Annotated in this window: 49 protein-coding genes and 1 tRNA gene; 23 read left to right on the top strand and 27 right to left on the bottom strand. The window is 62.5% G+C overall.

The window, feature by feature from the left end; all coding sequences use genetic code 11:
• Positions 1–14: 14 nt before the first annotated feature.
• Positions 15–836 carry a metallophosphoesterase gene (locus QZ269_RS02385; RefSeq protein WP_291423900.1) on the bottom strand — a complete coding sequence of 274 codons (822 nt, stop codon included), beginning with the start codon at positions 834–836 and terminating at the stop codon, positions 15–17.
• A gap of 192 nt (positions 837–1,028) precedes the next feature.
• Here QZ269_RS02385 and QZ269_RS02380 point away from each other — a divergent pair, with 192 nt between their 5' ends.
• Together QZ269_RS02380 and QZ269_RS02375 are read left to right on the top strand one after the other, a co-directional pair.
• Positions 1,029–1,631, top strand: a complete 603-nt coding sequence (locus QZ269_RS02380) for a TetR/AcrR family transcriptional regulator (protein WP_291423898.1) — start codon at positions 1,029–1,031, stop codon at positions 1,629–1,631.
• Between the two features lie 120 nt (positions 1,632–1,751).
• Entirely contained in the window at positions 1,752–3,257 is a 1,506-nt protein-coding gene (locus QZ269_RS02375; protein WP_291423896.1) for a 2-phosphoglycerate kinase, read from the top strand.
• 349 nt (positions 3,258–3,606) lie between these two features.
• Here the strand turns inward: QZ269_RS02375 and QZ269_RS02370 are convergent, their stop codons facing one another.
• Genes QZ269_RS02370 through QZ269_RS02360 form a run of 3 tightly spaced genes read right to left on the bottom strand, consistent with a single transcriptional unit; the run spans position 3,607 to position 5,127 of the window.
• A complete protein-coding gene (locus QZ269_RS02370; protein ID WP_291423894.1) occupies positions 3,607–4,023 on the bottom strand; it encodes an organic hydroperoxide resistance protein in 417 nt (138 codons plus the stop codon).
• Positions 4,024–4,078: 55 nt separating this feature from the next.
• On the bottom strand, positions 4,079–4,723 hold the full coding sequence (gene pdxH / locus QZ269_RS02365; protein WP_291423892.1) for a pyridoxamine 5'-phosphate oxidase: 645 nt from the start codon (positions 4,721–4,723) through the stop codon (positions 4,079–4,081).
• Entirely contained in the window at positions 4,720–5,127 is a 408-nt protein-coding gene (locus tag QZ269_RS02360) for a hypothetical protein (protein ID WP_291423890.1), read from the bottom strand. The genes pdxH and QZ269_RS02360 overlap by 4 nt, the downstream gene beginning before the upstream one ends.
• 113 nt (positions 5,128–5,240) lie before the next feature.
• Between QZ269_RS02360 and QZ269_RS02355 the strand changes: the two genes are divergently transcribed.
• Positions 5,241–5,690: a universal stress protein gene (locus tag QZ269_RS02355; protein WP_291423888.1), complete on the top strand. Its 450-nt coding sequence runs from the start codon at positions 5,241–5,243 to the stop codon at positions 5,688–5,690.
• 105 nt (positions 5,691–5,795) lie between these two features.
• On the opposite strand, the gene proS is transcribed toward QZ269_RS02355, so the two are convergent.
• The 3 genes from proS to QZ269_RS02340 all read right to left on the bottom strand — a co-directional run bounded on the left by proS (position 5,796) and on the right by QZ269_RS02340 (position 8,895).
• A complete protein-coding gene (gene proS / locus QZ269_RS02350) occupies positions 5,796–7,280 on the bottom strand; it encodes a proline--tRNA ligase (RefSeq protein ID WP_291423886.1) in 1,485 nt (494 codons plus the stop codon).
• Positions 7,281–7,412: 132 nt separating this feature from the next.
• Positions 7,413–8,366 carry a DUF808 domain-containing protein gene (locus QZ269_RS02345; protein WP_291423884.1) on the bottom strand — a complete coding sequence of 318 codons (954 nt, stop codon included), beginning with the start codon at positions 8,364–8,366 and terminating at the stop codon, positions 7,413–7,415.
• A 136-nt stretch (positions 8,367–8,502) separates the two neighbouring features.
• Positions 8,503–8,895: an HsmA family protein gene (locus tag QZ269_RS02340; protein WP_291423883.1), complete on the bottom strand. Its 393-nt coding sequence runs from the start codon at positions 8,893–8,895 to the stop codon at positions 8,503–8,505.
• Positions 8,896–9,088: 193 nt separating this feature from the next.
• On the opposite strand from QZ269_RS02340, the gene QZ269_RS02335 reads away from it, so the two are divergent.
• Entirely contained in the window at positions 9,089–9,346 is a 258-nt protein-coding gene (locus tag QZ269_RS02335; RefSeq protein WP_291423880.1) for a DUF2171 domain-containing protein, read from the top strand.
• Positions 9,347–9,786: 440 nt separating this feature from the next.
• Here the strand turns inward: QZ269_RS02335 and cysS are convergent, their stop codons facing one another.
• The 3 genes from cysS to QZ269_RS02320 all read right to left on the bottom strand — a co-directional run bounded on the left by cysS (position 9,787) and on the right by QZ269_RS02320 (position 12,066).
• Complete coding sequence (gene cysS, locus QZ269_RS02330) at positions 9,787–11,259, bottom strand: cysteine--tRNA ligase (RefSeq protein ID WP_291423878.1); 1,473 nt, start codon at positions 11,257–11,259, stop codon at positions 9,787–9,789.
• A gap of 160 nt (positions 11,260–11,419) precedes the next feature.
• The gene (locus QZ269_RS02325; protein WP_291423876.1) at positions 11,420–11,737 is read right to left on the bottom strand and encodes a multidrug efflux SMR transporter; all 318 of its coding nucleotides are present in this window, start codon (positions 11,735–11,737) and stop codon (positions 11,420–11,422) included.
• The gene (locus tag QZ269_RS02320; protein WP_291423874.1) at positions 11,734–12,066 is read right to left on the bottom strand and encodes a multidrug efflux SMR transporter; all 333 of its coding nucleotides are present in this window, start codon (positions 12,064–12,066) and stop codon (positions 11,734–11,736) included. Before QZ269_RS02320 ends, QZ269_RS02325 begins: the two co-directional genes overlap by 4 nt.
• A 357-nt stretch (positions 12,067–12,423) precedes the next feature.
• Here QZ269_RS02320 and QZ269_RS02315 point away from each other — a divergent pair, with 357 nt between their 5' ends.
• Complete coding sequence (locus QZ269_RS02315) at positions 12,424–13,119, top strand: amino acid ABC transporter permease (RefSeq protein WP_291423873.1); 696 nt, start codon at positions 12,424–12,426, stop codon at positions 13,117–13,119.
• A gap of 111 nt (positions 13,120–13,230) precedes the next feature.
• Here QZ269_RS02315 and QZ269_RS02310 read toward each other — a convergent pair whose 3' ends face one another.
• Entirely contained in the window at positions 13,231–14,334 is a 1,104-nt protein-coding gene (locus tag QZ269_RS02310) for an App1 family protein (RefSeq protein WP_291423871.1), read from the bottom strand.
• A 155-nt stretch (positions 14,335–14,489) separates the two neighbouring features.
• Positions 14,490–15,296, bottom strand: coding sequence for an SDR family oxidoreductase (locus QZ269_RS02305; RefSeq protein WP_291423869.1), 807 nt, complete (start codon positions 15,294–15,296; stop codon positions 14,490–14,492).
• A gap of 390 nt (positions 15,297–15,686) precedes the next feature.
• Between QZ269_RS02305 and QZ269_RS02300 the strand changes: the two genes are divergently transcribed.
• The gene (locus QZ269_RS02300; protein ID WP_291423904.1) at positions 15,687–16,931 is read left to right on the top strand and encodes a S8 family serine peptidase; all 1,245 of its coding nucleotides are present in this window, start codon (positions 15,687–15,689) and stop codon (positions 16,929–16,931) included.
• Between the two features lie 198 nt (positions 16,932–17,129).
• Here the strand turns inward: QZ269_RS02300 and QZ269_RS02295 are convergent, their stop codons facing one another.
• Positions 17,130–18,431: a transposase gene (locus QZ269_RS02295; protein ID WP_291423867.1), complete on the bottom strand. Its 1,302-nt coding sequence runs from the start codon at positions 18,429–18,431 to the stop codon at positions 17,130–17,132.
• 115 nt (positions 18,432–18,546) lie between these two features.
• On the opposite strand from QZ269_RS02295, the gene QZ269_RS02290 reads away from it, so the two are divergent.
• Entirely contained in the window at positions 18,547–18,717 is a 171-nt protein-coding gene (locus QZ269_RS02290; protein WP_291423864.1) for a hypothetical protein, read from the top strand.
• 60 nt (positions 18,718–18,777) lie between these two features.
• Here QZ269_RS02290 and QZ269_RS02285 read toward each other — a convergent pair whose 3' ends face one another.
• On the bottom strand, positions 18,778–18,990 hold the full coding sequence (locus QZ269_RS02285) for a hypothetical protein (protein WP_291423862.1): 213 nt from the start codon (positions 18,988–18,990) through the stop codon (positions 18,778–18,780).
• Between the two features lie 198 nt (positions 18,991–19,188).
• Between QZ269_RS02285 and QZ269_RS02280 the strand changes: the two genes are divergently transcribed.
• Positions 19,189–19,983, top strand: a complete 795-nt coding sequence (locus tag QZ269_RS02280; RefSeq protein WP_291423860.1) for a DUF817 domain-containing protein — start codon at positions 19,189–19,191, stop codon at positions 19,981–19,983.
• A 132-nt stretch (positions 19,984–20,115) separates the two neighbouring features.
• Here QZ269_RS02280 and QZ269_RS02275 read toward each other — a convergent pair whose 3' ends face one another.
• Positions 20,116–21,135: a sugar-binding transcriptional regulator gene (locus QZ269_RS02275; RefSeq protein ID WP_291423858.1), complete on the bottom strand. Its 1,020-nt coding sequence runs from the start codon at positions 21,133–21,135 to the stop codon at positions 20,116–20,118.
• Between the two features lie 215 nt (positions 21,136–21,350).
• Between QZ269_RS02275 and QZ269_RS02270 the strand changes: the two genes are divergently transcribed.
• Entirely contained in the window at positions 21,351–22,166 is an 816-nt protein-coding gene (locus tag QZ269_RS02270; protein ID WP_291423856.1) for an MIP/aquaporin family protein, read from the top strand.
• A gap of 202 nt (positions 22,167–22,368) precedes the next feature.
• Positions 22,369–23,871, top strand: a complete 1,503-nt coding sequence (glpK, locus tag QZ269_RS02265) for a glycerol kinase GlpK (protein ID WP_291423854.1) — start codon at positions 22,369–22,371, stop codon at positions 23,869–23,871.
• Between the two features lie 145 nt (positions 23,872–24,016).
• Here glpK and QZ269_RS02260 read toward each other — a convergent pair whose 3' ends face one another.
• Positions 24,017–25,129, bottom strand: a complete 1,113-nt coding sequence (locus QZ269_RS02260; protein WP_291423852.1) for a metallophosphoesterase — start codon at positions 25,127–25,129, stop codon at positions 24,017–24,019.
• Between the two features lie 175 nt (positions 25,130–25,304).
• On the opposite strand from QZ269_RS02260, the gene QZ269_RS02255 reads away from it, so the two are divergent.
• Positions 25,305–26,864: a glycerol-3-phosphate dehydrogenase/oxidase gene (locus QZ269_RS02255; protein ID WP_291423850.1), complete on the top strand. Its 1,560-nt coding sequence runs from the start codon at positions 25,305–25,307 to the stop codon at positions 26,862–26,864.
• 218 nt (positions 26,865–27,082) lie between these two features.
• On the opposite strand, the gene QZ269_RS02250 is transcribed toward QZ269_RS02255, so the two are convergent.
• The 3 genes from QZ269_RS02250 to QZ269_RS02240 all read right to left on the bottom strand — a co-directional run bounded on the left by QZ269_RS02250 (position 27,083) and on the right by QZ269_RS02240 (position 28,576).
• A complete protein-coding gene (locus QZ269_RS02250) occupies positions 27,083–27,364 on the bottom strand; it encodes a hypothetical protein (protein ID WP_291423848.1) in 282 nt (93 codons plus the stop codon).
• On the bottom strand, positions 27,361–28,116 hold the full coding sequence (locus QZ269_RS02245) for a sulfite exporter TauE/SafE family protein (protein WP_291423902.1): 756 nt from the start codon (positions 28,114–28,116) through the stop codon (positions 27,361–27,363). The genes QZ269_RS02250 and QZ269_RS02245 overlap by 4 nt, the downstream gene beginning before the upstream one ends.
• A 100-nt stretch (positions 28,117–28,216) precedes the next feature.
• Positions 28,217–28,576: a MerR family transcriptional regulator gene (locus QZ269_RS02240; protein ID WP_291423846.1), complete on the bottom strand. Its 360-nt coding sequence runs from the start codon at positions 28,574–28,576 to the stop codon at positions 28,217–28,219.
• Between the two features lie 55 nt (positions 28,577–28,631).
• Here QZ269_RS02240 and QZ269_RS02235 point away from each other — a divergent pair, with 55 nt between their 5' ends.
• Complete coding sequence (locus tag QZ269_RS02235) at positions 28,632–29,096, top strand: DMT family transporter (protein WP_291423843.1); 465 nt, start codon at positions 28,632–28,634, stop codon at positions 29,094–29,096.
• Positions 29,093–29,560 carry a DMT family transporter gene (locus QZ269_RS02230; RefSeq protein WP_291423841.1) on the top strand — a complete coding sequence of 156 codons (468 nt, stop codon included), beginning with the start codon at positions 29,093–29,095 and terminating at the stop codon, positions 29,558–29,560. The genes QZ269_RS02235 and QZ269_RS02230 overlap by 4 nt, the downstream gene beginning before the upstream one ends.
• On the opposite strand, the gene ruvB is transcribed toward QZ269_RS02230, so the two are convergent.
• Together ruvB and QZ269_RS02220 are read right to left on the bottom strand one after the other, a co-directional pair.
• Positions 29,546–30,550: a Holliday junction branch migration DNA helicase RuvB gene (gene ruvB, locus QZ269_RS02225; RefSeq protein WP_291423839.1), complete on the bottom strand. Its 1,005-nt coding sequence runs from the start codon at positions 30,548–30,550 to the stop codon at positions 29,546–29,548. The genes QZ269_RS02230 and ruvB overlap by 15 nt on opposite strands.
• Before the next feature lie 88 nt (positions 30,551–30,638).
• A complete protein-coding gene (locus QZ269_RS02220) occupies positions 30,639–31,328 on the bottom strand; it encodes an SCO family protein (RefSeq protein WP_291423837.1) in 690 nt (229 codons plus the stop codon).
• 133 nt (positions 31,329–31,461) lie between these two features.
• On the opposite strand from QZ269_RS02220, the gene QZ269_RS02215 reads away from it, so the two are divergent.
• Positions 31,462–31,935: a M23 family metallopeptidase gene (locus tag QZ269_RS02215; protein WP_291423835.1), complete on the top strand. Its 474-nt coding sequence runs from the start codon at positions 31,462–31,464 to the stop codon at positions 31,933–31,935.
• A gap of 11 nt (positions 31,936–31,946) precedes the next feature.
• Here the strand turns inward: QZ269_RS02215 and QZ269_RS02210 are convergent, their stop codons facing one another.
• From QZ269_RS02210 to mce, 3 genes are read right to left on the bottom strand one after another with little or no spacing between them, the layout of a single operon-like run.
• Positions 31,947–32,519, bottom strand: coding sequence for a GNAT family protein (locus tag QZ269_RS02210; protein ID WP_291423833.1), 573 nt, complete (start codon positions 32,517–32,519; stop codon positions 31,947–31,949).
• 25 nt (positions 32,520–32,544) lie between these two features.
• Complete coding sequence (locus QZ269_RS13530; protein ID WP_367272183.1) at positions 32,545–33,075, bottom strand: VanZ family protein; 531 nt, start codon at positions 33,073–33,075, stop codon at positions 32,545–32,547.
• On the bottom strand, positions 33,072–33,500 hold the full coding sequence (gene mce / locus QZ269_RS02200; protein ID WP_291423831.1) for a methylmalonyl-CoA epimerase: 429 nt from the start codon (positions 33,498–33,500) through the stop codon (positions 33,072–33,074). The genes QZ269_RS13530 and mce overlap by 4 nt, the downstream gene beginning before the upstream one ends.
• Before the next feature lie 59 nt (positions 33,501–33,559).
• Between mce and plsY the strand changes: the two genes are divergently transcribed.
• From plsY to QZ269_RS02185, 3 genes are all read left to right on the top strand, one after another.
• On the top strand, positions 33,560–34,156 hold the full coding sequence (gene plsY, locus QZ269_RS02195; protein WP_291423829.1) for a glycerol-3-phosphate 1-O-acyltransferase PlsY: 597 nt from the start codon (positions 33,560–33,562) through the stop codon (positions 34,154–34,156).
• A 530-nt stretch (positions 34,157–34,686) separates the two neighbouring features.
• Positions 34,687–35,706 carry an aspartate-semialdehyde dehydrogenase gene (locus QZ269_RS02190; RefSeq protein WP_291423827.1) on the top strand — a complete coding sequence of 340 codons (1,020 nt, stop codon included), beginning with the start codon at positions 34,687–34,689 and terminating at the stop codon, positions 35,704–35,706.
• 241 nt (positions 35,707–35,947) lie between these two features.
• Positions 35,948–36,565, top strand: coding sequence for a rhomboid family intramembrane serine protease (locus QZ269_RS02185; protein WP_291423825.1), 618 nt, complete (start codon positions 35,948–35,950; stop codon positions 36,563–36,565).
• A 66-nt stretch (positions 36,566–36,631) separates the two neighbouring features.
• Here QZ269_RS02185 and QZ269_RS02180 read toward each other — a convergent pair whose 3' ends face one another.
• Positions 36,632–38,575 carry a peptidyl-prolyl cis-trans isomerase gene (locus QZ269_RS02180; RefSeq protein ID WP_291423823.1) on the bottom strand — a complete coding sequence of 648 codons (1,944 nt, stop codon included), beginning with the start codon at positions 38,573–38,575 and terminating at the stop codon, positions 36,632–36,634.
• 40 nt (positions 38,576–38,615) lie between these two features.
• Between QZ269_RS02180 and QZ269_RS02175 the strand changes: the two genes are divergently transcribed.
• Both QZ269_RS02175 and QZ269_RS02170 read left to right on the top strand, forming a co-directional pair.
• Positions 38,616–38,692, top strand: a tRNA-Arg gene (locus QZ269_RS02175).
• A gap of 405 nt (positions 38,693–39,097) precedes the next feature.
• Positions 39,098–39,553 (top strand): hypothetical protein, encoded by a 456-nt coding sequence (locus QZ269_RS02170; protein WP_291423821.1) that lies wholly within the window; start codon positions 39,098–39,100, stop codon positions 39,551–39,553.
• A 195-nt stretch (positions 39,554–39,748) separates the two neighbouring features.
• Here QZ269_RS02170 and QZ269_RS02165 read toward each other — a convergent pair whose 3' ends face one another.
• On the bottom strand, positions 39,749–40,783 hold the full coding sequence (locus QZ269_RS02165; RefSeq protein ID WP_291423819.1) for a GGDEF domain-containing protein: 1,035 nt from the start codon (positions 40,781–40,783) through the stop codon (positions 39,749–39,751).
• Between the two features lie 641 nt (positions 40,784–41,424).
• On the bottom strand, positions 41,425–41,841 hold the full coding sequence (gene ndk / locus QZ269_RS02160) for a nucleoside-diphosphate kinase (protein WP_291423817.1): 417 nt from the start codon (positions 41,839–41,841) through the stop codon (positions 41,425–41,427).
• 149 nt (positions 41,842–41,990) lie between these two features.
• Here ndk and QZ269_RS02155 point away from each other — a divergent pair, with 149 nt between their 5' ends.
• The 4 genes from QZ269_RS02155 to QZ269_RS02140 form a co-directional block, all read left to right on the top strand.
• Complete coding sequence (locus QZ269_RS02155; RefSeq protein ID WP_291423815.1) at positions 41,991–43,271, top strand: NAD(P)/FAD-dependent oxidoreductase; 1,281 nt, start codon at positions 41,991–41,993, stop codon at positions 43,269–43,271.
• The gene (locus QZ269_RS02150; RefSeq protein WP_291423813.1) at positions 43,268–43,933 is read left to right on the top strand and encodes a VOC family protein; all 666 of its coding nucleotides are present in this window, start codon (positions 43,268–43,270) and stop codon (positions 43,931–43,933) included. Before QZ269_RS02155 ends, QZ269_RS02150 begins: the two co-directional genes overlap by 4 nt.
• Before the next feature lie 274 nt (positions 43,934–44,207).
• Positions 44,208–44,786 carry a 2Fe-2S iron-sulfur cluster-binding protein gene (locus QZ269_RS02145; RefSeq protein WP_291423811.1) on the top strand — a complete coding sequence of 193 codons (579 nt, stop codon included), beginning with the start codon at positions 44,208–44,210 and terminating at the stop codon, positions 44,784–44,786.
• Positions 44,783–45,188 (top strand): FAD binding domain-containing protein (locus QZ269_RS02140; protein ID WP_291423809.1); only part of this gene is annotated, 406 nt, incomplete at its 3' end. The genes QZ269_RS02145 and QZ269_RS02140, both read left to right, overlap by 4 nt.

Genomic DNA, 45,188 nt, shown 5'->3' with positions numbered 1-45,188 from the left:
CATCGGTGAGGTCGCTAGGGTAAGCTGCGCGTTCCACCGTTAAAGCCTAAAACATTTCCCATGGTTAGGGCCTCAGACAGCCTCTCATCACGGAAAATTTCGGCGCTCAGGCCGCTGCCCAGCAGGCCGCTGGTTTCAAAGCGCCGCAGCACACCGCTACGGTCATAGGGCACCTTGCGGAGTTCGGCGTGCCACCGCCCCGGACTGGCCTGCCCCTGACTAGCCGCCCCAGATTCGGCGCTGAGCAAAAGGTACTGCGCCCTGGGATCACCGTCGGCGGGCGAACCCACCGCCCCCGTGTTCAGCACGCGCACCCCGCTAAAGTCCGCGTCGGCCTGGCGGTGAATGTGCGAGGCCACCAGCACGCCCGCGCCGTACTGCTGCGCGATCTCGGCCACGCGTCCGGAGCAGGTGCGGTCGCTCAGGCCCTCGCGGTAATGGTCGGGCGTGCCGTGGGCCAGCATCACGTCGGGCAGACCGGCCTCACGCAGCCGCAGGGTCATGGGCCAACCAGCAGGAATGTCCAGCAGTCCGGCCCGGTCAAGCTGCTCCATGCTCCAGACGGTCGCGCCCCAGAACGGGTCGGTGTACCACTTGGCGGGCAGCACTTCGCTGCGGGCCTTCCAGAGCATCAGCAGATCGTCGTGGTTACCCAGGGTAAACGAAACGTCGCCTCTTTCCAGAAGCAGCTGCATAACTTCCACCGAGTCCGGCCCCCGGTTGACCACATCGCCATTTACGATCACGCGCTCGGCTCCCTGGCGGCGGGCATCATCCAGCACCGCCCTCAGCGCGTCGGCGTTTCCGTGAATATCAGCGATGACAGCAACTTTCACCCCCTCATTCTAGAGCGTGCCGGGCAGCGTTTCAGGCCACTGGGACACCTTTGCGCCGACCCGCCTCCCCCCCCCGTCCAAGGGTAGACGCCCTGAATCAAGCCTGGGGGCGGGCGTGAATAATGTACAACTGACACTTTTTTGAATCGACAAAGTACAACTTTGAACTCAAAGGCGATATAACCGGGGGACATGGACTCTTCATCACTCAGGGCGCGGCAGAAGGAACGTCGCCGCGCCCGCATTTATGGAGTCGCCATTGAGCTGTTCAAGCAGGGCGGCTTTCAGGCGACGACGGCCACCGATATTGCCAAGGCCAGCAACGTTTCCAGAGGTACTTTTTTCAACTACTACCCCTACAAGGAAGCGGTGCTGCTCGACTACGGCAGCGAGGTCATGGACCGCCTGCGCGAAATGGCCGAGATGAAATTGGCCTCGGGACAGGCCCCACTCGGCGTGCTGTACGACGTCTGGGATCAGCTGGCCGACGAGAACACCCGTGAACGTGACCTTTTTCCGCCGCTGGCGTACGAGGTGATGAACCCCAACCCCGAACGCGCCCGCACCGCTTACCAGGCGCTGCCGCTAAGCAAGGTCGTCGAGCTGGTGCTGCGGCCCATGCACCAGAACGGGCAGTTGCGAACCGACCTGAGCTTGCAACGCATCAGCAACCTGATTGCCGACACCTACCTCATGGTGGCCCTGCGCTGGAGCGCCTACGGCACCGAGCGCCCCCTGAAAGAAGAAATGCGTCTGGCCCTGAACCTGCTGCTGGAGGGCGCGGTTAAGCGCTGAAGCCGCCGGTAGGCCACCGGGAACCAGGCAGGCACAAATAACAAATAAGCGGAGCGGTAAACAAGGGACGCTCTTTCCGGGTAAGTTGTGTTGCATACTGCCGCCAAAGAGGAGACCCCCATGTCCACCCAGCCTACCCTCAACATCGGGACAAGTCGCACTTCCTGGCCGTTTAGCCGTGGGCTGGTGGCCGAGTCGCTGGTCAATGCCGGAGCGGACCCGGCCGCCGCCGCCGCCGCTGCCAGACGGGTAGAACAGGGGCTGCGCCAGCTTAGGCGGCCTACGGTCACCCCCGAAGAGGTCAAGCACCTGATGGTGGCAGTGGCTCACGAAGTGATCGGGCCAGAGGTAGGCCAGCGTGCCCAGGCCCAGACGCCTGCATTCGCCGACATCATGGTCGAGGGCAAAAAACGCACCCTGCCTTTTAGCCGGGGAGTGCTGGCCCGCAACCTCGAAGACGCAGGGCTGTCCTCGCCCGAGGCATATACGGCCGCCACCCAGATCGACCTGCGGCTGCGGCAGGCCGGACGAACCAAAGTCACGCCCGGCGAGATCGACACGCTGGCCGAAGAGGTGCTGGAGCAAAAATACGGTGAACCGACCCGTCAGACTTACCTGCACCTGAAAAACAACCGGGGCCGCCTGATCGTGGTCAGCGACGATCACCGCATCCCGACGCCGTTTAGCAAAGGGGTGCTGCTTCAGTCCATGCTGGCCGCCGGGGTCGGGCCGGACGTGGCGCGTAAAGTAGCGCGGCAGACCCAGCGTGAGCTGCGCGGCCAAGAAGACCGGATTATTCACCGCAGCGCCATCCGCACAGTGGTCGAGCAACTGCTGCGCAACGAGGTCGGCCCCGACATCAGCGACCGCTACCGGCTACTGCGCGTCCTCCGGCGTCCGCCGCGACCGCTGATCGTACTGCTTGGCGGCGTCAGCGGCACCGGCAAAAGTTTTCTGGCCGCCGAGATCGCTTACCGCCTGGGCATCGCGCGGGTCATCAGCACCGACTCGATCCGCGAGGTGATGCGGGCCACCGTCTCTCCCGCCCTGCTGCCGACCCTGCACGCCAGCACCTTCAACGCCTGGGAAGCGGTGGTGCCGCCCAGCGAGAGCAGGTCGCCGCACCCCAGCCGCGAGGAACTGATGGCGGGCTTCCGTGAGCAGGTGCAGCAGGTCAGCGTGGGCCTGAGCGCGGTGGTGCGCCGCAGCATTGAAGAAGGCGCCAGCCTAATCCTTGAAGGAGTGCATCTGGTGCCGGGGTACCTGCGGCCCGACTCGTTCGCCGGGGCGCTGATCGTGCCCATGCTGGTCACCCTGAGTGACGACGAAGAACACCGCCGCCATTTTGAAAGCCGAGATATCGAAACGGCGGCCAGCCGCCCCCTGCACCGCTACATGCAGTACTTCGACGAGATCCGAATGATGCAAGAGGAGCTTGAAACCCTGAGTGTCCAAGAGGGCGTGGCGCTGCTCGACGGGCTGACCCTCGACGAAAGCGCCGACCAAGCCGTGGATATCGTGCTGCGCGGCGTGATGGTGGCGCTGACTTCCGAGGAGCGCATCCGGCTGCTAGGCAGCGACCCGGCTGAACTCCTGATCGACGCCCACGACCCAGCGGCCCGCTAACAAGCTGTAGCGCCCGCCAGAAAATGCTTTCCGGACGGGCGTTTGTTGTTACGGCATACGAACTGCCGATTGAACCAGGCCATTTTGGATTCAAGTTGGGCAGAGGCGAAAAAATACGTAGTTCGCGGCAAGGAACCCCTGGTGACCGTTCCGCATATCCGAGAAAAGCGCCCGAATCCGTTTAGTGGCGCAGCCCTACAAGTCCGCTCGGGCTAAAGGGTTTGCAGAGCTTTCCGGAGTCCGTATCACTCGGCGGGCAAGGGTGAAAGGGCCAAAAACTTCCTGTTGGTCGCACTTTTCAAAATAAGATTGTGAAAGTGGGCAGAACCATTATTTCTGCCCTTGTGTATCACCTGACGCTGAGGCGCACGTCCACATTGCCACGCGTGGCGACGCTGTAGGGGCAGACCTCATGGGCAGCGTGCATCAGTTCCAGCCCCTGCTCCTGGCTCAGGCCGGGAAAATGCCCTTCGAGTTCCACGTCGAGCGCGAAGGCCAGCCCCGACTTTTGCAGCCCGACGCGCGCCGTAACCGTACTGTCCTCGCTGACTTCCAGCTTCTGGCGGCGGGCCACCACACCCAGCGCCCCCTGGAAGCAGGCCGCGTACCCGGCGGCAAACAGCTGTTCGGGGTTGGTGCCGGGGCCGTCGTCACCGCCCATGCTTTTGGGCACGCTGAGGTGGAGATCCAGGCGGCTATCGCTGCTCCGGGTGTGGCCGCTCCGGCCTCCGGTGGCGGTCGCTTCGGCGGTATACAGGTTCGTCATGGCTCCAGTATGGCGCAGGGGGTGCGCCGCGAAATAGGAAACGCTTTACGGAATCTCAGGGCATTAGGCGCTCAAGCTGCCAGCCTTCGCCCCGGCGCGTATACCGGAAGCGGTCGTGCATGCGGTTGGGTCTCCCCTGCCAGAATTCCCATTCCTGCACCTGCACGCGGTAGCCACCCCAGAATTCGGGGCGCGGCACCGTGGAACCTTCCAGAAAACGGTCGTGTAGGGCCGCGAATCTGGCTTCCAGAGCGGCGCGGTCGGCGACTGGCGCACTCTGGGGGTCGCTGGCGTGCGCGGCCAGCTGGCTTTCGCGGGGGCGAACATGGAAGTAGTGGTCGGCCTCGGCGGCAGGCACGCGCTGCACCGGCCCGTAAGCCCGCACCTGGCGCTCCAGTTCGGCCCAGTAGAACAGCACTTCGGCCTGGGGATTGACACTTAGGTCAAGGCCCTTATGAGACTCGAAATTGGTGTAGAAGGTCAGCCCCTCCGGCCCCTTGCCGCGCAGCAGCACTGTGCGGACGCTGGGGCGGCCCTGCACGCCAGCGGTCGCCAGCTGCATGGCGTAAGGCTCGGGCAAGTCGGCGGCCAGGGCTTCGCCAAACCAGTGTTCAAACTGCGACAGCGGGTCGGGGTTCAGGTCGGCGCGGCGCAACTCGGCGCGGGTGTACGACAGCCGCATGGAAGTCAGGTCGGTCATGCGGCTCCCCCACTCAGCCGCCTAAGCAGCGTCAGTTTGCCCAGGTGACAGGCGTTGTGGTCGGCCAGCAGGGCCAGCACAGCAAACTGCCCGGCATTGAAAGCCGCCACCTGCTGATTGGCAACGCTGCCGCTTGCCTGGGCAGGCCAGTACGAGGCGGGCCACTCGGCGGCGCGGCACGGTTCCGGGCGCACAGATTCCAGAGTGTCGTGCTGGGCATAGCGCAGGGGCCACAGCTCTTGCCAGGGCGTATGGGCCGCGCCAGGCGGCAGATCGTTGGTGCGCCTCAGCGAAAAGTCGGCCAGCACGTCACTGGGCATAAAGTGGGCCTGTGGTCTGGTCAGCTGGTCACGAATATGGGCCTGATGCAGGTCAGATTGGTGCAGGGCCGGGTCTGTAGACATAAGCTAAATTTACGCCGCCAGTCGCAGAAATGCACTGGCATACCGGCCCCCCGGCTGGCCCGTAATGCCCAGGTAATGCCCGGGAACCAGAGTGAAGGTCAAGGAGGATTTCCATGGCAAGAATTCTGGTTACCACAGATGCCAGTCCGCTCGGACAGCAGGGAGTCGCACACGCCAGGGCGCTGGCTACCGCTCTGGGGGCAGAACTGACCGTACTTTCGGTGCAGACCGACCCAGCCCCCATCGTCACCGGAGAATTCGGCTACATCGTTCCGCTCAGCGAGGAGGAACTGCGCACCCAGCAAGCGGCGCTGCGCGACGAATTGACCGCCGCCTTCCCGGACACCGACGTACGCATCGAGCGCACCGCCAACCGCAGTGTCTGGCAGACCATTCTGAGTACGGCCCGGTCGCTGAATGCCAGCATGATCGTGATGACCACCCACGGACGCACCGGCCTGGGCAAGATGCTGCTGGGCAGTGTGGCGCAGGCCGTCGTGGAGCACTCGACCATTCCAGTGCTGCTGGTGCGCGGCGAACAGCCCGTCGCCCACTGGAGTTGAAGCGGCGCAGGCAATCGGAGAACTGCTCTCAATAGACCTCTTGCGAAAGTGGGGGCCGGGCCGCCCCCGAACTCCCACTTTCGCAAGAGGTCTAGTCGTTCAGTATCAGTACTGCCGCCCGAAGATCACCCGCTTGCCGTAGGCCCCCGGCTGGCCACACCTCGCGCACTGGCCCTCGCCCCTTTCGTTGAAGAATTCGGCGTCGTCCAGTGGCACGTTGCGGGTCGTGGCCTTGGTATCTTCCTTGATCTGCTTTTCGCAGGCCGCGTCGCCGCAGTGGTAAGCCCGCACCCAGTGGCCTTCTTCCAGCTTCTGCTTGAAGGTCTCGTAATCGTCCACTTCGGTGGTGTGTTCCAGCATGAAGTTGGCGGCACGTGCGTACAGCCAGTCGTGAATAGCGTCCAGGCGGGCTGCCAGGCCGCTCACCGCTTCGGCGCGGGGCAGGGTTTCCTTTTCGTCGCTGTTGCGGTTTTTAACGACCACCACGCCACTTTCCAGATCGCGGGGGCCGAGTTCGATGCGTACCGGCACGCCCTTGAGTTCCCAGTCGTTGTACTTGAAGCCGTTGGTTACGCCGTCGCGCTTGTCCACACGCACGCGCACGCCCCCGGCACGCAGTTCGGCGGCCAGTTTCTCGCCTTCGGCGACCATTTCGCTAAAGTTGTCCTTGCGGCCCACTGGAATAATGACGACCTGAACGGGGGCGATGCGCGGCGGCATGATCAGCCCGAAGTCGTCGCCGTGGGTCATGATGATCGCCCCGATGATGCGGCTGGAAATGGCCCAGCTGGTCGTGTGGGCGTAGTCTTCCTTTTGCTCACGGGTCTGGAATTTCACGTCGAAGGCCCTGGAAAAGTTCTGGCCCAGGTAGTGGCTGGTGCCGCTTTGAAGGGCCTTGCCGTCGCGCATCATGCCCTCGATGGAAAAGGTGCTGACCGCCCCGGCAAAGCGCTCGGTGGCCGTCTTTTCGCCGCGCACTACGGGTAGCGCCAGCACGTCGCGGCAAAATTCGTGGTACAGGTCGAGAATCATGCGGACTTCGGCCAGCGCCTCGTCTTCGGCGGCGTGGGCGGTGTGGCCCTCATGCCAGTAGAACTCGGAAGTACGGAGAAACGCCTTGGTGCGGAGCTCGGCACGGAACACGCTGCCCCACTGGTAGTGCAAAAAGGGCAGGTCGCGGTAACTGTTGAGCCACCCCGCCCACATGTGCCCGATGATCGTTTCGCTGGTCGGGCGCATGACGTAAGGCTCGGCCAGTTCCTCGGTGCCGATCTTGTTCACGGTAAACAGTTCGGGCGCAAATCCCTCGACGTGGTCGGCTTCCTTCATGATAAAGCCCATGGGAATCAGCGTCGGAAAGATAAGCGATTCGTGATCTGAGGCCTTGAAGCGGTCGTCGAGCCAGCGCTGGATGTTTTCCCACAGCGCCGAGCCGTAAGGCCGCACGACCATGGCACCCGCCACCGGGGAATTGTCCGCCAGGTCGGCCTTTTTAACGACTTCGTTGTACCAGTCGTTAAAATCCACACTCTGGGGCGTCACGCCGTACTGCTGCGCCTTGTTGTCCTTCTTCTCTGCGTCCTTGGTCATCGCTAAACAGGATAGCGGCTTCTACAGATTTGGCTTTATTTGAGCGCGGTCACCGCCCCGACCACCCCGGCACCCACAGGTTCAGCGCCCACAGGTCCAGTGTCCACAGGTTAAAGCGGATACGGAACGCGCCTAGTGCTGCTGTTGCTTTTTCGGCAGCAGGTGCAGCAGCGCCACGACTACGCCGCCGACCAGCACCCCGAAAAGGCCCGATACCAGCGTTTCGACCAGCCAGCCCACCACACCGGAAGCGAAGGGCACCGCCCTGGCCGCCGCGACAGAGGCCCCATGGACAAGGTGCGCCAGCGCGTCGTAATGAAAATGTTCCAGCCCGGCGATGATGATGTGCCCGCCGACCCACAGCATCGCCGCCGTTCCGATGACCGAGAGGGCCGACATGATCACGGGCATTCCAATGACCAGCGCCCGGCCCACGCCCCGCGCCGCGCCGGAACCGCTTTTAGCCAGGTGTAGCCCGATATCGTCCATCTTGACGATCAGCCCAACCACGCCGTACACCAGCGCCGTGATCATCAGCGCCACTACGACCAGCACGATGGCCCGCGAGGCGAAAGGCTGCGTGGCGACCTCGGCCAGCGCAATCACCATAATTTCCGCCGACAGAATAAAGTCGGTGCGGATGGCCCCGGATACCATCGCTTCCTCGTGGGCTTTGCCGCTCAGGGGGCGCGGTTCGGCTCTATCAGGTGAGGCATGCGCTCCACTGTGGCCCAGCGCGGCTTCATAGACCTTCTCGGCCCCCTCGAAGCACAGGTAAACCCCGCCCACCATCAGCAGCGGTTCCATGGCGGCTGGCAAAAACTCGCTGAGCAGCATGATCGCGGGCAGGATAAACACGATCTTGTTGCGCAGCGACCCCAGGGCAATACGTTTGATGATCGGCAGTTCGCGCTCGGCGGCAAAGCCAGCTACATAGCTCGGGGTCACCGCCGTATCGTCTACCACGACCCCAATGGCCTTGGCCCCCGCCTTGCCCGCCGCCGCCCCAACGTCGTCGAGCGAGGCCGCCGCGACCTTGGCAATGGTCGCCACATCGTCGAGCAGAGCCACCAACCCGCCGCTCAACGCAGACCTGCCCGCAGGAACCTAACCGAACACACGCTACGCCGTAACTCCATCAGGGCTACAGCGTAGCAAGTCATTAGCCATTTTATTTCATCTGAGCCTTAACTGAAGCCACACAAGGAGCTGCGGCCAGCGTTCAGTGGTGCGGGAGGTTGGCCAGGATCAGCCCACTGACAAAAGGAATCAGCCACAGGCTCCAGACGCCCAGGCTGAAGCGGTGAAAAGTGCGCATCAGGTCGGTGTTGTGGCGCAGGTAGGTCACGGTCGCCCACACGGTATGAATGCCCATGAGCAGCAGGGCCGCCGCACCTAGCGCTGCGTGCAAGTTACCCCCTGCGCCGACGGCCCCCGTTTCGGCGATGCGGCGCATCATCTCGGTGCCAGTCATGTCGCACAGCAGCCCGCCCCAGAAGGCGGCCAGATGCACCGGCTTGAGCGTGCCCGCGCGTTTTTCTCCCCACACCCCCAGGCTGTAGCAGACGAGGGCGGTGGTCATGGCGATGATGGCGCTCAGCAGTAAAAGATTCATACCAAGATCTTACTTACCGGTAGGTAAACCAAATGGACTCCTGGATACTTTCGTGTTCTGCTACGGTGGTCTGCACTTGCTCAAACCGTGTCTCAGGCGGGCAAAGTGCCGAATTGTGTGAGAGGGTTCATTTCTAAGTCTGTCTTGAGGCTTCTCTCATGGGCCGACCCCAGCTTTTATCTAGGCTGACGGCATGAACGAAGCCAACCAGATTGCCCAGAGGATCGAGCAGCATCTTAAAGACCGCCTGGAGCGTGAAGGCGAGCACCTTCAGGTCAAGGACAAAAACGGTGAGCACGTGGGCACTGTCGATTACCTGGCCGGGGATCAGCTCAAGCTGACGCGCACCGACAGCACCGACGGTCAGCACCATCTGGTCCCCCTGTCGCAAGTCGAGAGCATGGATGAAGTGGCCGTCTACCTCAATGTGGCCCGCAGCGACGTGAAGTAAAGCAGCGCCCTGAAGTAAACCAGCCGCTTTAGACAGGACAGCTTCCAGCTTGGGCCTGCCCTTCTTTTTTGGCTGACTGGCTTAGCTTGGCGCAGGTCTAGAAAGTCGTCTCGTCAGCGGTGAATCAACGGTACGGACAGGTGCATAAGGAGCTCCCGGATACGCAGAACTGTAACCGGAAGCCATTTACCAGGATTTTAAAAATGTCCGGACCACTTCTGCTACCGGTTCCGACCCTATCTCCCAACGTGGGGATGAAATCCGACTGGAAAGAGAAGCGGTCCGTATACCCCAAAAACACGGTGAGCACACCTGGTTCGCCGGGTGCGCCTCTCATGCGTCGGGGAAGTATGAGTAGCCGACGCCAGGTTAGCCGCGCCCTTCTGACAGCGGTCTGACTACCGACTAATCTTAACGCCCGAACCTTGACGCTTCCAGATTCAGCGCCTCCAGCGTGGGCCGTCTTTGGTGTCTTCAACAGTCACGCCCACGCGGGTCAGGGTGTCGCGCAGTTCGTCGGCCTCGGCGTACTGCTTTTGCAGGCGGTAGTTCTGGCGGGCCTTGAGCACCAGTTCCATCAGGGCGCTGACCACTTCGCCGTCGTCCTGAGCTGCTGCCGCGCTGCCACCCTCGGCGAACAGGCCCAGCACGTCGCCGCCGAGGGTGCGGTAGGTGTCGCGGGCCAGTTCCAGTGTGCTGCGCGGAGGCGTCCCCGCATTCAGCGCCGCGTTAAGGTCGGTGGTCAGGCCGAACAGGGCCGCTATTGCCTTGGGCGTGTTGAAGTCGTCGCGCATGGCATCCTCGAAGGCTGCGGCGTGGGCCTTGATCTTGCCTTCCAGCGCGGCGTCGTGACTGTCGGGGGCGTCTGCATCCCTGAGGCGGCGCTCAATTTCGCCCAGGGCTTCACTCAGGCGGCGGTAGCCGTTGCGGGCCGACTCGAACGCCTCGTCGTTCATTTCGGTGTTCGTGCGGTAATGGCTGCTGACCAGCAAAAAGCGCACCACCATCGGGTCATATTTGCCCAGCAGTTCCTGAATGGTCGTGAAGTTGCCTTTCGATTTGGACATCTTCTCGCCGTTGATGGTCAGCATGTGATTGTGCATCCAGTGGCGGGCAAACGGGTGCCCGGCGGCCTCGGCCTGCGCGATTTCGGCCTCATGGTGCGGAAATTGCAGGTCCAGGCCGCCCGCGTGAATGTCGAAGCCCTCGCCCAGATACTTGAGGCTCATGGCGCTGCATTCGATATGCCAGCCTGGAAAGCCGCTGCCCCAGGGCGAATCCCAGCGCATAATGTGCCCAGCTTCGGCTTTTTTCCACAGGGCGAAGTCGCGGGGATCGCGCTTTTCCTCGCGCACGGCCTCGCGGGTGCCTTCCTCCTGATCGTCCAGTTTGCGGTTCGATAATTTGCCGTACTCGGCCCAGCTCCGCACATCGAAGTACACACTGCCGCCCGACTCGTAGGCGTGACCACGCGCAATCAGTTCCTCGATCAGCTTGATCTGCTCGCCGATGTGCCCGGTGGCGCGGGGGTTGATGCTAGGCTTCATGACGTTCAGGTTTTCCATGTCGCGGGCGAACGACCAGAAATACTTGTCGGCCACCTCCATTGGCTCAAGCTGTTCCAGCGCGGCGCGTTTGGCGATCTTGTCCTCGCCGTCGTCGCTATCGTTTTGCAAGTGGCCCACGTCGGTGATGTTGGACACAAAGCGCACCTTGTACCCAAAGTGCAGCAGCGCCCGGCGCACCACGTCAAAGGCCACCCCCATCTTGGCGTGGCCCAGGTGGGCGTCGCTGTACACCGTCGGCCCGCACAGGTAAAAACCCACGTGGCCTGGCGTGCTGGGCGCAAACTGCACCTTCTGGCGCTGCATGGTGTCGTAGAGGTAAATCTGGCTGTCGGGCGTTTTGGTCATGGAAATTCCTTTTTGGCTGTTCTCGCACCAGCCGGGTCAATAAAAAACCGCGCCGACTTCCAAAAGAAAGGGCGCGGGGCAAAGCGTAAAAGCGCTGCTTACCGCAGGCCGGAGCAACACAGGGCGTTCATAGGCGCAGTCTAGCAAAACCGGCGGGCGCTCAGGCCGGGCTATGCAGTACCAGCACACAAACCACGATCAGCAGTAGGCCCGCCCAGGCCGTCGGCGTTAGGCGGGTACCGTCGAGTTTGCGGCTCAGCAGCGCAGTCAAAACCAGCCCGAAGGCGCCCCAGGTGGCGTAGGCGGTTGACAGCGGCACCGTTTTGAGGGCCAGCCCCAGCATTCCAAACGCCCCCACAACCAGCACCATCGCCAGCGCAAAGGGCTTCCAGTGCCTGAACCCGTCGGCCTGCTTAAGCAGCACGTTCGACCAGACATCCAGCAGCGCAGCCACGATCAGAAACGGGGTGCCATTCATGCTTCGGCCCCCCGCGAACCCCGGTGCAGCAGGTAAGCCCCGGCTCCCAGCCCCAGCAGCGCCAGGCCTTTGACCGGCGTCAGGCTTTCTCCGAGCAGCACGAAGCCCAACACAGTAATCAGGGCGAGGCCCGCCGCTTCCCAGACCGCAAAGGCCACCGCCACCGGAATACGGCGAAAGGAGATGGATAACAACATGTAAGAGGCCACCACGCAAGCCGCCGTGAGGAGCCAGCCCAGCGGCAACTGGCCGAGCGAGGCAAATTTCAGTGAGAGTGTTCCGAAAACTTCAAATCCAACAGCTGTAAGAAGCGCGAGGTAACCGCGCATAAAGCACCGTCCTGTAGTTCAAATCAAGCAAAACATGTTCCGTGACCAGGCTTGCGTAAGCCCGGTTTGCTCCAGGCTTACGCAAGCCTGGGCCTAACCGACCGCGCAGCCCGCTAGGTTCGGCTGCGGACGTAAAGCCAGTCGATCAGCTGCTGCAAGCTGGAAAAAGTGTTGTGGGCGTTTCGACGCGCGGCGGGGCGCATGGACGTATCACCTGTCAGAAGAGAATTCAAACCCCCGGCCTGAGCGCGGCAGTTTGCGTCAGGCCCCTGCCCCGGCTGGGTGGACGGCACCGACTTTCAAGCCCTAGTGTAGCAGGCAAATGTCAGTGGCCCGTCAGCTTAAACTGAAGAACAGATGAATGACCTGTTCGCCGGATTCAAAACGGTTTTTTCCGGCGAGTACCCGCACCTACTGCTGAGCGGGTTGGGCCTGACCCTGGGCGTTAGTCTGTGCGCCCTGCTGGTGTCGGTGGTGTTCGGCACGCTGCTGGGGCTGGCGCGGGTGTTCCGTCTGCCCCTGCTGGGTAGGCTGGGCAACGCCTACGTGGAAGTGGTGCGCGGCATTCCGCTGATCGTGCTGCTCAGCGTTATTTATTACGGCCTGCCCGCGCTGGGCCTGACCCTCGACGGATTTCCAGCGGCGGTGCTGGCGCTGGGGCTGTACTCGGCAGCGTACACCTCTGAGATCGTGCGCGGCGGCCTTAACAGCGTGCCTGTCGGCCAGATCGAGGCGGCCCGCAGCCTGGGCCTGACCCGCGCTCAGGCGGTGCGCTGCGTGGTGCTGCCACAGGCGTGGCGGGTGGCCCTGCCCGCCCTGGGCAACGAATTCGTGAGCCTGATTCTGGGCAGCAGTCTGGCGAGCGCCGTGACCCTACAGGAACTGTTCAGCCAGGGCCGCTACATCACCAACGCGACCTACCGCCAGTTCGAGGTGTACGCGGTGCTGGCGGCGGTGTATTTCATGCTGACCTTTGTGCTCACGCGGGTGGTGCGCTGGCTGGAACGCCGGGTGAGCCAGGGACAAACCTTGCCCGAACGCCGCGTGCTCTAATCCGGACGGACGCGAGGAGGAACAACAGACGGACTGGGCAGTGTCCAGCCGTAGGCGGCGGCCTTCCCGACTGCGGCGCAATGATGCGGCAGTCCGTATAGGGAAACACACTCAGTTTGGGGCGGTCTGATACGTCCGGGCCAGGCTGCTCATCACGTTGCGGTAGCCCTGCGGCGTAATCAGGCCCAGGGCCATCGCGTGACTGGCCGCCGTGAGGCTGTCGCTCGCCAGCACCAGATCGACGCCCGCCTTGTGGACTTCCGCCCGCAGTTGCCCGATGCTTTCGTCGCGGAAAGCCTCGCTAATGTCGCGGATATACACCGCCAGCACCCGCCCCGGATGCCGCCGGACGATTTCGGCATAGATCGCGGGGTCTTTTTCGCCGCTGTCGCCAACCAGGATAAATTTAAGGTCTGGAAAACGCTGAAAAATCCGCTCGATGACCTCGTGCTTGTAGCCGCCGTGCCCCTTGAGCAAGTCGGCCCCCCAGTTGCGCAGAAACAGCGGCCCTAGCGGAATGCGGCGGTAATCCAGAAACTGCCACAGCAGGTCGAAGAAATTCCACGGGCTGCTAGAGACGTAGAAGATCGGGTTGCGCTCCTGTCCGTCGCGGGTCAGGGCACGGTAGAGCGCTCCAACGCCCGGAAACGGTGTGCGGGTGCGGGCGTTGCCAGTCAGTACAGTGGCGAGCATCCGGGGAATGCTGGTCACGTCGGACTGGATAACCGTGTCGTCGAGGTCGCTGATAATGCCAAATTTGGCCTGTTCGACCACCTGCACGCGGGCGCGGCTATGCCCCTCGCGGCCTATGATGCTGACCGTGGCCTCGTGCCAGCCGCCCGGCAGCGGTACGGCGGGGGCAAAGCGCAGGGTAAAGTAACCGTCTACATCACTGGTGTCCTCGGCGCTTTGCCCATCAAGCACACCGACCACCCTGACGCCCCCCACTTCCCGCGAAGAAAGCCGCCGCACAATGTTCTCAAAGTTGCGCCAGCGCGGATCGCCCTTGCGGGCCGGTCTCATGTCCCTGGGCAGCAGCACCCGCCCGGTCAGTTCGACCTCGCCGGGGGTGCCCCATCCCACGTACATCTGCAAAATTAGCTTGCCCTTCATGCGCCGGGGCTGAATGAAGTTGCTGAATGCCCGGTCTACGCCCAGAGTCGCCCGTTCGATCAGGGGAAGGGCTGCCTTGAAGGCAATCTTTGCGGGATTCACTCCGCCATTCTAAGAGCAGACAACCAGCTTTTCGTCAAGCCGTTCTTCATGTGCCCTTGGCCCGGTGGCAGTTTTGCGCCCTACAAAACCGCCACCGGGGCCGCAGCCAGCCGCACAGAGCACAGCAGAGGAGCAGCGCCCCGCGCTCTTACGGCTTACGACCCGTAGCGCCGCCCGATAATCACCCGGCTTACCAGCTGATCGGCCAGACCCGGCGCAACGCTGCTGAGCAGGGCTATAACGCGGTACACGCGCGGCACGATCACCTCGCGGCGTGGGCGCAGCAGCACCTCCGCGACGGCCTGGGCGATCACGTGCGGCCCCGGCATGGGCAGGCGGGCACTGGCGGTCATCTCGCTCCGCACAAAGCCCGGCGATACTAGACTCACGGCGACACCCGTACCTAGCAGCTCACGCCGCAGCCCATCGTTGAAGCCGCGCAGCCCGAATTTGCTGGCGCTGTACATGCCGTTGGTTCCGACCCGGCCCGCCACCGAGCCGATATTGACGATGTGGCCACTTCCCCGCCGCCGCATTTCGGGCAGCACGAGCCGCACCAGTTCAATCGGCGCTTCGAGATTCACGCGCAGCACCCGCAAGGGGTCGGGGTCGTCCCACCAGCGGCCATGCTCGACAGTGACGCCCGCATTGTTGATCAGCACGTCGATGCGCCCGAACTGCTCATGGGTACGCCGCACCAGTTCACGGCGCGAGGTGTCGTCGGTCACGTCGGTGGGAACCGCCAGCACCCGCGAGCCGCTGGGGTCAAGTTCGCGGGCCAGCCGATCAAGTTGATCGCCCCGGCGGGCGGCCAGCACCAGCGCGTAGTTCCGGGCAGCCAGCTCACGCGCTGTCGCCAGGCCAATCCCGCTGGACGCTCCAGTCAGCACAATAACCGGACGCACCGACTCTCCCGCAGACCTAGAAGAAGTCGCAAAAGCCCGCACAGAAGGCTGTGTCATCTACCGATCCTATCCGAATTCCGATTGAACCGGGCCGTTTCGGATTCAATTCGCAGCGGAGGCGAGGAGGAAAAGAGGCGGGGTTGGCGCTAGGAAGCTCCCGGTTGCAGTGGCGCGTCTGGTGCTTTTCGCAGGTGTGTCGCCATTAGAGCAGTTCTGCGAATGATGGGCACGTCGGAAAACCACCCCCTCCCCCTTCATTCTACGTCCTGCTCTTTTTTTCACTCGTTCCACTCGGCAAAAAGGGGGTAAAAGAGCACCATCTTTTTGCAAAAGGCTCTAACCGGAGTCCGTCTTCCGTCCAGGCCAGCGCCAGAGCGGGCCTCAGGGATGGTTAGTCGCTTAACGCCCGCTCAGGTCGCCATCAGCCGCAGCGCCGAGACTGGGGGCATGTCCCGCCTCGCCCTTGCCCTGACTCTCGCTCTGGTAGGCAGCCCCGCCCTGGCCCTGAAGCTGGTGCCTGTACCGTCCAGCCCGGCTGCTCCGGCGGCACAGACCACCACGGCCTCCCTCGAGATCGTGCCGCTGCCTCCAGGTGAACAACCGCCCGTTCAGGGCCCTCCCCTCCCTCATTCCGTGCCCAGCCACCCCCCCCCACTGCCCAACCAAATCCCCAGGGCGCAGGCTCTGCCCGGTAACGGGGCGCCTCGTGACCCCCTATTTGCTCGGCAATGGGATATGCAGGCGATAGACGCTCCGGCAGCCTGGGCACAGTTTCCGGCGGGCAAGGTGGGCGGGCCGGTCACGGTGGCGGTGCTGGATACCGGGTACGTAAAGTCGCCTGAGTTGGCCGGGCGCCTGATCAACGGGTACGACTTCGTACACGACCCGCGCCGCGCCGGAGACGGCAATGGCCGCGACCCGAACGCCAGCGGAGTCGGCGAATTCAGCTATCACGGCGAGATCGTCGCCAACCTGATCGCGGCGGCCCACGACGGGCAGGGCATGGCGGGCCTGAACCCCCAGGCCAGAATCGTGGCGGTGCGCGTGGCGGGCACCGATGGCCTAATCGACCCCGCCGACCTGATCGACGGCCTGCGCTGGGCAGCTGGGTTGCCTGTTACTGGCGTACCTGCTAACCCCAACCCGGCCCGAATCATCAACCTGAGCCTGTTTGCCGACTTTATTCCATTGACGGGCTGCGACCCAGATATTCAGAAGGCCATAGACGAGGTGACGGCCAGAGGAGCGCTGATCGTGGCCGGAGCCGCCAACGACGGCAAAGACAGCGCCGGATACTCGCCCGCCGGGTGCCGCAACGTCTTGACCTTGACCAGCGTAGACCTTGGCGGGCAGCGCCCCGCTTACGCCAACTGGGGTAAAAGTGTGGCCCTCGCCGCGCCGGGGGGCGAGCCGGGGCACGGCATTGTGACCAGCAGTCTGTCGGGGGCAGGGGGAGAGCGTGAGGCAAATGGCACCAGTTTTGCCGCGCCACACGCCACGGGGGTCGCCAGTCTGCTGCTCAGCGTGCGGCCAAAGCTGACCCCCGCGCTATTACGCGAGCTGCTGACCCGGACGGCCACACCCTTTCCAGGAGGCCGGTGCGATCCCGATTTACGCAGGAGCTGCGGCCAGGGCATCCTGAACGCGGCGGCGGCCCTCAGAGCGGCGCTGGCTTCCAATGTAGGCAAATAAGGCAGTGCTCTGGATGACGCCTGCGACGGCACATCACTGCCAGCTGTTCCATTCTCTGCTTCGCAGCTTGACAAGTCCGGCCTACGCGACGTTTTGCACCCGCCTGACTCGTCAAAAAGACGCTGTATCTTTTGTTAAATACTGTTAGGGTATCGTGAACCGCATGAGGACTGAACGATCAACTACCCCTGACTAAGGTCACGGGTTTGCGTCTGGATTCCATCGCAATTCCGCGTACCTCGAAAGGCGTGCAGCTTTGACTTCAACATCCGACACATCAGGGCGCATTGATAAGACACCCGTACTTATCCAGTCTTGCCGGACAAGCATCGTTCTCAAACCGATATTTACACTCGCTACCCGATCTGCGTGACCCCTATGACCACACACCTCACAAACAAACTCAAGGCCAGCACCAGGACGGTTTCCTTTCGAGGTATGACCGCACTTGTAGCACGCTTGGCTGGTGTAATTCGCGTCCACCCGCACCGCCATAGAGCCGTGCAAGGGGGCTTTATACGCCAACATGGTTTGGAGTTCCGCAAAACTCCACTGACTGCGGTGACGCTTCGCCCGTTTCGCCTTCTTGCTAGCGTTCGGGTTGGAACGTCCCCCTATGCGTTCACGGATGTTCGTCAAATCCTCAAGGCCAAAAATGGCCTTGGGGTAACGGGTCAGGAGCATGTTGGCCAGCGAGTGATTTCTGTCAGCGACGAACCGTCTTTCTCTTCCCGACAAGCTCACCAGACGGCGAGTTGCGGAGCGAGTGCCTTTACGCTGGAGGGATTTCTTGGTACGAGCGAACTGGTCTTTTCGCTGGCGGATGGCCGCCCCCTTCTCAAACAGGCTTTGCCCGTCTTTGTCGGTGGCAACGAAGTGGTAGCGCTGACCCACGTCCACACCAACGATGTTGGTGTGCTGCGTAGGTGGCGGATCAGGAAGATCAATGTTCAGAGCAACAATCAGGTAATACTGCTTTTTAGACTTCTGGTAGTAGAGCTTGGCGGCTCCCGTTTCGCAGCCTTGAGCGATGTAATCAAGGTGCTTCTGGTAGCCGTCAAACTCAAGCTGCAAACGCCCGTCAAGCGTCCCGATGCTGACCCGCCCATCTTTTTTCCACGAGTAGTCGCGCCCATGCTGGTACTCCAACGTGCGGCTGACAAACTTGGGCGCAACATCCAGACCCTTGTAGCGCCGCTTGGTCTGACCGTTTTCACGGGACTTCTGGTTCTGCTTCAACTTCGTCCACTGCGTTTTGTAGCTGGCGGCGACTTGGCGCTCCACAGTGCAGGCAAGCTGCGCCCCAAGCCCAAAGCGCTCCCGCAAGGCTCCGTAAGTTTCCTGGTGGAGTTTGGGAACCGAGGTGGTTTTACCCAGATCGAAAGCTGCTTGAGAAGCAAAGTTCAGGCCGTCACGGTACGCCAAAGTCACGGCGTCCAGAGCAATCTTGTGCTCTGGGGTGTGCCGCAACTTCAGTTTCGCGCTCAACGTGATCTTCACAAGGAGGAGTATGCTATATGAGTTTAATTAGTCAAGTAGATTTAGCCATAGTTGCCCCTTTGGGGCAAAGCCTTTTCCCGCCACGACTGAAGTCGCGGGTCCCCAAGGCTGAACGATGAAGACCCCCGCCTGGCGAATCTGGCTGACCACTGCGCTGGTGTGCGGCTGGGGCATCCTGGCTATCCGGTTTTTTCAGAAAGAAAACGTGCCCTTTGCCATCATGTCGGTGTGCCTGATGATTGCCAACGGCGTGATTCTCTGGCAACAGACCAAAAAAGGCCAGTAGGCCGCCAGACCAATAAAAACCTCCAACCCACTTCGGAGCTGGAGGCTTGCCAATGCCGTTTTACATTGCTGGCATAGGCATGGGGCTGGGCAGGCCGGGCGTATCCGGGTTGCTGGTAGGGCGCGGATCGGGCAGGCCGGGGGTGTCGGGGTTCACGGGCGGGTCGGCTATGGGGCTGGTGTCGCCGCTGCCAGGTACCCGCTCGGGAATGGGCGCGGGCAGGTCGGTGGGTTCGGTGGCGGGAACCGGGGGTTGGTCGTAGGGGCCAGTCATAGTTGTACCGTCATGGTTTTACCTCGCAGAATCAATTTGATTGGTTTTTAGTGTGGCGCAAAGACAAATGTGAGGTAACAGAGGACACTTAAGAGGGCTTGGGAATGGCGGCAAATGCCCAGGCTTTGGCCGCCTTGACGCCCGGCCCACACTTTCGGTGGACGACCTGCCCGGTCTCCTGCACTTGACTGCTCGGTGATGACCCGCGACCTGCTGGACTTTGTTAAACTTGAAGCGCAGAGCTGCACGCTCGCCTTCATAGTGGTGGCCCTGCTGGGGCTGTCGCGGGTGCTGCCGCTGAACAACTGGGGCCTGGCCCGCTACGACTTTCTGCTGCTGGGCTGCGTACTGGCGCAGCTTATGCTGATCGCGGCGCGGTTCGAGTCGTGGCGGGAAGCCGGGGTCATTCTGGCTTTTCATGTGCTGGGTTTTGCGCTCGAGGTCTTCAAGGTGGCGCACGGCAGCTGGGCCTACCCCGAAGACGCCCTGAGCAAGGTGCTGGGCATGCCACTGTACGCCGGATTCATGTACGCCAGCGTGGGCAGCTACATGGCCCAGGCCTGGAAACGCTGCCGCCTGAGCCTGCACCACGCGCCGCCCCTGGCCCTGCAAGCGGCGCTGGCCGGCACCGCGTACCTCAATTTTTTTACGCACCACTACGGCCCCGACCTGCGCTCTGTCATCTGCCTGGCGCTGCTGGGGGCGTTCTGGCGCACACGGGCGAGTTTTGTGGCCGGGGAACGCACGTGGAACATGCCGCTGCCCCTCGCCTTTGTGCTGATTGGCGGCTTTGTTTTTCTGGCCGAGAATGCCGCCACCGGGCTGGGCGCGTGGGTCTATCCGCAGCAGGCGGCAGGCTGGCACCCGGTTCACCTGGGAAAGCTGCTGTCGTGGACATTGATGGTGGTGGTCGCCTTCCTGATCGTCAGCAGCGTGCACGCCTGGGAAGCCCGGCAAAAGAGGCAGGCTCTAGGCTTCCGAAAACAGAGGTAGAGGACCCGCCTCTGGTTAAGAGGGTGTTCGGAGAACTGCTCTAATGACGTGCCGAAACCTCTCTATTCCCAGGACAGCGTACTTCTGAACATTCTCGCTTCGCCCGGTTAATCGAGCTTCACTTGGGCGTCCTTATTCCTCCGGATTCAGCACGGCCCGTGCCGTCGTCTCGTCCAAGATCAGGGTTCGCACCAGTCCGCCTTCCAGCGCGGCCCGTACAGCCAGGGCCTTGCCAGGGTCGGCGACCACACACACCGTCTGCGGGTGCTGCCGGATAAAATTCAGGCTGGGCCCGCTGCTGCGGGCATTGATAGACACGCCGTGACTCTGTCCGTCAGCCCGGAAAAACATGGTGGCGATATCGCCGACCACGCCCTGCCCGGTCATCTGTTGCAGGTCGGCCTGGCCCAGATATCCGGCGGTGTAGACGTGGCTGGGCGTCGCCGCATTCACGCTGCCCACGCTAAACACCAGCAGGTCAGCGCGGCGCTGCACCCCCAAAACGTGCTGCACGCTGCGTTCGCGCCACATGGCCTGCTTGGTCGCCGGGTCGTCGAAAAAGGTCGGCACTGGAAACAGGTGAGCGCGGCCCCCGAAGGCGCGGGCAAAGCGCAGCAGCGTGTCGGTTACGAAGCCGCTGGAAAAGTCGTAGGCGCTGGCACTGCCGTTGAGTTGCACGAATTCCACATCCGGCAGTGAGCGCGGCGTCAGGGCGTGACTGACCACGTCCAGCGTATTGCCCCACGCCAGCCCCACGGTCATGCGTGGGCGCAGGCCGGTGCCCAGCCAGTGCGCCGCCGCCTGCGCGACCCGCTCCATACGGGTGGCCTGGGTGGTGCCAGAGGGAAGGCCCACCACCTGCGGGTGCAGACCAGGCCACTGCTCACGCAGGTGCGCTTCGAGGTGCTGCGGGTGGGCCTGAGGGTCATGAATGCGGATTTCGACCAGCCCGGTGCGGCGCGCCAGCGTCAGCAACCGCGACACGCGGGGGCGCGACAGCCCCAGTTCCCTGGCGATTGCGCCGGTGGTCTGGCCCTGCTGGTAATACAGCCGCGCAACCTGCACCGCCTGAACCACGTTAGGATCAGCCAGCGCAGGCAACGGCACAGAAATCAGCTTGTCTGCATCCTTGTGCGACATGACCCAGATCATAAACCTCCCGGCTCACCCCTGAACATCTGTTCACAGGCTCTTGACAAACGTTCATCTGCCATGACAACGTGAGCTGAAACACAACACACCAGGCCCGACCTGGGCACTTCTACCGGCATGACTGTACCGGGACAGCTGTTTCAGCGCGACTGTATGCAGCGCAACTGCGTGTAGCGCAGCCCGGTTCAGCACAGCCAAGGAGAAAAGGAGGCAGCATGAAATTTACAGCAGCACAGGAATTCGTTGCAGAGTTGCTCGGCACCATGGTACTGATCTTGTTCGGCTGCGGCGTGGTCGCCATGGTCAAACTGTTCGGCTCCTCGCCTGCCGTTCCGGGTGAACTGGTCATGGGCGGCTACACCAATATCACCCTGGGCTGGGGCTTTGCGGTACTCATGGGGATTTTTATTGCTGGCACCATTACTGGCGCGCACCTGAACCCGGCAGTGACCATCGCGCTGGCGGCCACCGGACGCTTTTCATGGAGCAAGGTCGGCTACTTTATTCTGGCGCAGATGCTCGGGGCTTTTTTAGGCGCGGCCATCGTCTTCGCGGTGTACCACGCCAAATGGCTGGGTGTAGACCCCGGTCTGAGCCACACGGCGGGCATCTTCAGCACCTTCCCGGCGGTGCCCGGCTTCCTGCCCGGTTTCGTCGATCAGGTGGTCGGCACGGCGCTGCTGATGGGCCTGATTCTGGCTATCGGCGACAAGATGAACAACTCTGCCCTGGCAACTTGGGGGCCGCTGGCCGTAGCCTTCGTGGTGATGGCCATTGGTATTAGCTTCGGCGGTATGAACGGCTACGCGATCAACCCCGCCCGCGACCTCGGCCCGCGCCTTTTTGCGCTGCTGGCAGGCTTCAAGAACCTGGGCGACTTGAACGTGTGGATGGTGCCGGTCATCGGGCCAATAGTCGGGGCGCTGGTCGGGGCCTTTATCTACGACTTCGCCATTGGGCGGCCCCTGCTGCATGCTGGTCAGGCCCATATCGGCGCCCAGGGCATTGACCCTGAGTTCAACGGCAACTAGAGCATGTTGGAAAAAGATGGTGCTCTTTTGACCATCTTTTTGCCGAGCGGAACGGGTGAAAAAGAAAGAGCAGGACGTAGAATGAAGGGGACAGCAGTGTTTTTCCGACGTGTCCATCATTCGGAGAACTGCTCTAAGTTCGGGCGAGCCAGGAGGCCAGCAGTGGCTCCAGCGTACCCCACTTTTAAGTAAGGAGAACACCATGTCAGACACCAGATATATTCTTGCACTCGACCAGGGCACCACCAGCTGCCGCGCCATCGTGTTCGACCATGCAGGCGACATCAAAGGCTTGGGGCAGCAGGAGTTCAAGCAGTACTTTCCCAAGTCCGGCTGGGTCGAGCACGACGCCAGCGAAATCTGGAGCACCCAGATCGGCGTGGCGCAGCAGGCCATCAGCAACGCCGGGATTCGCGCGAGCGACCTGGCCGCCATCGGCATTACCAACCAGCGCGAAACCGCCGTCATTTGGGACCGCAAGACCGGCAAGCCGATTCATAACGCGATTGTGTGGCAAGACCGCCGCACCGCACAGTTCTGCGACTCGATTCGTGAAAAGACCGAGAAGATTTTTCAGGACAAAACCGGCCTGGTACTGGACGCGTACTTCAGCGGCACCAAAGTCAAGTGGCTGCTGGATAACGTAGAAGGCGCCCGCGAACGCGCCCAGCAGGGCGAACTGGCCTTCGGCACCATCGACTCCTGGCTGGTTTATAACCTGACCGGCGGCGAACTGCACATCACCGACGCCACCAACGCCAGCCGCACACTGCTTTACAACATCCACACCGGCGAGTGGGACGACGAGTTGCTGGAGCTGCTCGACGTGCCCCGCAGCGTGCTGCCCGAAGTGCGCAACTCCAGCGAGGTCTACGGTAAGACGGCCGAGGGCCTGCTCGGCACTCAGGTGCCGATTGCCGGGATTGGCGGCGACCAGCAGGCCGCGACCTTTGGACAGGTGTGCCTGGAAAGGGGCATGGCGAAAAATACCTACGGCACCGGCTGCTTTATGCTTATGAACACCGAGGACGAGGCCGTGCCCAGTCAGAACAAGCTGCTGACCACTGTAGCCTGGCAACTTGACGGCAAGCGCACCTACGCCCTGGAAGGCTCGGTGTTTATCGGCGGCGCCGTGGTGCAGTGGCTACGCGACGGCCTGAACATCATCCGCGATAGCAGTGAGGTCGAGGCTCTGGCCGCCAGCGTACCCGACAGCGGCGGCGTGATGCTGGTGCCCGCGTTTGTGGGCCTGGGCGCACCCTACTGGGATCCCTACGCCCGTGGCACCATCGTCGGCATTACCCGGAGCACCACTAAGGCCCACTTTGCCCGCGCCGCACTGGAAGCGGTGGTCTACCAGAGCGCCGAACTGCTCGAAGCCATGCAGAAGGATTCCGGGGCCAAGCTCAAGGAACTTCGTGTGGACGGTGGAGCCAGCAACAACGACCTGATGATGCAGTTCCAGGCTGATATTCTGGGCGTGCCGGTCGTGCGCCCCAAAGTTACCGAAACCACCGCGTTGGGCGCCGCTTACCTGGCAGGCCTGGCCGTGGGCTTCTGGAAATCCACCGACGACATCGCGCACCAGTGGCAGGTCGACCGGCGCTTCGAGCCGCAGATGGACGAAGCCACCCGCGCCAAACTGACCAAGAAGTGGAAAAAGGCCGTGGAACGCAGCCGTGACTGGGAAGAGGACAGCCAGTAAGGCCGCCTGTCGCTGGAACCTTTAATACAAAAGAAGTGAAGGAGCGGTGATGCGGGTCTGGGAAAAGTGCCCAGACCCGCATCACTTCGCTGCTCCTTTTGAAGAGTGGAACAACCCGCCCCCACTCTTCTTCTGGCCCTCAGCTTTACAAATCCCAGCTCTTGAGAATCTGGGTCGTGCCGAACTTCTGGTCGAAGCCGTACACGGTGGCGTGGACACGGCCATCCTTGAGCACCTGCACGGTGGCCCAGGCGTACATGTAGTCCTGCGGATTAGTACTGTCGCCGGGCTTGGCCTCGAAGGGACTGCCGCCCGAACCCACGATGACTTCCCAGGCTTTGCCAGCCTTGTCGGCGCGGGGCTGCATGGCGTGGTAAATGTGCTCGTGACCCGAGAAATAGGTCGCGCCGTACTGCTCCACCAAATCCCAGAAGGCGGTCTGATTGGCAGGGTCGGCATCAAAGCCGCTGGGAGTCACCTTGTCGTTGTACTTGTAGGTGTAGGCGGGCTTATGGCCGAACACGAAGAAGTGATTCAGGCCACGGGCTTTGGCGGCAGCCAGGTCAGCTTTCAGCCAGCCCACCGGCGCGTGGCTGTCCCAGCCGGTGGCGTCGGTGTTGATGATAGCAAAGTGACTGTTGTCCGCGTCGAAGGAGTAGGTCAGCTGCTTCTGGTCGGTGGTCACGGGGTCAGCGCCGCCTACCTGGGGCGTGTTGGCCGCGTCGAAGTTTTTGGCGTCCAGGCCGGTCAGGGCCTGAAAACGCAGCTTGTCCAAAATCAGGTCGCCCATGTTGGCCCGCCAGGCGTCCTCATTGCCCGCTCGCGCCAGCTTAAAGCCCTTGCCCGCTGCGTCGGTGCCTTTTTCCTGCACCTCATGGTTGCCCGGCACCGGCACCACGTAGGTGCCCTGCTCCATCAGCGTGGCCGACATGCCGCGCCAGAACGCGTACTGGCGGTCAAGCGTGGCACGGTCAGTGGTGTAGCCCATAATCATGTCGCCGTTGAAAAACATGGCTTTGGCCCCCTGCGCGTTGGACTCTTTCATAATGCGTGTCCAGGCGCGGGTATTTTGCAGCCATATCTTGTTCTGCCCGTTCAGCCCCTCGGCGGCTGGGTCCTCACGGCTGTCGCCCACGGTGCTAAAGGTGAACAGCACGTCGGCGGGATTCACCTGCCCTCCCCCCTGCTGGGCGGTAGGGGCGCAGCTGGCGAGGCCGAGGGTCAGGGCGAGGGCAATCAAGGAGCAGGATTTTTTCACCTTCGCAGTGTGCTCGCGGCCTGTCAGCGGGAGGTCATTCAGGCGCTAGACATTGTGGCGCTGGCACTGACCCAAAAGAATGAAGCCTCGCTCTTGAACATCTGTTCAATAAGCGCGAACATATGTTCAAAGCGGTTCGATTCTCTTTCCCTTTTAACCGCCAAGGAGCCAGAACATGACACAAGCTCAACAAGACCCCCGTAAGACTTCCCTTGCCAGTGCCGTAGCCAATAAGGTGTGGGACGTGCTGGTTATCGGCGGCGGCGCGACCGGCCTGGGCAGCGCCGTCGAGGCGGCCACGCGCGGGCATAGCGTGCTGCTGCTCGAAGGCCACGATTACGCCAAGGGCACCAGCAGCCGCAGCACCAAGCTGGTTCACGGCGGCGTGCGTTATCTGGCGCAGGGCAACGTATCGCTGGTGCGTGAAGCGCTGCACGAACGCGGCCTACTGCGTAAGAACGCGCCGCATCTGGTGCACGACTTGGAATTCGTGGTCCCCGCCTACGAGTGGTGGGCTGAACCCTTTTACGGCATTGGCCTGAAGATGTACGACGTGCTGGCGGGCAAACTAAGCCTGGGCAGCAGCAAGTTGCTGAACAAGGAGCAGGCGCTGAACAAGGCGAGCACCCTGCAAAAAGAAGGGCTAAAAGGCGGCATCCTGTACCACGACGGCCAATTCGACGATTCGCGCCTGGCCGTGACCCTGCTGCGTACCCTGGAAGATCACGGCGGTGTAGCGCTGAATTACGCCCCGGTGATCGGTCTGCTTAAAGACGGTGACAAGATTATCGGCGCGACTTTCCGGGAAGAAGACAGCGGCACCCTGCACGAGGTCCGCGCCAAAGTAGTGGTCAACGCGACTGGCGTGTGGGTAGACGACATCCGCCGCATGGAAACACCCGACGTCAAGGGCATGGTGGCTCCCAGCCAGGGCGTACATGTGGTTGTAGACAAGAAATTCCTGCCGGGCAACAGCGCGATCATGATTCCCCGCACCGACGATGGGCGCGTGCTGTTTGCCGTGCCGTGGCATGACCATGTGGTGATTGGCACGACAGACACAGCCGTTCCGAACACCGACTTCGAGCCTCGTGCGCTAGATGAAGAAGTCGAGTTTATCCTGCGCACGGCTGGCCGCTACATGGACCCGGCCCCCACCCGCGAGGATGTGCGCAGCGTGTACGCCGGACTCCGCCCACTGGTCAAGCCTGCCGACGCCGCCGATACCAAAGCGATCAGTCGCGACCATACCATCGTGGTTTCGGCGGGCGGCCTGATTACGGTTACGGGCGGCAAATGGACCACCTACCGCCGCATGGGTGAGGACGTGGTAACCCGCGCTGAGAAGGTGGGCGACTTGCCGGAACGCATGACCCTGACCCCCGGCCTGCACCTGCACGGCTGGAGCCAAGATGAGCGGCCCGACCACTGGAAGGTGTACGGCACCGACGCCGAGCGCATTCAGCAGTTGCCCGGCGCCGACCGCACGCTGCACCCCGAGCTGCCCTACACCGAGGCCGAACTGCGCTGGAGCATCCGCTTCGAGCAGGCCCGCACCGCCGAGGACCTGCTGGCCCGCCGCACCCGCGCCCTGCTGCTAAACGCCAGAGCTAGCGCCGAGGCAGCCCCCCGCACCGCCGAAATTCTGGCCGAGGAACTGGGCAAAGACGAAGCCTGGAAAAACGCTCAGGTGGCGGCGTACCAGGAACTGGCAGTTGGGTATCAGCTGAAGTAAACGCAAGGACAGTGGTCATACAGACTGCCAATTGAACCGGGCAGCTTCGGATTTAGAGCAGTTCTCCGAATGAAGGGCACGTCGGAAAAACACCGCCGCCCCCTTCATTCGGAGAACTGCTCTTTCTTGTTCACTCGTTCTGCCTGGCAGCTCCTTTTGCCTTCTCATGCCACTTGGGGTAAAGGGACGTCATGCCGCACTGTTCACCCGGCAGGTGCTTAGCGCCTGATGAACTGCTTGACAATAACCACCAGTATCAGGCCACCGAGCGCCGCCAGGGCCGCGTAACTGAGGCGGCGGTCCCGCGACCAGGCGGACACCGCGACCCACAGCGCCGCCAAGACTGGCACCGTGCCGATGCAAATAACCCCCAGATAGGACAGGTGCGGCCAAAAGACGCCCACGCCCAGCAAAACCAGCGTGATCCAGAAGCCCGCCGGATAGAGCCAGGTGGGTAATCCAGCCAGTTCGCTCTGTTTGTGCGGCTCGGGGGCGCTCATGCGTGGCTCCAGTATTTCCACAGAAGCTGCCCCGCCGTAAACAGCAGCAGCAGGCTAAAAAAGACCTTGAGCTGCGCGGCAGGAATCCGGCTTTGCAGCCCGGCCCCGGCTTTGGCTCCGATCAGCACGCCGAAAGCCACCCCGGCGGCCAGCTGCGTATCCAGTAGCCCGCCCGCTTGATAGACCAGGGCATTGCCCACTGCCGTGAGGCCCATGATAAACGTGCTGGTGGCAATCGCCTGACGAATGGGCATGCCTTCCATCAGATTGAGCACCGGCACCTGCACCGTGCCGCCACCGATGCCCAGCAGACCGCTCATGATTCCGGCGAAGGTCATGGCGGGCGGCACCAGTGGGCTGGGTTCGCGCTCGACTTCTATACGCTTCAGGCCGCGCAGCAGGTTGTAGGCCGAGTACAGCAGCAGCAGGGCAAACACCGTGGCCACGGCTTTGGCAGGCAGGATCAGCCCCAGAAAGCTGCCGACCGCGCCGCCGACAATGGTGTAGGGCGAAAGCAGATAGCCCGTCCTGGCCCGCACCAGGCCCTGTTGCAAGTAGCTGGCCGCGCCGCTGAGCCCAACCGCCAGCACCCCGACCTGCGACACGGCCACAGCCTGACTGATCGAAATATCGTGCCCGAAACGCGGCAAGACAAATTCCAGGGCCGGAACGACCACCACGCCGCCGCCCAGCCCCAGGATCGCGCCCAGCACCCCCGCCAGCAGCCCCACCCCGATGACCGCCAGCATCATCGCGGAAATCACCTGTGGTTCACCCGTAGCAAGACACCTTTCATAACAGGGCGAGGCTAACACAACGCGGGGCCGCGCCCGAATCAACCGGCAGTCCGTATCAGGTCAGCGGCACACTGCTTAGGTAGGCGTCTATGGCGTCGCGGTTGCGGGCCAGACACACGATGCGTGCGCTGATACGGTCACGCTCCTGCTCCAGCCGCAGGCGAGTCTCGGGGCTAAGCTTCTGGAGATAAATGTCTTCTGTGGCGCTCAGACACGGCAAGATGTCGCGGATAATGGTGGTCGGCATCCCGGCGTCAAGCAGGGCGCGAATCTGCGCCGCACTTCTCAGCATGTCGGCGCTGTACTGGCGGTACCCGTTTTCGCCGCGCCGGGGCAAGAGCAACTGCTGTTCCTCGTAGTAGCGCAGCAGCCGCGCCGAAATACCGCTTCTGGCTGCAAATTCTCCTATCTTCATCCTAGTCTCCTCCGGGCTTGACCTTCACATCAGTGAGAAGGTTTAAAGATAGGGTATGACTTCCCGCAGCCTTACGGCCCTTTTACCTCTTCCACTGCTGGTCGCGGCTGGCAGCCTGCTTCCGTCCCAGTTCGCCATCAACAGTGCCCTGGCGGGGCAAACCCATTCAGTGGTGCTGGCCGCCGCCATTTCATACGGCGTGGGCCTACCGCTTTTGATGCTGCTCCTGGCCGCCAGTCGGCAAAAACCCAACTGGGCCGCCGGAAAAAGTGCGCCGCCCTGGGCCTGGCTGGCGGGCGTCATCGGTAGCTCCTACGTGGTCGGCAGCGTGGTGCTTACCCAGCAAATCGGCGCGGCGCTGGCGACCACCCTGGTCATCGCCGCGCAACTGATCACCGCCATCGCCATGGACCATTTCGGGGTGCTGGGGCTTCCCACACGGCCAGTCAACCGCCTGCGGGCGGCAGCGGTGGCATTGACGCTGGCGGGCCTGGGCCTGCGCTTCTGGGGACTGAAATGAACTGGCTGGTGGTACTGGGCACGCTGGGCGCGGGCCTGGGCCTCTCGGGGAGCGCGGCTTTCAACCTGCGGCTGTTGCAGGCCGTGCGCGTGCCACTGGCGGCCAGCCTAGTCAATTTTTCCGGGGGCGCGGCGCTGCTGCTGCTGCTCTGGGCCTGCGGAATAGATGGTCACCGCCCCGACCACTGGCCTGCCGCCTGGATGTTTATCGGCGGGCCACTGGGCGCGATTTACGTCACTGTAAACATCATTGGGGCGGCCCGCTTCGGCATCGGCGTGAGCACCGTGGCGGTCACGCTGGGGCAGGTGTTGGGCGCCCTGCTTATCAGTTCGCTGGGCTGGTTCGGGCAGCACGCCCAGCGCCCCAGCTGGCAGGCGTGGCTCAGTGCGCTGCTGCTGCTGGGGGCAGTGGGCCTGCTCGCCCAGGACCGCCAGAATTCGCTGCGGCGCTCAGTTGACAAATAGCCCCAGGTCGCCGTCCGAGCCGCCCACAGGCAGCCCCAGATGCTCGTAGGCGTGCGCCGTCGCCATGCGGCCACGCGGCGTGCGCTTGATGAACCCCAGCTGGATCAGGTACGGCTCGTACACGTCTTCGAGGGTCAGGGCGTCTTCAGAAATGGCGGTAGCGAGGGTGTCTACCCCGACGGGGCCGCCCGCAAAGCGGTGAATTAACGCTTCGAGGTATTTCTTGTCGCGGTCATCCAGCCCGGCGCTGTCCAGGCCCAGCTTGTCGAGGGCGCTGTGGGCGCGGCCAAGTTCAATGGTCGTTTCGCCCGCGACCTCAGCGTAGTCGCGCACCCGCCGCAGCAGTCGCTTGGCGATCCGCATGGTGCCGCGCGAACGTGCCCCGATTTCCAGCGCGGCCTGTTCATCCAGGCCAAAGCCTAGCAGCCGGGCGTCGCGCAGCAGGTTGGTGGCAATTTCCTCGGCGTTGTAATACTCCAGGTGCTCGATAATCCCGAACCGGCTACGCATCGGCGCGGTGATCAGACCGGGGCGGGTAGTCGCGCCGACCAGCGTAAAGCGCGGCAGCGGCAGCTCGATGGTGCGGGCGGCTGGCCCCTGCCCCAAGACGATATCCAGCTTGAAATCCTCCATCGCTGGGTAGAGGTGTTCCTCGGCCACGCGGCCCAGTCGGTGAATTTCGTCAATAAACAGCACGTCGCCTTCTTCCAGGCTGTTGGTCAAGATAGCCGCCAAATCGCCCGGTTTCTCGATGGCGGGGCCGGAAGTCGTGCGGATATTGACCCCCAGTTCGTAGGCAATGATGTAGGCCAGGGTCGTTTTGCCCAGTCCCGGAGGCCCGAACAGCAGCGTATGGTCGAGCGCTTCCTTGCGGCCCCGCGCGGCCTGAAGGTACACGCCCAGCTTGTCTTTCAGCTTGACCTGGCCGACATATTCGCTCAGCGTTTTGGGGCGCAGAGCCGCGTCCAGATTGGGGGCAGGATCGGTCATGCCCAGAGTCTAGCGCGGTTTTGTTGACAACAGAATATTTCAGGCACTTTCTTGGAAGCTGCGGGTAACCCCTTGGTCAGCCCTTTGGTCAGCCGCCGTAATCTCGCAGCAAGCCGGGCAGATCCCGCTGTAGGGTGCCGTCGATGGCCTCCCGATTGTTGTAGACCCGCACGAACTCTCCCGCTGGGGTAATCACGCGCACCTCGTCGCCGTGAATGCGTCCGGCCTGGGCAGCGCTGACATTCTCGTCGGCGGCGTCTGGAGAGGTAGCGGGGGCCGCAGCCTGAGCGCTGTGCTGAGCATGAGCGCCCGAGTCGGCGGGTATGGGCGCGACATTGGCGACATATAGGGCTTTGGCCGCCGCGTCGATGGTGGCAGACTGGCCTGTCAGTCCGGTAAACGCCGGGTCGAATTTGCTTAAATATTCACGCACCAGCTTGGGCGTATCGTTGGCCGGATCCACCGTCACGAACTGCACCTGAAGGTGTTTTTTTTGCTCGTCGCTGAGGCCCGCGTAGGTGTTCTTCAGGCTTGCCAGGGTCGCCGGGCACACGTCGGGGCAGTGCACATAACCAAAAAACAGCAGCCGCACCCGCCCGTCCGAGGCTGCCAGGGTGGTCGCCTGCCCCCGGTCATCAAGCAGGGGCAGCGCCGGAACCCGCACGGGCGTATCCAGCGCCGTGCCCCCGCGCAGTGGGCTGGGCGCGACACTCCGGTACAACAGCAAGCCCGCCAGCACAGCGGCAATAACAAGGAGTCCGGCAGTCAGCCACTTCATACGCTCAGGTTAGGCGCCGTGGGCTGGGCGAGTGTCCCCGAGACAACTACAACTTTTGCCTGATTCCTAGCCGCGCCTGTTGCGTCACACTGTGAGGGTGAGGCGAAGTCTGAGGGCCATACTGTTGCTGCTTATGCTGGCGGGTGCCGCGTATCTGCTGTGGCCCAGCGTGCAACGGGCGCAGCGGTACGCGGCACTGCTCAATGCCCCCGCGCCGACCACGCTTCCCAACCCGCTTCCCGGCAGACGGTTAGTCGATACCTGGGGCGGCGCCCGCAGCGGAGGCCGCCACCACGAGGGCATCGACATCTTTGCGCCTCGTGGCACGCCCATTCACGCCACCACGCGCGGCATCGTGCTGAATGTTGGCCCTAACGACCTCGGCGGGCGCACGGTCATGATTCTGGGGCCGGGACAACAGCGGCACTACTACGCGCATCTGGAGCGCTACCCCAACCTCGCACGCGGGCAATGGGTCAGCGCCGGGGACATCGTGGGCTACGTGGGCGACAGCGGCAATGCCAGAGGCACACCCACGCACCTGCACTACGGCCTCTATACCCTGCGCGGCGCGATCAATCCTTATCCGCTGCTGCGCCGCCCCTAACTGCTAGCGCACTACTGACGTATCAGAGTGGAGCGCAACCCGTGTACAAGCTGCGCTTTGACGGCGGGCCACTCGTCGGCCAGCACCGAGAACATCACACTGTCGCGCATGCTGCCGTCGTCGCGGCGCACATGGCGGCGCAGCACTCCTTCCCTGACGGCTCCCAGCCCCGCGATGGCCCGCTGCGAACGGATATTGCGGTTCCCAGTCTTGAGTTGCACCCGCTGCATGCTCATGCGCTCAAAGGCTTCTTCCAGCATCAGTTTTTTCATGCGGCGGTTGATCCCGGTGCCGTAATAACGCGGAGCCAGCCACGTCCAGCCGATCTCCAGCCCCGAGTGCGCCGTGCGGATGTCGCCGAAGCGGGTGCTGCCCGCCAGTTCGCCGCCCACCTCGATCACGAAGACCTGCTGATCGGGGGCCTCCAGCCCGGAGCGGTAATAGGTGGGCGTATTGGGTAGGGTGCCCATCAATGCCAATTCGTCCCTGTGCTCGGTCGCCAGCCCACACAGCGCCGGAATATCGGCCTCGGTCAGCGGGCGCAGGGTCAGCTCGGCGTCTTTGAGGGTCACGTCATGCTGCATACCTGAATGTAGCGAAAAAAGGAGCTTACTGGGCCTCGTCGAAATTGATATCGTACTTGGGCCAGGGCAAATGCTCGCCGGAACGGGGTTCTCCGGGCTGGGCCGTCCAGCGGTCAGAAGGGTCATAGCGACCGGCCCCCTGCCCGGAATCGTCGTCAGTATCAAACTCTCCTGCCCCTGTCTGGCCCGCCCCTGTCTGATCTGCCTCTGGCTGGCGGCTGACCCGGCCCGCCGCCCACCAGCTGCCCAGCCCGCTGCCGATCAGGTCAAACCACCAGTCGCCGATGCCCGCCTCACGCGGTGGCACAAACGCCTGGTGAACTTCGTCCAGTGCCCCGAACCAGGCCGCCAGAACCCAGGCCAGCTGCCAGTTGCCGCTCGCCTTACCCAGCGAAAACCCCAGGGCGAGATAGGCCGAAGCGTGCGCGACCCAGTCAATAGGATGCGGTAGGGGAACCGGGGTGCTGCTCCTGGAACTTAGAAACCAGATCAGCCCGGCCAGCAGCAGAGTGGGAAGCCACCAGAGCGGCTTTCCTCGGCGCAGAGGGACGTTCAATGCCCGTGCGCTCCATGCTCGCCCCTGGGATGTTCGCACAGCTCGATCAAGGTGCCCGCGCCCCACTTCGGGTGCAGAAAGATTACGCGGGTGCCGTGTAGCCCCGGCCCCGGCTGCTCCGTCAGGAAGGTGGCCCCGCCCGCCCGCAGACGCGCGATTTCGGCGTCGATGTCCTCGACGCGGTAGGCGGTGTGGTGCAGGCCAGGGCGGTTCTTTTCGAGGAACCGTGCAATGGCGCTGTCAGCCCGCACGGGCGCGAGCAGTTCGATCATCGTTTCTCCGGCGCGGAACACGCGCACGTTGACGCCCTGAGACTCAACCAGTTCGTCCTCGCCTTCGGGCGACAACCCCAGCGCCAGATAGGGTGCACTTCCTGCATCGAGGTCGGGGGTAGCAATGCCGATGTGATCAAGCCGTTGAACCATAGCTACAGCGTACCGCGCTGAGCGTTAACCGCCACGCAGCGACCGCTACAATACTAGGCGTGTCCCCTATCGCCGTAGTCGCCGTTCTGGTGTCGTACCTGCTCGGGTCCATTCCAGCCGCCGCCTGGGTGGCCCGCTCACGCGGTGTGGATATCCGCACCGTGGGCAGCGGCAACAGCGGCGCGACCAACGTGCTGCGCTCGCTGGGCAAGGGGCCTGCGCTGGCGGTCGCCATTTTCGACATCCTTAAAGGTGTCCTGGCCGTGGTGATCGGGCGGCTGCTGGGACTGGACGCGCCACTCGCGGCGTTATGTGGAATTGCCGCTGTCGTGGGGCACAATTTCAGCCCTTTCCTGGCCTTCCGGGGCGGCAAAGGTGTGGCGACCAGTTTCGGGGTGGTGACAATGATTCATCCACTGGTGGGGCTGGGCGCATTCGTCCTGGCGATCTTTTGCATGTGGCTTACGCGCTTTGTCAGTGCAGGCAGCATCATGGGCGCGGCGGGCGTCATCGTCATGATCTGGCTGGTGCCCGCGCCGCTGTGGATGATTGTGTCGGTGTCTTTCCTGGCCCTGCTGCTGGTCTGGCAGCACCGCGAAAACATCAAAAAACTGACTTCCGGCACCGAAAGACGCCTGGGAGAAAAAGCCGAGTAATTTCACCACACTAACGGAGTCAGCATGGCCGTCAGAACTCGCATTTATGGCAAGGAAGCCATTTTCAGTCAGGGGCACTGGGGGCCTGCGAGGATGAGTCGCTCGAAGCCATGCTTCAGGCCCTGAGCGATCCACGTGCCATGACCGCCGAGGAAGAGGAAAAGTACGCCCTGTACGCCGCCGGGCGCTACAGCGGCTCTGTTTTCAGGCAAACGCCTGGGAAGTGGCCCCCCTCCCCGAACCCGAAATCAAGGTGGCAGACTTTCAGCTGCCCAACAAGGCACCGGGGCAGGGCGGCGGCCTCTTCGGACTGTTCCGGCGCAAGAAGAAATAAAATGGTCCAGACTGGGGTTAGGGCATGTCGCCGCCCGGACTACCTTTTGCCGACGCCCCTTGACCCCCTGCGCCAGAACCTTTAGCCTGAAGCTATGAGGCCCGCCGCGACCACCATTACCCCGTGAGGGCGGTGTCGTGACAGGCAGCCGCCCCGCAAGACATGCGCGGGCGGTTTTTTTATTGGAGGGCAAGGTATGCGCGTAGCGATTGTGGGAGCCACCGGAGCCGTGGGGCACGAGCTGATGCAGGTGCTCGAAAAGTCCAAGTTACAGATCGACGAGTTGCAGCTGTACGCCTCGCCCCGCAGCGCCGGGAAGACCCTGCCGTTCAAGGGTAAGAACCTGACCGTGCAGGCGACGCCCGAAGGCCCCATCGACGCCGACGTGATTCTGGCAAGCGCGGGCGGCAGCATCAGCAAGGCGCTGGCGCACAGGTGGGCCGAGGGCGGCGGCGTGGTCATTGACAACTCCAGCGCCTTTCGCTACGACGAAGGTGTGCCGCTGGTCGTGCCCGAAGTCAACGGAGAAGCCGCGCTGAAGCACCAGGGCATCATTGCCAACCCCAACTGCACCACCGCGATTGCCGTCGTGGCGGTGGCCCCGATTCACCGCAAATACGGCGTGAAGCGCATGATCGTGTCTACCTATCAGGCGACCAGCGGCGCGGGTCAAAAAGGCATGGACGAGCTGCTGGAGCAAACCCGAGTGCAGCTTAACGGCGGCGTGGCGGGCCATAAGGAATTTGCCTACCCGATTCCCTTCAACGTGATTCCGCAGGTCGATGTGTTCCTGGACAACGCCTACACCAAAGAAGAAATGAAAGTAGTCTGGGAAACCCACAAGATTCTGGGCGACGACAGCCTGAAGGTCAGCTGCACCTCGGTCAGAATTCCGACGCTACGCACTCACAGCGAGGCCATCACGCTGGAACTCGGGAGACCTGCCACGCCCGACGAAATCCGCGAACTGCTTTCTCACACGCCGGGCGTGGAAGTGCGTGACAACCCCGCCGAGAAGCTCTATCCCATGCCCCTGACCGCTAGCGGCAAATACGATGTGGAAGTCGGGCGCATTCGCGAGAGCCTCGTGTTCGACGGCGGCATCGACCTGTTCGTGTCGGGCGATCAACTGCTTAAGGGTGCTGCGCTGAATGCCGTACAAATCGCCGAATACCTACAGGAAAAAGGCGCGATCAGGCAAAGCCAGCGGGCCTGAGACAGCGCCGCCTTCAAATAAGCTGGGGCTTTACGCTCCGGCTTTTTGTGGCGTGTTCCAGAGCAGCTTTCATCACGCTCTTTGGCGAACCCTATGCGGACTGCCGAGTGAATCTAGTTATTTCAAAGGCAATCCGGGCGGATGCGAGAAGACAAAATGCGGGTTTCGCGGTGTGGCCACTGGCAAGACGCTCCCTGTTGAGTGCTGGGCTTCTCAGTTCCAGACACGGCAGACTGAGGTCATGCAGCGCCCCCCCTCTGTCAAGCCTTTGCCGGAGCGCCAATCGCCCGTTACCCAGGCCGCCGCCCTCACTGGGCTGATGATCGCCGTTATGTGGGCCGAGGAAATCGTGGACTTCAGCATATTCCGGGGGCAACTGAACTCCTTCGGGATCGAGCCGCGCGATCCGCATACCTTCTGGCACATCTTTACCGCGCCCTTTGTGCACGCCGGTTTTCCGCACCTGATCGCGAATACGGTACCTTTCGCGGTGCTGGCCTTTATGAGCGCCGTACGCAGCGTCGGGCGTTTCGTGAGCGCCACCTTCCTGATCGTCCTGATCGGAGGCACGCTCGTGTGGCTGTTTGGCCGCAGCAGCGTGCATCTGGGAGCCAGCGAACTGATCTTTGGCTACTTGGCCTACCTGATCGGCGTGGGCTGGTGGGAGCGCACCCCGGTGGCCCTCGGCATCGCGGTGGTGGCTGTAGCGCTTTACGGCGGCATCATCTGGGGCGTGCTTCCCAGCAACCCCATGATTTCCTGGGAAGCCCACCTATTCGGCTTTATCGGCGGTCTGCTCGCCGCCCTGCTGATTCATGGGCGACGCCCTGCCAGCAGCGCAGGCCGCCCGGTTCGCTAACCGCACAACAAACCCGGGCCGAACCCGCGTGGCAGGTCAGCCCGGCAAATGCTGGTGTGTTTACTTTTACTTAGTGCTGCCACCCGACGGCGTGGTTGGTGATGTGGTTGGTGACGTGGTGGCGCTGCCACTGGCCCCACCTGCACCCGTACCAGTCGTGCCCGTATCAGTTGTGCCTGTACCAGTCGTACCTGTGCCCGCTGCCGGAGCAGCCGCTTTTTCGGCGGCGGCCACACGCTTGGCCTGATCGGCCAGAACCGTCTTAAGGTTATCGACTGGCTTGAGCTTGGCCACTTCAGTTTTCAGGAACTCCTGGGCTGCCGTGGACTTCTTGGTGCTCAGTACCTGCGACTCGAGCTGAGTACGAACCTCGTTCAGCGGCTTGGTCTCGGCTTTCTTAAGGTCGCGGACATACGCCACCGAGAACCGCTTACCGACTGGTACAACGGCGCTCAGGCTGCCTTCACCCACGCTGCGCAAAGGGGCAGCGAAAACGGCGGCCTCGACTTTGGGGTCCAGCTTACTGGGAGCCTGCGGCGTCGCGGTGGTGACCGTTCCGCGTTCCGACACGGTAGCCCCGGCTTTGGTCGCAGCCACTGTAAAGTCACCCGAGCCGTTCCAGTCGGCCTGGAACGCAGCAGCCTGATTGCGGTCTTTAAAGCTGGCCTCATCGACCGTGGCGCTGGGCGGGGTCTGAAACTGCTTGATGTTCTCCTGATAGGCCTTCTGCACGTCGGCGCCAGTAACCTTGACATCGCGGGCACCATAGGCTCCCAACGTGGCGGCCATTTCCTGACGGTTGCCCACCAGATTCAGGCCCAGGTTCTTGGCGACGGTCGGGGCTGCGTAACCCGTCAGCAACTGCTCGACAATCTGCGGCTTGAACCCGGTGTTCAGCATGCCGCTGATCTGCTCGGGCGGCATCTGCTGCAACATCATGGCGACCTGCTGGTTCCCGACCACCTGCGCGACCAGCTCCGAGTATTTGATGTTCTGCCCAGCGACGCTCGCCACCACCGGATCAACCACCTGCCAGTCGGGAGACACGTACTCGATCTTGGCCCCCTTCTGCAAACCGTCGCTCCAGGCTTCGAGCGCCTGATCCTTCTTCTGGTTGCTGACGGCGGTCATCACGTCGCTTTTGGCCTCGTCGAAAGTCTTGGGCGTGGGCGGCAGGTACTTTTCGACCTTGACGATATAGAACTTGCCGCCGCTGGCAATCACGTCGGTCAGGCCGCCGCCCGTCAGGGCAAACGCCGCCGCCGCTACATCCGTGGGGATCACGACCCGGCTAACCGGCTTGGGAGCGCCGTTTTCAAGCGGTCCCAGTGCGCCGCCACGGTCCTTGTTCTCGGTGCTGTGCTCGCCTGCCAGCCGAGCAAAGTCGGCTCCACCTTTAAGCTGCTTTAGCAGGTCGTCGGCCTTGGCCTTGTCGGTCACTACGATCTCGCGCCCTACGATCTGGGCCTCGGTCTGGTACTGATCGCGGTTGAGGCCAAAGTACGCTTTGGCCTCGGCTTCGGTAGCCGCCGGAGCCGCCGCCTTGAGCGCGTCTACCTTGCGCTGAATTTGCAGGCCGTCGTGAACCTGCTGACGGTACAAGGAATCGGAAAGGCCCACCCGTTGCAGGGCGTCAGTCCAGGCCTTGTTGTCGGTCAACTTAGCTTCTTCACGGGTCTTTTTGACCTGGGCATCGACATCGGCGCGGCTGACTTCAATATCCTTAGACCCCTGCTTGTACAGTTCGTTCTGCACGGCGCGGGCGGCCACCACGGTCTTGAAATCGTCCCCCAGTACGCCGGTCGTGATGCCCAGCACCGGGTTGCTCTGCCGCAGGGTTGCGAGTTCCTCGGCGCTGATGGTGCTGCCGTTGACCTTGATGGCCGGAGTGCCCTGTGGGCCAGTCAGACCGCCGCTGCCGCGCTGCTGATAGACATAGGCCGCGCTCCCCCCGATCATAAGCGCGGCGAGAAGGCCCATTAGGGCTGTTTGTACAGGTTTGCGACTCACTTGATCTCCTTGTAGCGAAGTGCTAGCGTACCTGAGCTATGCACTCGTAGCTCAGGTGGATAGAGCGTTGGCCTCCGAAGCCAAAGGCCACTGGTTCAAGTCCAGTCGAGTGCACCACAACCGCAACACCGAATTGCGCCGCCTTCACGGGTGGCGTTCGTGTTGTGTTCTGCCAGTCAGTACTGGACATGTGGGATGATTGCCGGAGACACACAAACTGAATTCTAGCATGCTCGGTTAAACCAGCATGAAGCCAAAACTTCGGCAGCGACACTATTTCTGGCAGTAGAGCGGGCCATACGGATTCCGATTGAATTACCACGTACCTGATTCGGTCCGGGCGGAGGCGAGCAGGGAAAGACAGGGGTTTCGCAGTATGGACTCGCAGAGCCGCCTGCACAGCTACAGCTGGCTCTTTTCCAGGTGTGACGGAATTGAGCGCAGGCCTTATCAGTACTATCAGTGCCGACCACCCAACTTTCCATTCCAAACCGCAGTCCCGAATCCGCGTATGGTGTTCGGGTGCGTCCTGCCCTGCCCACTCTACTGGCGCTCTCTTTGCTGGGAGCCTGCGCCAAGTACGCCCCCGACGACCTGACCAGCCAGGTCATGTTCACGGCTGCCGGTTCCTATGATGCCAGCGCCGATACCCGGCCCCGCCTAGGCAAAGGCATGCGCCGCGTCACCTGGAAAACTCGCCCGCCACTGGCGGCACAGAGTGTGAATGTGGACTATAACAGCGACGCCCGCCCAATCGCCTGGACCATGACCATAGAACGGCCCAAATTCAGCGCGGGTGCTCTGGCAGGCCGGGGAGCGCAACAGCTCACCACCCCTGCCGGGCCTGCTTTGCTGATTACGTCGGGCACCCTAAAAAACGTACTTGTTCTGAAACAGGCCTCGGGGTTACAGCTCATGACCCGAGGGTACGCCGCCCAGCAGAGACCAGAGCTTCTGGCCAGCTTTCATAGCTATTGATGACGCGGTAGGTTGGTAGCGGCCAGTAGGCTGTGGAAAGCACCGGGGTTTGGCGACCCAGACTCCTGACCCGGCAGCAACTGGAAAAACGCCCCCTTGCGGCGTTGCTCTTCTTGAGGAATAGAACGCCTGCATCGCGCAGCGTTACTAGCCCCCCCCCCCTCGGCCAGGTGAGTGTTCCTGGCCTGCCTACCCTCAGCGGACGAGGTTACGGCCTGCATTCTTGGCCTCATACAGGCGTTCGTCGGCACGCGCGAACAAGGTATCTATATCGTCGTCATGCCGGACAGAGGCCACGCCGAAGCTGGCTGTGACCTCCAGACCCGCTATCGGGCTGATGCTGACCTGCTCACGGAGATGCTCGGCTAGCGCCATAGCGTCGGGACGGGCCATGCCGGGAATGATGACCAGAAACTCCTCACCGCCCCAGCGCCCCACGCTGCCTCCCATGCCCCCGACATTGCGCCGCAACCGTTTGGCGAACGAGCGCAGCACGTCATCCCCGGCACTGTGCCCGTGCTGATCGTTCACACGCTTGAAATGGTCGATATCGGTCATGATGACGCTCAGCGGGGTTGCGCTCTTGTGGGCATGGCGTATGGCCCGCCTCAATTCCTCTTCGAGCGCCGCACGCCCCTGAACACCGGTCAAAGCGTCGCGCCGCGCGGCCCGCAGTTTGTCGCTGGCCTGATCGTGCAGCACCACGTTCTGTTCGATAAACTGCATAAAAATGAAATTGATGATACACAGCCCCAACAGCACGACTCCGCTCGTGACCCAGAAAAGCATCGACTGAATGGGCATGTAGACCACCACCAAGGCCCCCAGTCCCAGCCCCAGAAGCACGGAAAGAGCCGTGCCGGTGACCGAACCCAGCATGACGCAGAACGAGGTGCTCATAAACATGATCCAGAGCACCAGCGGGGCCGGGGACAGGCCATGCTTAAGTGCCTGACCGCCCCCGAACCACAGGGCCAGAATAACCAGAATATACGTCGCTAGCTTGATCAGGCGGTTTTTCAGAAGCCCTAGAGTGTTAAGAAGCAGATAGACCAGAACGCCAGCCACGCCCCACCAGCGCCCTGATTCTAATTCGCTTGTCTGAGCCGGAATCTTCAGAAGATGAACCAGCAAAAAGTACAGCAAAAAAGCTGCGCCGCCAACCAGCCTCACCTGACCGCGAGTACGCTCGAGCAGATGTTCAGCCGATTGGGGTAGGGTCTGGGGCATAATCTGAAAAAAGTTTAGGTAAGGGGCTCTGACAAAGGTATACGTAGTTCTCTGGCGGCTGCTTTCTTAAGGTCGGGGGCTGGTCAAGTAAGAAAGCCTCTCTGGGTACCTGCCGGGTGATGAGGGCGTCACCTCTCAGGGCAGAACAAGTAAGCAAAAAAAGCTCTCGGGAGAAGTGGACTCGTAGAGCTGAGAAGCAGAGCGGGTTTGGACCCTTTTCCCAGACCTGCGTCCCTTTAGCCAAGAACTGCCTAGCAGAGCATATAGTCATAATCACTAAAGGATTGAAGACACAGGTCAATCCTTTGCGTTCAGCAAACACCAGACGCAGCCCCACAAACCACCAAAATAAGGCCAGAAAGCCGAGAACAGAAACGTCCGGTTCCCAGTTTCTTGGCCTTGAAATGACCGTACCCAGTTAACGCTCTCATACGGACTCCGCGGGTGGAGTTGGCCACCCGGCCTATTGGCGGGTTGTCAATGAAACAGACGGCACTCTGTATGAGACCACAGTTCCAAACTCACGGGTGCTGACTCACCAACAAAAGCGTAGAAGGGTTGAGCTTACAAAAGGCTTACAAAGATAGTACAGGAGCAGGCCGGTTCACACCGCAAGCCTGAGCGAACCCTTTGGCACTCAATCAGGACAGCAGTTCGCCAGGCCCAAAGAACAGTCCCAGTTCACGCTGGGCACTTTCAGGGCTGTCACTGCCGTGCGTCACGTTTTCACCCGTGGTCGTGGCAAAATCTGCACGAATGGTGCCCGGAGCAGCGTTGGCGGGATTGGTCGCGCCCATCATACCGCGCCACCCGGTAATAGCGTTTTCGCCTTCCAGGGCAATCGCCACCACGGGACCACTGGTAATAAAGTCCACCAGCTCACCAAAAAAGGGGCGCTCCTTATGCTCGGCGTAGTGCGACTGAGCCAGTTCACGGCTTATCATCATCTGCTTGAGGCCCACGACGCGGTAGCCCTTACGCTGAAGGCGAATAAGAATTTCCGGGGTCAGACCACGACGCACACCGTCGGGTTTAATCATTGCAAAAGTGCGTTCCATGCTAGGCAGCAGCATAGCAGGCGCAGACGCGTCCGGCGGCGTGTTCGTTCGGCACAAAAGGCCACAAACACCCTGGCTTTTGCAAGCCAACCGCTCTGAAGGTGCCGGACTTGCCTTCACGCCGCCCAACTTGTGCTTTAGCCTGAGCCATGCAAGATGTTCTAGTTATTGGCGCGGGACTGGCGGGGTTAACGGCGGCGCGAGTGCTCAGCCGCGCCGGGCAGCGGGTGCGCGTGCTGGAAGCGGCGCCCTCCGTCGGCGGGCGGGTGCGTTCACGGCAGATCGGCGGGTTTACGCTGGACGCGGGGTATCAGGTGCTGTTTCCGGCGTATCCGGCGGTGCGCCGTCACCTCAGCCTGCCGGACCTCGATCTGGTGCCCCTGCCCTCGGCGGCGGCGGTGCGGCTCGGAACACGCGCCGACATCGTGGGCGACCCCTTGCGCGACCCCGCGGGCATTCCGGGCACCATCTCGACCTCGCTGCTTCCTTTCGGCGACAAACTCAGGCTGGCGCGGCTGGCCCTGCAACTGCGCGGCCCAGCCCCCCACGAACTGCTGAACGGTGCCGACGAGAGCACCGAGCAGTTTCTCAGGCGCACAGGGTTTTCCGGGGCGACTATCGATCATTTCTTCCGGCCTTTTTTCGGGGGCATCTTTTTGCGGCGCGATCTCTCGACGTCGGCGCGGCTGTTCCGCTATTACTTCCGGATGCTGATAGACGGTGGGGCGGCCCTGCCAAAAGGCGGCATGAGTATCCTGGCCGGGCAACTGGCCGTGGGACTAGAGATCGAATGCGGCGTGCGGGTCGACCGGCTGATCTGCCACGGGCCGCAGGTCACGGTGCGAACCTCGCGGGGGGAACTTGATGCCCGGCACGTGGTCGTAGCGACCGACCCCCGCACCGCGCAGGCCCTGACTGGCGCAGACACCGACCGGGGCAGCGTGGCGAGTACCTACCTGTACTACGCCAGCGCTACCCGGCTGGACTCGCAAAAGAGGCTGCTGCTCAACCTCGACGGCGGGTATATCCACAATGCCCACTGGCTCAGCAACGTGATTCCGGCGCGTGCCCCGGCAGGCCAGCACCTGCTGACTGTGACCGTGCTGGGGCAGCCCGAGCTGGACAACGTGGCGCTGGACGACCTAGCACTCGATGCCCGCGTGCGCGGCGAACTGAGCCGCTGGTATCCGGCGCAGGAGGTGGCTGGCCTGCAAACCCTGGGCACCGAGCGCATAGCCCACGCCCAGTTCGAGCAGCCCGCTGACTATGCCCGCCGCCTGCCCGGTCACGCGACTCCCCTGCCCGGCGTGGTGCTGGCGAGTGAAGTGACGTCTATGAGCGGGATTCAGGGCGCGATGGAAAGCGGCGAAAAGGCGGCGGCCATCGTGCTGGGCGACCTTCAGGCCATGAGCCGCCCGAGGGGAGCATGAGCGCCCGCCTGGATCATCTGGTGGTCGCCGCCCGCACGCTGGAAGAGGGCCGCGCCTGGCTCGAAAACCGTCTGGGAGCGCCGCTGCACACTGGAGGAGAGCACCCCACTTTCGGCACCCACAACCTGCTGCTGTCGCTGGGAAGCAGCTATCTGGAAGTGATCGCGCTTAATCCGGCGGCCCCGCAGCCCCCGCGCCCGCGCTGGTTCGAGCTGGATACTCCCGCCATGCAGCGGCGGCTGAGCGCTGGCCCGGCCCTGATTCACTGGGTCGCGGCTGTAGATCAGCTGCCGCCTGACTCCGCTTTGCTGAGTCCAGGGGTACTGGATTCAGGAGTACTGGGTTCAGAGGTGCTAGAGCTGACACGCGGCGACAACCGCTGGCAGCTGACCGTCCCCGCCGACGGTTCTCTGCCGCTGGGCGGCGTAGCCCCTTCACTGATCCGCTGGCACACGCCTGCTCCAGCCACGCGCCTGCCCGGACGGGGCGTGCGGCTTACGCGGCTGCGTCTGGGGACTCCACAGCCCGACTTGCTGCGTGACATACTAAAACGGATCGATTTTACCGGTGAGGTGGCTACGGAAGCGGTCGAAGTGTACGAGGCGCGGCAGACCGAACTACGGGCCTTACTCCTGACCCCAAACGGCCCCGCCGAGCTATAAGCCTCTTGTCCGACCACGTGAGTTGACATGTACGGCCCCCCTGTCACAGGGCTTATTTCCCTCCCCCACTCACCCAAAGCCCTCATTCACCGTAACTCCTTGAGCGCGAACCCCGTGGTTTTCCTTCTCGCCTCTGCTCGGATTGAATCCGAGAGAACCAGATTCAATCGGAATTCGTGTTCTGTTGCGTTCCAGACGGCTGCTTTCAGCTTTCCTCTGCCCTGAGTTATTCAACCGTCCGAACCGTTTACTCACCCAAAGAGAGAGCCAAGTTATGACTACGCACGTACACCTGAAAGTCAACGGTCAGACCCGCAGCCTCGACCTCGATCCACGCGTCAGCGTCCTCGACGCCCTGCGCGACCACCTCGGCGTTATGTCGGTTAAAAAGGGCTGTGACCACGGCCAGTGCGGAGCCTGCACCGTTCTGGTAGACGGCCAGCGGGTGCTGTCTTGCCTGTGCCTCGCGGCCTCGTATGACGGCGCGGAAATTGTGACCGCTGAGGGCCTGGGCACGGTGGACCACCTCGGCGACATGCAACAGGCTTTTCTGGAACACGACGGATTTCAGTGCGGTTACTGCACGCCGGGCCAGATCTGCTCGGCGGTGGGGATGCTCGGCGAGTACGCCGCCGGAATGCCCAGCCACGTGACACCCAGCCACCTGATTGCCGACGTGAACGCGCCCTTTGAGCTGAGCGACGAGGAAATCCGCGAGCGCATGAGCGGCAACCTCTGCCGCTGCGGGGCCTACGTGAATATTGTTGCGGCCATCCGTGAAGTCGCCGACTCACAAGTTACCCAGGTGGTCGAGCCGCTGCCCGTTCCCACCACCGCCGGAGCCAGACGATGAAACCCTTTACCTACGAACGCGCCGCAAGTGTGCCCGACGCGCTGGCAAAAATCACGGCCCAGGGCGCTTTTCTGGCAGGAGGCACCAATCTGGTCGATCATTTGCGCCTGGGTATTCGCACGCCCGATCAGCTGGTCGACGTGTCACGCCTCGACCTGAGCGAGATCACCGAGCTGCCGAGCGGCGGTCTGCGGGTCGGCGCTCTGGTCAAAAACAGCGCTATGGCGGCCAACCCGCTGATTCGCCAGCACTATCCCTTTGTGTCCGAAGCCTTACTGGCAGGCGCTTCGGGGCAGCTGCGGAACATGGCGACCACGGGCGGCAACCTGCTGCAACGCACCCGTTGCGTGTACTTTCAGGACCTGACCACGCCGTGCAACAAGCGCGAGCCGGGGTCGGGCT

The organism is Deinococcus sp., from assembly GCF_018260405.1.
GTDB lineage: Bacteria > Deinococcota > Deinococci > Deinococcales > Deinococcaceae > Deinococcus.
The sequence above is the reverse complement of the archived record's forward strand: the minus strand, read 5'-3'. Positions and strand labels throughout refer to the sequence as shown.

What these genes read in the sequence shown, in the direction of transcription:
- QZ269_RS02380 (WP_291423898.1), top strand. Translation starts at nt 1,029, where the DNA reads ATGGACTCTTCATCACTCAGGGCGCGGCAGAAGGAACGTCGCCGCGCC.
- QZ269_RS02375 (WP_291423896.1), top strand. Translation starts at nt 1,752, where the DNA reads ATGTCCACCCAGCCTACCCTCAACATCGGGACAAGTCGCACTTCCTGG.
- QZ269_RS02370 (WP_291423894.1), bottom strand. Translation starts at nt 4,023, where the DNA reads ATGACGAACCTGTATACCGCCGAAGCGACCGCCACCGGAGGCCGGAGC.
- pdxH (WP_291423892.1), bottom strand. Translation starts at nt 4,723, where the DNA reads ATGACCGACCTGACTTCCATGCGGCTGTCGTACACCCGCGCCGAGTTG.
- QZ269_RS02360 (WP_291423890.1), bottom strand. Translation starts at nt 5,127, where the DNA reads ATGTCTACAGACCCGGCCCTGCACCAATCTGACCTGCATCAGGCCCAT.
- QZ269_RS02355 (WP_291423888.1), top strand. Translation starts at nt 5,241, where the DNA reads ATGGCAAGAATTCTGGTTACCACAGATGCCAGTCCGCTCGGACAGCAG.
- proS (WP_291423886.1), bottom strand. Translation starts at nt 7,280, where the DNA reads ATGACCAAGGACGCAGAGAAGAAGGACAACAAGGCGCAGCAGTACGGC.
- QZ269_RS02340 (WP_291423883.1), bottom strand. Translation starts at nt 8,895, where the DNA reads ATGAATCTTTTACTGCTGAGCGCCATCATCGCCATGACCACCGCCCTC.
- QZ269_RS02335 (WP_291423880.1), top strand. Translation starts at nt 9,089, where the DNA reads ATGAACGAAGCCAACCAGATTGCCCAGAGGATCGAGCAGCATCTTAAA.
- cysS (WP_291423878.1), bottom strand. Translation starts at nt 11,259, where the DNA reads ATGACCAAAACGCCCGACAGCCAGATTTACCTCTACGACACCATGCAG.
- QZ269_RS02325 (WP_291423876.1), bottom strand. Translation starts at nt 11,737, where the DNA reads ATGAATGGCACCCCGTTTCTGATCGTGGCTGCGCTGCTGGATGTCTGG.
- QZ269_RS02320 (WP_291423874.1), bottom strand. Translation starts at nt 12,066, where the DNA reads ATGCGCGGTTACCTCGCGCTTCTTACAGCTGTTGGATTTGAAGTTTTC.
- QZ269_RS02315 (WP_291423873.1), top strand. Translation starts at nt 12,424, where the DNA reads ATGAATGACCTGTTCGCCGGATTCAAAACGGTTTTTTCCGGCGAGTAC.
- QZ269_RS02305 (WP_291423869.1), bottom strand. Translation starts at nt 15,296, where the DNA reads ATGACACAGCCTTCTGTGCGGGCTTTTGCGACTTCTTCTAGGTCTGCG.
- QZ269_RS02300 (WP_291423904.1), top strand. Translation starts at nt 15,687, where the DNA reads ATGTCCCGCCTCGCCCTTGCCCTGACTCTCGCTCTGGTAGGCAGCCCC.
- QZ269_RS02290 (WP_291423864.1), top strand. Translation starts at nt 18,547, where the DNA reads ATGAAGACCCCCGCCTGGCGAATCTGGCTGACCACTGCGCTGGTGTGC.
- QZ269_RS02285 (WP_291423862.1), bottom strand. Translation starts at nt 18,990, where the DNA reads ATGACTGGCCCCTACGACCAACCCCCGGTTCCCGCCACCGAACCCACC.
- QZ269_RS02280 (WP_291423860.1), top strand. Translation starts at nt 19,189, where the DNA reads ATGACCCGCGACCTGCTGGACTTTGTTAAACTTGAAGCGCAGAGCTGC.
- QZ269_RS02275 (WP_291423858.1), bottom strand. Translation starts at nt 21,135, where the DNA reads ATGATCTGGGTCATGTCGCACAAGGATGCAGACAAGCTGATTTCTGTG.
- QZ269_RS02270 (WP_291423856.1), top strand. Translation starts at nt 21,351, where the DNA reads ATGAAATTTACAGCAGCACAGGAATTCGTTGCAGAGTTGCTCGGCACC.
- glpK (WP_291423854.1), top strand. Translation starts at nt 22,369, where the DNA reads ATGTCAGACACCAGATATATTCTTGCACTCGACCAGGGCACCACCAGC.
- QZ269_RS02255 (WP_291423850.1), top strand. Translation starts at nt 25,305, where the DNA reads ATGACACAAGCTCAACAAGACCCCCGTAAGACTTCCCTTGCCAGTGCC.
- QZ269_RS02250 (WP_291423848.1), bottom strand. Translation starts at nt 27,364, where the DNA reads ATGAGCGCCCCCGAGCCGCACAAACAGAGCGAACTGGCTGGATTACCC.
- QZ269_RS02245 (WP_291423902.1), bottom strand. Translation starts at nt 28,116, where the DNA reads ATGATGCTGGCGGTCATCGGGGTGGGGCTGCTGGCGGGGGTGCTGGGC.
- QZ269_RS02240 (WP_291423846.1), bottom strand. Translation starts at nt 28,576, where the DNA reads ATGAAGATAGGAGAATTTGCAGCCAGAAGCGGTATTTCGGCGCGGCTG.
- QZ269_RS02235 (WP_291423843.1), top strand. Translation starts at nt 28,632, where the DNA reads ATGACTTCCCGCAGCCTTACGGCCCTTTTACCTCTTCCACTGCTGGTC.
- QZ269_RS02230 (WP_291423841.1), top strand. Translation starts at nt 29,093, where the DNA reads ATGAACTGGCTGGTGGTACTGGGCACGCTGGGCGCGGGCCTGGGCCTC.
- ruvB (WP_291423839.1), bottom strand. Translation starts at nt 30,550, where the DNA reads ATGACCGATCCTGCCCCCAATCTGGACGCGGCTCTGCGCCCCAAAACG.
- QZ269_RS02220 (WP_291423837.1), bottom strand. Translation starts at nt 31,328, where the DNA reads ATGAAGTGGCTGACTGCCGGACTCCTTGTTATTGCCGCTGTGCTGGCG.
- QZ269_RS02215 (WP_291423835.1), top strand. Translation starts at nt 31,462, where the DNA reads ATGCTGGCGGGTGCCGCGTATCTGCTGTGGCCCAGCGTGCAACGGGCG.
- QZ269_RS02210 (WP_291423833.1), bottom strand. Translation starts at nt 32,519, where the DNA reads ATGCAGCATGACGTGACCCTCAAAGACGCCGAGCTGACCCTGCGCCCG.
- mce (WP_291423831.1), bottom strand. Translation starts at nt 33,500, where the DNA reads ATGGTTCAACGGCTTGATCACATCGGCATTGCTACCCCCGACCTCGAT.
- QZ269_RS02190 (WP_291423827.1), top strand. Translation starts at nt 34,687, where the DNA reads ATGCGCGTAGCGATTGTGGGAGCCACCGGAGCCGTGGGGCACGAGCTG.
- QZ269_RS02185 (WP_291423825.1), top strand. Translation starts at nt 35,948, where the DNA reads ATGCAGCGCCCCCCCTCTGTCAAGCCTTTGCCGGAGCGCCAATCGCCC.
- QZ269_RS02165 (WP_291423819.1), bottom strand. Translation starts at nt 40,783, where the DNA reads ATGCCCCAGACCCTACCCCAATCGGCTGAACATCTGCTCGAGCGTACT.
- ndk (WP_291423817.1), bottom strand. Translation starts at nt 41,841, where the DNA reads ATGGAACGCACTTTTGCAATGATTAAACCCGACGGTGTGCGTCGTGGT.
- QZ269_RS02155 (WP_291423815.1), top strand. Translation starts at nt 41,991, where the DNA reads ATGCAAGATGTTCTAGTTATTGGCGCGGGACTGGCGGGGTTAACGGCG.
- QZ269_RS02150 (WP_291423813.1), top strand. Translation starts at nt 43,268, where the DNA reads ATGAGCGCCCGCCTGGATCATCTGGTGGTCGCCGCCCGCACGCTGGAA.
- QZ269_RS02145 (WP_291423811.1), top strand. Translation starts at nt 44,208, where the DNA reads ATGACTACGCACGTACACCTGAAAGTCAACGGTCAGACCCGCAGCCTC.